Annotated in this window: 51 protein-coding genes (1 of these 51 running past the window's edge); 28 read left to right on the top strand and 23 right to left on the bottom strand. The window is 69.1% G+C overall.

What is annotated here, in order from left to right; translation table 11 throughout:
• Together aroB and GGD82_RS14225 are read right to left on the bottom strand one after the other, a co-directional pair.
• On the bottom strand, positions 1 to 811 hold the 5' portion of the coding sequence (aroB, locus tag GGD82_RS14230) for a 3-dehydroquinate synthase (RefSeq protein ID WP_170284333.1). It extends 311 nt beyond the left edge of the window; the window shows 811 of its 1,122 coding nt (coding positions 1–811); its start codon is at positions 809 to 811; the stop codon falls past the left edge of the window.
• The gene (locus GGD82_RS14225; RefSeq protein ID WP_150062916.1) at positions 808 to 1,398 is read right to left on the bottom strand and encodes a shikimate kinase; all 591 of its coding nucleotides are present in this window, start codon (positions 1,396 to 1,398) and stop codon (positions 808 to 810) included. The genes aroB and GGD82_RS14225 overlap by 4 nt, the downstream gene beginning before the upstream one ends.
• Before the next feature lie 158 nt (positions 1,399 to 1,556).
• Here GGD82_RS14225 and GGD82_RS14220 point away from each other — a divergent pair, with 158 nt between their 5' ends.
• The 3 genes from GGD82_RS14220 to GGD82_RS14210 all read left to right on the top strand — a co-directional run bounded on the left by GGD82_RS14220 (position 1,557) and on the right by GGD82_RS14210 (position 5,663).
• Positions 1,557 to 1,730, top strand: coding sequence for a hypothetical protein (locus tag GGD82_RS14220; RefSeq protein WP_170284329.1), 174 nt, complete (start codon positions 1,557 to 1,559; stop codon positions 1,728 to 1,730).
• Positions 1,717 to 3,741, top strand: a complete 2,025-nt coding sequence (locus GGD82_RS14215; RefSeq protein ID WP_184013289.1) for an NACHT domain-containing protein — start codon at positions 1,717 to 1,719, stop codon at positions 3,739 to 3,741. Before GGD82_RS14220 ends, GGD82_RS14215 begins: the two co-directional genes overlap by 14 nt.
• Positions 3,742 to 4,013: 272 nt before the next feature.
• The gene (locus GGD82_RS14210) at positions 4,014 to 5,663 is read left to right on the top strand and encodes a cytochrome c (RefSeq protein ID WP_150062918.1); all 1,650 of its coding nucleotides are present in this window, start codon (positions 4,014 to 4,016) and stop codon (positions 5,661 to 5,663) included.
• 20 nt (positions 5,664 to 5,683) lie between these two features.
• Here the strand turns inward: GGD82_RS14210 and rfbC are convergent, their stop codons facing one another.
• The gene (rfbC, locus tag GGD82_RS14205; protein WP_150062919.1) at positions 5,684 to 6,244 is read right to left on the bottom strand and encodes a dTDP-4-dehydrorhamnose 3,5-epimerase; all 561 of its coding nucleotides are present in this window, start codon (positions 6,242 to 6,244) and stop codon (positions 5,684 to 5,686) included.
• Positions 6,245 to 6,446: 202 nt separating this feature from the next.
• Between rfbC and rfbB the strand changes: the two genes are divergently transcribed.
• Complete coding sequence (rfbB, locus tag GGD82_RS14200; protein WP_150062920.1) at positions 6,447 to 7,496, top strand: dTDP-glucose 4,6-dehydratase; 1,050 nt, start codon at positions 6,447 to 6,449, stop codon at positions 7,494 to 7,496.
• A complete protein-coding gene (rfbD, locus tag GGD82_RS14195) occupies positions 7,493 to 8,389 on the top strand; it encodes a dTDP-4-dehydrorhamnose reductase (protein ID WP_150062921.1) in 897 nt (298 codons plus the stop codon). Before rfbB ends, rfbD begins: the two co-directional genes overlap by 4 nt.
• Before the next feature lie 46 nt (positions 8,390 to 8,435).
• On the opposite strand, the gene parE is transcribed toward rfbD, so the two are convergent.
• Together parE and GGD82_RS14185 are read right to left on the bottom strand one after the other, a co-directional pair.
• Entirely contained in the window at positions 8,436 to 10,475 is a 2,040-nt protein-coding gene (gene parE, locus GGD82_RS14190; RefSeq protein ID WP_150062922.1) for a DNA topoisomerase IV subunit B, read from the bottom strand.
• Between the two features lie 84 nt (positions 10,476 to 10,559).
• Positions 10,560 to 11,525, bottom strand: coding sequence for a hypothetical protein (locus tag GGD82_RS14185; protein ID WP_150062923.1), 966 nt, complete (start codon positions 11,523 to 11,525; stop codon positions 10,560 to 10,562).
• Between the two features lie 202 nt (positions 11,526 to 11,727).
• On the opposite strand from GGD82_RS14185, the gene GGD82_RS14180 reads away from it, so the two are divergent.
• Genes GGD82_RS14180 through GGD82_RS21450 form a run of 3 tightly spaced genes read left to right on the top strand, consistent with a single transcriptional unit; the run spans position 11,728 to position 14,365 of the window.
• Entirely contained in the window at positions 11,728 to 12,099 is a 372-nt protein-coding gene (locus tag GGD82_RS14180; RefSeq protein WP_150062973.1) for an acyl-CoA thioesterase, read from the top strand.
• 26 nt (positions 12,100 to 12,125) lie between these two features.
• Positions 12,126 to 12,794 (top strand): glutamine amidotransferase-related protein, encoded by a 669-nt coding sequence (locus GGD82_RS14175; protein WP_311731961.1) that lies wholly within the window; start codon positions 12,126 to 12,128, stop codon positions 12,792 to 12,794.
• The gene (locus GGD82_RS21450; RefSeq protein ID WP_170284336.1) at positions 12,791 to 14,365 is read left to right on the top strand and encodes a glycosyltransferase family 39 protein; all 1,575 of its coding nucleotides are present in this window, start codon (positions 12,791 to 12,793) and stop codon (positions 14,363 to 14,365) included. Before GGD82_RS14175 ends, GGD82_RS21450 begins: the two co-directional genes overlap by 4 nt.
• 9 nt (positions 14,366 to 14,374) lie before the next feature.
• On the opposite strand, the gene GGD82_RS14165 is transcribed toward GGD82_RS21450, so the two are convergent.
• The 5 genes from GGD82_RS14165 to GGD82_RS14145 form a co-directional block, all read right to left on the bottom strand.
• The gene (locus tag GGD82_RS14165) at positions 14,375 to 15,307 is read right to left on the bottom strand and encodes an aldo/keto reductase (RefSeq protein ID WP_150062925.1); all 933 of its coding nucleotides are present in this window, start codon (positions 15,305 to 15,307) and stop codon (positions 14,375 to 14,377) included.
• The gene (locus GGD82_RS14160) at positions 15,304 to 16,071 is read right to left on the bottom strand and encodes a 3-deoxy-manno-octulosonate cytidylyltransferase (protein WP_150062926.1); all 768 of its coding nucleotides are present in this window, start codon (positions 16,069 to 16,071) and stop codon (positions 15,304 to 15,306) included. Before GGD82_RS14160 ends, GGD82_RS14165 begins: the two co-directional genes overlap by 4 nt.
• Before the next feature lie 411 nt (positions 16,072 to 16,482).
• Entirely contained in the window at positions 16,483 to 17,859 is a 1,377-nt protein-coding gene (locus tag GGD82_RS14155; protein ID WP_150062927.1) for a glutamate--cysteine ligase, read from the bottom strand.
• 108 nt (positions 17,860 to 17,967) lie between these two features.
• On the bottom strand, positions 17,968 to 18,810 hold the full coding sequence (locus GGD82_RS14150; RefSeq protein ID WP_150062928.1) for a 16S rRNA (uracil(1498)-N(3))-methyltransferase: 843 nt from the start codon (positions 18,808 to 18,810) through the stop codon (positions 17,968 to 17,970).
• Positions 18,811 to 18,848: 38 nt separating this feature from the next.
• Complete coding sequence (locus GGD82_RS14145; RefSeq protein WP_150062929.1) at positions 18,849 to 19,835, bottom strand: 2-hydroxyacid dehydrogenase; 987 nt, start codon at positions 19,833 to 19,835, stop codon at positions 18,849 to 18,851.
• A gap of 333 nt (positions 19,836 to 20,168) precedes the next feature.
• Here GGD82_RS14145 and GGD82_RS14140 point away from each other — a divergent pair, with 333 nt between their 5' ends.
• The 3 genes from GGD82_RS14140 to hslU all read left to right on the top strand — a co-directional run bounded on the left by GGD82_RS14140 (position 20,169) and on the right by hslU (position 23,498).
• A complete protein-coding gene (locus tag GGD82_RS14140; RefSeq protein WP_170284337.1) occupies positions 20,169 to 21,413 on the top strand; it encodes an adenylate/guanylate cyclase domain-containing protein in 1,245 nt (414 codons plus the stop codon).
• A 136-nt stretch (positions 21,414 to 21,549) separates the two neighbouring features.
• Positions 21,550 to 22,119, top strand: coding sequence for an ATP-dependent protease subunit HslV (gene hslV / locus GGD82_RS14135; protein ID WP_150062931.1), 570 nt, complete (start codon positions 21,550 to 21,552; stop codon positions 22,117 to 22,119).
• Between the two features lie 65 nt (positions 22,120 to 22,184).
• Positions 22,185 to 23,498 carry an ATP-dependent protease ATPase subunit HslU gene (gene hslU / locus GGD82_RS14130; protein ID WP_150062932.1) on the top strand — a complete coding sequence of 438 codons (1,314 nt, stop codon included), beginning with the start codon at positions 22,185 to 22,187 and terminating at the stop codon, positions 23,496 to 23,498.
• 110 nt (positions 23,499 to 23,608) lie between these two features.
• On the opposite strand, the gene GGD82_RS14125 is transcribed toward hslU, so the two are convergent.
• From GGD82_RS14125 to GGD82_RS14100, 6 genes are all read right to left on the bottom strand, one after another.
• On the bottom strand, positions 23,609 to 25,672 hold the full coding sequence (locus tag GGD82_RS14125) for a methyl-accepting chemotaxis protein (RefSeq protein ID WP_170284338.1): 2,064 nt from the start codon (positions 25,670 to 25,672) through the stop codon (positions 23,609 to 23,611).
• A gap of 685 nt (positions 25,673 to 26,357) precedes the next feature.
• A complete protein-coding gene (gene speE / locus GGD82_RS14120) occupies positions 26,358 to 27,230 on the bottom strand; it encodes a polyamine aminopropyltransferase (protein ID WP_246163931.1) in 873 nt (290 codons plus the stop codon).
• A complete protein-coding gene (speD, locus tag GGD82_RS14115; protein ID WP_150062934.1) occupies positions 27,227 to 27,628 on the bottom strand; it encodes an adenosylmethionine decarboxylase in 402 nt (133 codons plus the stop codon). Before speD ends, speE begins: the two co-directional genes overlap by 4 nt.
• A 372-nt stretch (positions 27,629 to 28,000) precedes the next feature.
• Positions 28,001 to 29,086 (bottom strand): DUF1036 domain-containing protein, encoded by a 1,086-nt coding sequence (locus GGD82_RS14110; RefSeq protein ID WP_170284340.1) that lies wholly within the window; start codon positions 29,084 to 29,086, stop codon positions 28,001 to 28,003.
• A 108-nt stretch (positions 29,087 to 29,194) separates the two neighbouring features.
• Positions 29,195 to 30,133 carry an AEC family transporter gene (locus GGD82_RS14105; protein ID WP_150062936.1) on the bottom strand — a complete coding sequence of 313 codons (939 nt, stop codon included), beginning with the start codon at positions 30,131 to 30,133 and terminating at the stop codon, positions 29,195 to 29,197.
• Positions 30,134 to 30,231: 98 nt separating this feature from the next.
• A complete protein-coding gene (locus GGD82_RS14100) occupies positions 30,232 to 31,209 on the bottom strand; it encodes an HpcH/HpaI aldolase/citrate lyase family protein (RefSeq protein ID WP_150062937.1) in 978 nt (325 codons plus the stop codon).
• Between the two features lie 277 nt (positions 31,210 to 31,486).
• Between GGD82_RS14100 and GGD82_RS14095 the strand changes: the two genes are divergently transcribed.
• Complete coding sequence (locus tag GGD82_RS14095; protein ID WP_150062938.1) at positions 31,487 to 32,329, top strand: IclR family transcriptional regulator; 843 nt, start codon at positions 31,487 to 31,489, stop codon at positions 32,327 to 32,329.
• 29 nt (positions 32,330 to 32,358) lie between these two features.
• Here the strand turns inward: GGD82_RS14095 and GGD82_RS14090 are convergent, their stop codons facing one another.
• A complete protein-coding gene (locus GGD82_RS14090) occupies positions 32,359 to 33,003 on the bottom strand; it encodes a thermonuclease family protein (protein ID WP_184013288.1) in 645 nt (214 codons plus the stop codon).
• A 436-nt stretch (positions 33,004 to 33,439) separates the two neighbouring features.
• Between GGD82_RS14090 and GGD82_RS14085 the strand changes: the two genes are divergently transcribed.
• Entirely contained in the window at positions 33,440 to 34,468 is a 1,029-nt protein-coding gene (locus GGD82_RS14085; protein ID WP_150062940.1) for a lysylphosphatidylglycerol synthase domain-containing protein, read from the top strand.
• Between the two features lie 56 nt (positions 34,469 to 34,524).
• Positions 34,525 to 35,304: a hypothetical protein gene (locus GGD82_RS14080; protein ID WP_170284342.1), complete on the top strand. Its 780-nt coding sequence runs from the start codon at positions 34,525 to 34,527 to the stop codon at positions 35,302 to 35,304.
• Positions 35,305 to 35,361: 57 nt separating this feature from the next.
• On the opposite strand, the gene GGD82_RS14075 is transcribed toward GGD82_RS14080, so the two are convergent.
• Complete coding sequence (locus GGD82_RS14075) at positions 35,362 to 35,820, bottom strand: tRNA (cytidine(34)-2'-O)-methyltransferase (protein ID WP_150062943.1); 459 nt, start codon at positions 35,818 to 35,820, stop codon at positions 35,362 to 35,364.
• A 323-nt stretch (positions 35,821 to 36,143) separates the two neighbouring features.
• On the opposite strand from GGD82_RS14075, the gene petA reads away from it, so the two are divergent.
• From petA to GGD82_RS14055, 4 genes are all read left to right on the top strand, one after another.
• Positions 36,144 to 36,701, top strand: a complete 558-nt coding sequence (gene petA / locus GGD82_RS14070; RefSeq protein WP_150062944.1) for a ubiquinol-cytochrome c reductase iron-sulfur subunit — start codon at positions 36,144 to 36,146, stop codon at positions 36,699 to 36,701.
• Positions 36,702 to 36,705: 4 nt separating this feature from the next.
• The gene (locus GGD82_RS14065; RefSeq protein WP_150062945.1) at positions 36,706 to 37,947 is read left to right on the top strand and encodes a cytochrome b; all 1,242 of its coding nucleotides are present in this window, start codon (positions 36,706 to 36,708) and stop codon (positions 37,945 to 37,947) included.
• Positions 37,944 to 38,750: a cytochrome c1 gene (locus GGD82_RS14060; RefSeq protein ID WP_150062946.1), complete on the top strand. Its 807-nt coding sequence runs from the start codon at positions 37,944 to 37,946 to the stop codon at positions 38,748 to 38,750. The genes GGD82_RS14065 and GGD82_RS14060 overlap by 4 nt, the downstream gene beginning before the upstream one ends.
• Before the next feature lie 669 nt (positions 38,751 to 39,419).
• Complete coding sequence (locus GGD82_RS14055; RefSeq protein ID WP_150062947.1) at positions 39,420 to 39,761, top strand: hypothetical protein; 342 nt, start codon at positions 39,420 to 39,422, stop codon at positions 39,759 to 39,761.
• A gap of 88 nt (positions 39,762 to 39,849) precedes the next feature.
• Here the strand turns inward: GGD82_RS14055 and GGD82_RS14050 are convergent, their stop codons facing one another.
• Positions 39,850 to 41,007: an ATP phosphoribosyltransferase regulatory subunit gene (locus GGD82_RS14050; RefSeq protein WP_150062948.1), complete on the bottom strand. Its 1,158-nt coding sequence runs from the start codon at positions 41,005 to 41,007 to the stop codon at positions 39,850 to 39,852.
• A 234-nt stretch (positions 41,008 to 41,241) separates the two neighbouring features.
• Here GGD82_RS14050 and meaB point away from each other — a divergent pair, with 234 nt between their 5' ends.
• Complete coding sequence (meaB, locus tag GGD82_RS14045) at positions 41,242 to 42,192, top strand: methylmalonyl Co-A mutase-associated GTPase MeaB (RefSeq protein ID WP_150062949.1); 951 nt, start codon at positions 41,242 to 41,244, stop codon at positions 42,190 to 42,192.
• Positions 42,189 to 43,775 carry a glycosyltransferase family 39 protein gene (locus GGD82_RS14040; RefSeq protein ID WP_150062950.1) on the top strand — a complete coding sequence of 529 codons (1,587 nt, stop codon included), beginning with the start codon at positions 42,189 to 42,191 and terminating at the stop codon, positions 43,773 to 43,775. The genes meaB and GGD82_RS14040 overlap by 4 nt, the downstream gene beginning before the upstream one ends.
• A gap of 16 nt (positions 43,776 to 43,791) precedes the next feature.
• Here the strand turns inward: GGD82_RS14040 and GGD82_RS14035 are convergent, their stop codons facing one another.
• Both GGD82_RS14035 and GGD82_RS14030 read right to left on the bottom strand, forming a co-directional pair.
• Positions 43,792 to 45,054 carry a M16 family metallopeptidase gene (locus GGD82_RS14035; RefSeq protein WP_150062951.1) on the bottom strand — a complete coding sequence of 421 codons (1,263 nt, stop codon included), beginning with the start codon at positions 45,052 to 45,054 and terminating at the stop codon, positions 43,792 to 43,794.
• 107 nt (positions 45,055 to 45,161) lie between these two features.
• Complete coding sequence (locus GGD82_RS14030) at positions 45,162 to 45,578, bottom strand: hypothetical protein (RefSeq protein WP_150062952.1); 417 nt, start codon at positions 45,576 to 45,578, stop codon at positions 45,162 to 45,164.
• A 252-nt stretch (positions 45,579 to 45,830) separates the two neighbouring features.
• On the opposite strand from GGD82_RS14030, the gene nth reads away from it, so the two are divergent.
• From nth to GGD82_RS14000, 6 genes are all read left to right on the top strand, one after another.
• Entirely contained in the window at positions 45,831 to 46,469 is a 639-nt protein-coding gene (gene nth / locus GGD82_RS14025; protein ID WP_246163935.1) for an endonuclease III, read from the top strand.
• A gap of 256 nt (positions 46,470 to 46,725) precedes the next feature.
• Entirely contained in the window at positions 46,726 to 48,378 is a 1,653-nt protein-coding gene (locus tag GGD82_RS14020; RefSeq protein ID WP_150062954.1) for an acyl-CoA synthetase, read from the top strand.
• A gap of 39 nt (positions 48,379 to 48,417) precedes the next feature.
• Entirely contained in the window at positions 48,418 to 49,638 is a 1,221-nt protein-coding gene (locus tag GGD82_RS14015; protein ID WP_150062955.1) for an MFS transporter, read from the top strand.
• 203 nt (positions 49,639 to 49,841) lie between these two features.
• Positions 49,842 to 50,114, top strand: a complete 273-nt coding sequence (fliN, locus tag GGD82_RS14010; protein WP_150062956.1) for a flagellar motor switch protein FliN — start codon at positions 49,842 to 49,844, stop codon at positions 50,112 to 50,114.
• Positions 50,115 to 50,312: 198 nt separating this feature from the next.
• Positions 50,313 to 50,687, top strand: a complete 375-nt coding sequence (locus GGD82_RS14005) for a PilZ domain-containing protein (RefSeq protein ID WP_150062957.1) — start codon at positions 50,313 to 50,315, stop codon at positions 50,685 to 50,687.
• Between the two features lie 618 nt (positions 50,688 to 51,305).
• Positions 51,306 to 51,731, top strand: a complete 426-nt coding sequence (locus tag GGD82_RS14000; RefSeq protein WP_170284343.1) for a bacteriohemerythrin — start codon at positions 51,306 to 51,308, stop codon at positions 51,729 to 51,731.
• 115 nt (positions 51,732 to 51,846) lie between these two features.
• Here GGD82_RS14000 and GGD82_RS13995 read toward each other — a convergent pair whose 3' ends face one another.
• Both GGD82_RS13995 and ssb read right to left on the bottom strand, forming a co-directional pair.
• Positions 51,847 to 52,335 (bottom strand): hypothetical protein, encoded by a 489-nt coding sequence (locus GGD82_RS13995; protein ID WP_150062959.1) that lies wholly within the window; start codon positions 52,333 to 52,335, stop codon positions 51,847 to 51,849.
• A 186-nt stretch (positions 52,336 to 52,521) separates the two neighbouring features.
• The gene (gene ssb / locus GGD82_RS13990; protein WP_150062960.1) at positions 52,522 to 53,037 is read right to left on the bottom strand and encodes a single-stranded DNA-binding protein; all 516 of its coding nucleotides are present in this window, start codon (positions 53,035 to 53,037) and stop codon (positions 52,522 to 52,524) included.
• 316 nt (positions 53,038 to 53,353) lie between these two features.
• Between ssb and GGD82_RS13985 the strand changes: the two genes are divergently transcribed.
• Together GGD82_RS13985 and GGD82_RS13980 are read left to right on the top strand one after the other, a co-directional pair.
• The gene (locus GGD82_RS13985; protein WP_150062961.1) at positions 53,354 to 54,577 is read left to right on the top strand and encodes an ABC transporter substrate-binding protein; all 1,224 of its coding nucleotides are present in this window, start codon (positions 53,354 to 53,356) and stop codon (positions 54,575 to 54,577) included.
• A gap of 287 nt (positions 54,578 to 54,864) precedes the next feature.
• Entirely contained in the window at positions 54,865 to 56,196 is a 1,332-nt protein-coding gene (locus GGD82_RS13980) for an anaerobic C4-dicarboxylate transporter (protein WP_150062962.1), read from the top strand.
• Positions 56,197 to 56,381: the final 185 nt, after the last annotated feature.

Raw genomic sequence — 56,381 nt, 5'->3', positions numbered from 1 at the left:
CGGGACCATAGCCCGTCTCGGCTTCCAGGGCGTGGCCAAAGGTGTGGCCCAGGTTGAGCAGCGCGCGCTGGCCGGCCTCGCGCTCGTCGGCGGCGACCACGGCCGCCTTGGCGCGGCAACTGATCGCGATGGCCTCGGCGCGCAGGGCCGGATCCCCGTCGAGCAGGGCCGCCCCGTGCGCTTCCAGCCAGTCCCAGAACGGGGCGTCACCGATCAGGCCGTATTTGGCGGTCTCGGCGTAGCCGGCCAGAAGCTCCCGGCGGGGCAGGGTGTTCAGCGTTTCGGTATCCGCCAGCACCAGCTGGGGCTGGTGGAAGGCGCCGATCAGGTTCTTGCCGTGGCGGCTGTTGATGGCGGTCTTGCCGCCCACGCTGCTGTCCACCTGCGACAGCAGGGTGGTCGGGATTTGCACCAGGGGCACGCCGCGCAGCGCCACGGCGGCGGCGAAGCCCGCCAGATCGCCCACGACCCCGCCGCCCAGCGCGATCACCGGGGTGCCGCGCTCGATCCCGAAGCCGAGCATGGCCTCCAGCAGAGCCTCCAGATGGGCGAAGCTCTTGCTGGCCTCGCCGGCCGGAACGGCGTGGAGCGTCCACGCCACATCCGCGCGCTCCAGCCCGGTGGTCAGGTCATTCTGGTACAGAGCGGCGACGCGGGTGTCGGTGACCACGAAGGCGCGGCGCGCCTTGGGGAGGGCCTCGCGGATCAGGGTGCCGACGCGGGCGCGCAGGCCCGGCCCGATCAGGATGGGATAGCCGCGCGCCCCGAGGGCGACGTCCACCCGGGTGGTGCCGGCGGTCATCATGGTCATGGGGTGGCCTTTCCCTCCGCGTGTCCGTGCGCGGCGAGCGCGTCCAGAACCTTCTGTGTGGTGTGGTCGGCGCTGTCCGGGCCGGTGTCCACGGTCACGGTGGCCTCGGCATAGACGGGATAGCGTTCGGTCATCAGCGCCTGAAGCTTGGCGCGCGGATCGCCGCTGTTCAGCAACGGCCGGTGGGTGCGACCGGCGGTGCGCGAGACGAGCGTGTCCAGGTCGGCGCGCAGCCAGACCGAGATCGCCTGATCCTGGATCAGCGCGCGGGTCTCGGCATCCATGAAGGCGCCGCCACCGGTGGCCAGCACACAGGGCGTTCCGGTCAGCAGCCGCTCCATCACCTTGCGTTCGCAATCCCGGAACGCGGCCTCCCCGTACAGGCGGAAGATGTCCGCGACGCTCAGGCCGGCGGCCTTGACAATTTCGTCGTCGGCGTCCAGGAACGCGCACCCAAGGCGCCCGGCCAAGCGCCGGCCCACGCAGCTTTTGCCCGCGCCCATCAGCCCGACCAGGACCACGGTGCGCGTCATGGCGATGCGTTGCGTCGGGGCCGGGGGGTCTTTACACTGCCTCGCGGTCGCCATGGTTCAAGTCTGATCATCCGGCTTGAGAAGGTTGCGGGCTCGGGTCGAGCCCAGGGTATCCGTGCTGTTTAGACCGCCAACGGGGGTCTGTCCAGGGTGGGACGGGCCTTAACCGGGTGGATGGGCGCATCGGCACGGCAAGGCAGAGGGAGACAGGCGTGGCACGACGGCGCGGTCGGTTTACGGGAGATGACTCGTCTGGGGTCCTGCTTAAGGCCCTGGCGCTTCTGCTGCTGGGTCTGGTGGTGGCGGGGGGCGCGTTGCTGGCCACCTGGGACATGAAACCTCCGACCCGGGCGGTCGAGGAGGTCATCCCTAATGACCGGTTCTAGCGGGCCATCGGCGGCCGCTTGGCGTGCGCGGTCCGGTTTCGTCCGCGCCCTGGCGCTGATACCGACTCTCGTGAGCGTGATGACCGGCGCGGCCCTGGCGCAACAGGCACCGTTGCAACTGCTGCCGCCGGAGATGCGGGCGCCATCGCCCGCCCCGGCTCCCGCCCCAGGGCCTGGTGCCCCACCCCCGGAGCCGGAGTGGCGGGTTGCTCCCGGGGCGCCCTCCGACCCGATGCTTGACCCGACACGTCCGTCCGACGCGCCGCCCCCTCTGGCCGCGCCGCGCGAAATTGCACCGCCGCCCGGTGGTGTTACGGACAGCGAGCGCACGAGTCCCGGCGACACCGGACCGGCTGCATCCGACGCCGAGGTCTCCGGCGGACCCCTGCCGCACACCATCGGCCTCCTGACCCCGCGCGTCGGCGGGTTTCCGGACACGCTGTGGGAGGGAACGCCGGGCGCGCGGGTGGCCGATCTGCTGGCCGTCCTTCCGGTGGGCACCACCTCGCCCGTGATGGCCGACTTGCGCCGCCGCCTGCTGCTCAGCGTGCAGCGGGCGCCCGTGGGTCTGGATACGCTCGACCTGCTGCGCACGCGGCTCGATCTGCTGGCGGCCGCTGGCGCGTCGGCGGATGACATCATGGCCCTGGCCGCTCCGGTCGGGCGGGACGCCCGGGTGGACCGGCTGCGGCTGCGCGCGCTGCTGGTGGACGCCGACGACCGGCGCGCCTGCGCGCTGGCGCGGTCGGTGCGCGCGCGTTACCCGGACCCGATCTGGGAAAAAGCCACCATCCACTGCGATCTGCTGGACGGGCGCCGCGACGCGGCTCTTCTGGGCCTGAGCCTGCTGCGCGAGATGGGCGCGGACACGGATGCGAGTGGCGGACGGGCCTTCAGCCTGCTGGTCGAGCGGCTGGCCGGCTTGAACAGTCCGGCGCCCGACCGCATGGCCGGCGCCACCCCGGTGGCGTGGCGGCTGCTGCGGCGCCTGCCTGACGTGAAGGCGCCGCCGGACGCCGTGGATCCGTCCGCGCCCTGGACCGCCCGCGCCCTGGCCCTGGCGGAGCAGGGCGGGCCGCCGACGGTGCGCGCCGCCGCCGCCGAGACCGCCGCCGCTGCCGGGGCCGTGTCGCTGGAGACCCTGGGGGCGGTCTGGGCCGGTTTGGCGATCGATTCCCGGGACCTGGAGACGCCGGTGTCCCAGGTCGTGCAGGGCGGCACCGCGCGCGCCCGCGCTCTGGCCTACGCCATTCTGTTCCGTGAGACGAATCCGACCAAACTCGCCGAGGGGCTGCTGTATCCCCTGGAGACCAGCCGCGCCCGCACCCCCGGGCTCTACCCCACCCACGCCCGGCTGTATGCGCCCCTGATCCGCGACATCCCGGTGGAGCCGCGCGTGCCCTCTCTCCTGGGGGAGGCCGCCGGCCGGGCGCTCTACACCGCCGGTGCCCTGGAAGCCGGGCGCGCGTGGCTGCACCGGCTGGAGGCGCAGGGCCGCGCCGGGGATACAGACGCCGAGGACGCGGCGGCCCTGGTCTGGCCGCTGGCGCGGCTGGCTGATCCGGCGGTGGGGGACGCGGTGCCGACGGACCGGCTGGCCTACTGGCGACAGGCGCGGGCCGCCCGTCTGGGAGGCGCGTCGCACAGCCGCGAGACGCTCGATCGCGACCACGTCGTGCTGCTGTCGCTGCTGGAGGCGCTGGGCGCGGATATCGGGGAGGCCCACTGGCTGCCGGTGCGAACCAACCGCGTGTTCGTCGAGGCGCTGACCGTTACCGGCGGGCACACGGCGCCGGACGATCTGGCGGCGCTGGAACAGGCCTCCGCCGCCGGCCGACTGGGCGAGACGGTGGCGCTCGTGCTCAACGCGCTCGGCCCCGATGGCCCGGCCGGGGCGTCGCTGGAGACCCTGCGCGGCGTGATCCGGGGCTTGCGTTCGGTGGGTCTGGACGATGCGGCCCGCCGCGTCGCGGTGGAGGCTTTTGCGGTCGACGGCCCGCCCGAATCCTGACAGGGCGTACGCGCTATGGCGCGCCGCGTGGCGGACCGCATCGAACCGTCGTGTGGTCTCGAAAACACAGGCGCCCTTGAAAACATGGGGGGGTTCTGCGCCGCGGCCCGTTCGCTTACCCTGCACACCAAACCCCAGGTCCCGGGTGCCGCACTCCTGCGCATGCGTGTGATCGGCGGGGCTGTCGTCGTGGCTGTGGCTTCTGTGTGTGCCGGCGGCCAATCGGTGGCGCCGACGGCTTTTCCATTTTCGGTTCCGAGGAGGCGTCTACCATGGCCCTACGTCCATCGCTCTGGGGAGCGTTGAACCCCGCGCGCTCAATCATCCCCCCAGGGACCGCCATGATCGTGCTGTGCGGGATGGCGGCGTTCGGATCGGGGGGCTGGGGTGGGGCGGCCCTGGCCGCCACCGACTCCGGGGCCGAGTCCGATGCGGCCCGCATTGAGCGGGGCCGCATCCTGGCGGCCGAGGGCAACTGCGAATCCTGTCACACGGCGGAGGACGGAGAGCCTTACGCGGGTGGCTTCGTGGTGACCACGCCGTTCGGCAATCTGATCGGTCCCAACATCACCTCCGATCCGGAGACGGGGATCGGCGACTGGACTCTGGAGGCGTTCGATGCCGCCGTGCGGGACGGCATCCGGCCGGATGGTGCGCCGCTGTATCCTGCCATGCCGTATACGTCCTTCACACGGATGACCGACGCCGACCTGGAGGCGTTGTGGGCCTACATGCAGACGGTCCCGCCGGTGCACAACGCGGTGGAGGTCAACCAGCTGCCGTTTCCCTTCGATGTGCGGGCCAGTCTGTGGTTCTGGCGCACGCTGTACTACGATCCGGGCCGCTTCGAGCCCGATCCGGACGTCCCGGACCGCGTGCAGCGCGGTCGGTATCTGGTCGAGGGTGTGGCGCACTGCGGCGCCTGTCACACCCCGCGCGACGCCCTGGGCGGCTCCGACAGTGGCGCATACCTGACCGGCGCCAGCCTGGGCCGCTGGTATGCCCCGGACATCAGCGGCGGGGCGGACTCGGTTCTCCGCAATTGGACCGAGGACAGCCTGACGGACTTCCTGATGCGGGAACACACCGGTCGCAACGTGCCGGCGTTCGGCGAGATGGCGCATGTCACAGAAACGCTGTCAGAGGTGCCCCGCGAGGATGTGAGCGCCATGGCCGCCTATCTGATGTCGCAACTGCCGGAGTCCGAGACCACGCCCGACACCGCCGGTGAGACCGCAGCGGACCCGGCGGATACCGGGCCGGACGACGATTCGGCTGGAGCCCGGCTGTACGCGCGGAATTGCGAGGGCTGTCACGGTGCGGACGGGCTGGGGGCCCGGGGCGTGGCGGCCCGTCTGCCGGACAACGGCGGCGTGGTGGCCGAGGAACCGACCAACGTCTTGACCGCGCTTCTGGCCGGTCTGCCGCCGAAGGACGTGTACGGCGTCATGCCCAGCTTTGCCGAGAGTCTTTCGGATGCCGAGATCGCGGCCGTGGCGAACTATGTCCGCACCGCCTGGGGCAACGATGCGCCGGCGAACGCCACCCGTGGCGATGTGGCCGATTTGCGGGCCGAGGTGGGACCGCCCTCGCCGGAGGTCGAGCGGGCCGCAACCTGCCCGCCCGTCCCCGCCGACTGGGTGGACACCCGGACCCGGGCCGAGATCGGTCGCATCGTCCAGTCTAACCCGGGTCACCTGCCCGATGAGGCCGGCCTGCGTGGCCTGTGGGACGGCTATCTCGAGCGGGTTCCGGGATTGTCGGTCGGCGAGCGGGTCACGGCCCTGCGCGGCGTGTATTGCACGCGGATTGCCGGGCTGAACGATCTGACGACGGGCGCGGTCTTTGCCCACACCGTTACGTTCTCCGCCCGCGTCGGTCGGCTGGCGGTGCCGGAGGACGCGGCACCAGAGAGCCCGTAAGGCCCGTTCCATCCGGGGCCTTACGGGAAAAACGGATCGCAGGCGCTCAGCCGGGGCGCCTTGCCGTCCTTGTCCGACAGCACCGGGGCGTCCAGACCCGCCGGCAGCGGCCAGTCGATCGCCAGATCGGGGTCGTTCCAGAGGATGCCCCGATCGCAGTCCGGCGCGTAGTAGTTCGTGACCTTGTATTCGACCTCGGTATCCGGCTCCAGCGTGAGGAAGCCGTGGGCGAAGCCGATGGGCACCAGGATCTGGTTCCATTCCTCGGCGCTCAAGGTTACGCCCACCCACTGGCGGTACGTGGGCGAACTGGCGCGCAGGTCCACGGCGACGTCGAACACCGCGCCCTTCACCACCCGCACCAGCTTGTCCTGCGCCATGGGCGGGATCTGGAAGTGCAGGCCGCGCAGCGTGCCCGGCGTGGCGGAGAGAGAGTGGTTGTCCTGCACGAAGTCCAGGGCGATGCCGGCCTCCGCCAGGGCCTTCTTGTTGTACGTCTCCGAGAAGAAGCCTCGATGGTCGCCGAACTTGCGCGGGCGCAGGACGCGCACCTCGGGGATGGCCAGGGCTTCGATCTGCATGGCGGTCTCTCGTGTCAAACGGGGGCGAAGGATGCGCCCGGGTGTACGGCGGGCGATCCGCCGCGACAACCCAGAAAACGCGGCTCGTCCGGAGAACGCGTGACAGGGTCGCCTCAAATTCACTATACGGGACCCGCGCGGGCGCGCGCGTGACTCGCGTGTGCCATACTGGCGCGTCGTCTTGAAATAAGGAGCGGATCCCGTGAAGGTTCTTGTCACCGGCGGCTGTGGGTTCATTGGTTCGGCCGTTATCCGCCATGTCCTGGAGACGACCGACGCCCAGGTCGTCAACGTCGACGCGCTGACCTACGCGGCCAATCCGGCCTCCCTGGCGGACTGGGCCGCCGATCCGCGCTACGCCTTCGAGCGGGTGGACATCCGCGACGGCGCCGCGCTGGCGCAGGTGTTCCGCGACCATGACCCCGACGCGGTGATGCATCTGGCCGCTGAGAGCCACGTGGACCGCTCCATCGACGGGCCGGCGGATTTCATCGACACCAATGTGGTCGGCACCTACCAGATGCTGGAGGCGGCCCGCGCGCACTGGAAGGCGCTGCCCGACGATCGGCGCGCGGCGTTCCGGTTCCACCACGTCTCCACCGACGAGGTGTTCGGGACCTTGGGCGCCACCGGCTTCTTCACCGAGGAGACGCCCTACGCCCCGAACAGCCCCTATTCAGCCTCCAAGGCCGGGTCGGACCATCTGGTGCGGGCGTGGCACCACACCTACGGAATGCCTGTCGTGGCGTCCAACTGCTCCAACAACTACGGGCCGCGCCAGTTCCCGGAGAAGCTGATCCCGCTGATGATCCTGAACGGGCTCGACGGCAAACCGCTGCCGGTCTACGGCAAGGGCGAGAATGTGCGCGACTGGCTGCATGTGGAGGACCACGCCCGCGCGCTGTGGACCATCCTGACCACCGGGCGCGTCGGCGAGAGCTACAACGTCGGCGGCGACAGCGAGCGGAAGAACCTCGATGTCGTGCACACCATCTGCGATACGCTGGACACCCTGCGTCCGGCCGAACGCCCACGCCGCGACCTCATCACCTATGTGACGGACCGCCCGGGGCACGATTTCCGCTACGCCATCGATGCCAGCAAGATCAAGCGGGAGCTGGGCTGGGCCCCGGTGCATGACTTCGCCAGCGGCATCCGCCAGACCGTGGCGTGGTATCTGGACAACGAGGATTGGTGGGCGCCCCTGCGCGCTGGCGTCTATGGTGGGCAGCGGCTCGGGGTGAAAGCATGACCGGGGAAGAAACCGCGCGCGTTCTGGTCACCGGGGCGACCGGGCAGGTCGGAACGGAACTGGCCCGCGCGGCGTGGCCGGCGGGGCTGACCCCGGTCATGGCCGGCCGCGAAACCCTGGACCTGTCGGCTCCCGAGGCCGCCGCTACCGTGGTGCGGGACGGCGCCTTTTCGCTGGTCGTGAATCCGGCCGCCTACACCGCCGTGGACGCCGCCGAGACCGACGAGGCCCTGGCCGAGCGTGTCAACGGCGAGGGGCCGCGCGCCCTGGCGATGGCCTGTGCGACCGCCGGGATTCCGCTGATCCAGATTTCGACCGACTACGTGTTCGACGGCACCAAGGCCGGCCCGTACGTCGAGGACGACCCCGTGGCGCCGCTGGGGGCCTATGGTCGCTCCAAGCTGGCGGGCGAGGTCGCCGTGCGGGCGGAATGTCCGCGCCATGTCATTCTGCGCACCGCCTGGGTGTTCAGCGCCCACGGCAAGAACTTCGTCAAGACCATGCTGCGGTTGGCGGCCGAAAAGCCGGAGCTTCGTGTGGTGGCCGACCAGCACGGTTGCCCGACGGCGGCGCACGACATCGCCCGCGTGGTGGTCGAGATCGCCCGCCAGATCGTGCTCGACGGCCGGGACGACGCCTGGGGCACGTATCACATGGCTGGGGCGGGGGCCACGACGTGGCATGGCTTCGCCGAGGCCATCGTGGCGGCGCAAGCGGCGCGGACCGGCAAGCGCCCGCCGGTGCATCCGATTACGACGGCGGAGTTCCCCACGCCCGCGCAGCGGCCGGCGAACTCCGTGCTGGACTGCGGCAAGCTGACCCGGACGTTCGGCCTCACCCCGCGCCCGTGGCCCGACACCCTGGCCGACGTTCTGGCGGAGCTGGCGGGGTAGGGTGTCTGTGCGACCGCTCAGTTGAGCGGCCGGCACACCAGGTCACCTACACATCCAGCCCCTCGACGAACTTCGCGTTTTCCTGGATGAAGGCGAAGCGGGTTTCCGCCTTGCGGCCCATCAGGCGCTCGACCAGGCTGGCGGTTTCGCGGGCCTCCTCCTGGTCCTCTTCCGTCTTGCGGCTGGGCACCACGACGCGCAGCAGCACGCGCCGCTTCGGGTCCATGGTGGTTTCCTTGAGCTGCGAGGGCGGCATCTCGCCCAAGCCTTTGAAGCGGCTGACCTCGATCTTGCCGCGCCCGGTCAGGATCTCGCGGGTGATGCGCTCCCGGTCGGCGTCGTCGCGGGCGTAGATCACGGTGCCGCCCTGGGCCAGCCGGTACAGCGGCGGCATGGCCAGGTACAGGTGCCCGGCCTCGATCAGCTTGGGCATCTCCCGATAGAAGAACGTCATCAGCAACGACGCGATGTGGGCGCCGTCCACGTCGGCGTCCGTCATCACGATGATTTTTTCATAGCGCAGCTTGTCGGCGTCGAAGCGGTCGCGAATGCCGCAGCCCAGGGCCTCAACCAGATCGGTCAACTCTTGGTTCGCGCGCAGCTTGTCGGCGGAGGCGCTGGCGACGTTCAGGATCTTGCCGCGCAGGGGCAGGATGGCCTGGGTCTCGCGGGCGCGCGCCTGTTTGGCGGAGCCGCCGGCCGAATCGCCCTCCACGATGAACAGCTCGGTTCCGGCCGCCACGGAGCGGGAGCAGTCCGCCAGCTTTCCCGGCAGGCGCAGCCGCTTGGTGGCGGATTTGCGCGTCAGGTCCTTGGCCTGCTTGCGGCGCTGACGCTCTTCCGCGCGCTCCAGGGCGCTGGCGAGCAGGGCGTTGGCGCTGTCCGGATCGGCCGACAGCCAGTGGTCCAGGTGGTCGCGCATGGCCTGCTCGACCAGCCGGGTGGCTTCGGCGCTGGCCAGCTTTTCCTTGGTCTGGCCCTGGAACTGCGGATCGCGCAGGAACAGCGACAGCAGCACGCAGGCGCCGCCGGTCACGTCCTCGGCGGTGATCTGGCTGCCTTTCTTGTGGCCCGCCATCTCGGCGTAGCCCCGCAGGCCGCGCAGCAGGGCGTTGCGCAGCCCGGTCTCGTGGGTGCCGCCCTCGGGCGTCGGTACGGTGTTGCAGTAGGAGCCCAGGAACGACTCCCCGTCCTCCGGCCACGCCAGCGCCCATTCGACCTTGCCCCGGTCCTCCGCCAGATCGGCGGCGCCCGCGAACACGCCGGCCCCCAGCAGCGCGCGGCCCTTCAGCGTGGCTTGCAGGAAGTCGCGCAGGCCGTTGGGGAAGTGCAGGTCCTCTTCCGCCGGCGTGCTGTCGCCGTCGGCGATGAGCGAGGCGTCGCAACGCCAGCGGATTTTGACGCCGTGGAACAGGTAGGCTTTCGACCGCACCATGCGGAACAGCGCGGACGGCTTGAACCGGGCGCGGGCGCCGAAAATCGTCAGGTCGGGGCGGAAGGTGATGGTCGTGCCGCGCCGACGGCCGGGCAGGGGACCGCTCTCCAGCGGGCCGGCCGGGATTCCCTTGTGGAAGGTCTGCGTCCACAGGGCACCGTCGCGGGCCACTTCGGCCCGCAGTTCCTCCGACAGGGCGTTGACCACCGAGGCGCCGACGCCGTGCAGGCCGCCCGCGACCTTGTAGGCGCTGCCGCCGAACTTGCCGCCCGCGTGCAGGGTGGTGAGGATCACCTCCAGCGCCGACTTGTCGGGGAAACGGGGGTGGGGATCCACCGGAATGCCACGCCCGTTGTCCTTCACGGTCACCTGATTGTCGGGGTCCAGCCGGACTTCGATGGTGCTGGCGTGGCCGGCGACGGCCTCGTCCATGCTGTTGTCGAGCACTTCCGCGACCAGATGGTGCAGGGCGCGTTCGTCGGTGCCGCCGATGTACATGCCGGGGCGGCGGCGCACGGGTTCCAGCCCCTCCAGCACCTCGATCTGCTCGGCGCCGTAAAAGGATGCGTCGGACGAACCGGGGGCGGCGGCGGACAGACCGCGCGCGCCGGACCCGGACGGTTTGGGATCATTCGTAAACAGGTCGACCATGGCGGCGGAGTATAGGGACGAGGGGGGAGCGGAACAAGGCGATCTGGTGGCGCCACGCGGGGGCACTACCTTATCTCGTGGTGTCTAGGGTGCGGCCTCTGGGCGGTGCGCCGCGAACAGCGCGGTCCAGTCGAAAAACGGCGGCAGCAGCTCCGGCGCCTGGAAGTGCGCGGCGAGCGCGGGGATGGGGCAGAACCCGGGCAGCACGCGCAGCACGCGGTTGGTCGTGTTGCGCTCCGCGCCCTTGTGGGCCTGCCGCTTCGTCGGATGGCCGACGTAGCGCGTGTTCTCGACGTCGTCCCAGTGGTCCCGCACCACATGGCCGTGGGTGAACAGGGTGTGGCTCATGTGGCGGGTGGTGCGCCAGCGGCGATCCGGGCCGAGCACCAGATAGCTGGGATAATGCCGGTTGTAGAGCACGCGCGGTTCCTGCGGGTGCAGCATCATGGGGCCGCCGGTGGCCGCGTGGACCTGCCGGTAGAAGCCGACCAGGGACGCGATGGCCTCCGGCTGGTGCAGGTAGTCGTCCTCGACCACATAAACGAGGCGGTCGAGGGCGGCAGCGCGGCGGAACTGGGCGTGCAGGATCGGCCCGGCGAGCGTCTCCTCCGGCGTGCGCAGGGTCCAGGGCACCGTCAGGCGGCCCAGGATCGCCTCGATCGCGGCGCGGGCGTCGGGGTCGGAGCGGTCGTCGTCCACCTCCACCGTCACGTCGGTCACGGCGCCAGATTCCACGGCGTGCGTGATGCTGGCGACCAGGGACCCCACGCAGGCCAGGATCGCCGACTCCAGCGGGCCGTCGATGACCGGGTGCCGGCGCGTGCGGCGCGGGTCCCGCAGGCAGGTGCGCAGCATGACGGTGAGGGGGAACGCACGGTCCGTGCCATCGCCCGTGCCCGCGAACAGGGCTTGCGCGGCGGCAAGGCTGTCGTCGGCGTCGATGCGGTCCAGGTCCTTGACCGGCCGCAGGTTGACCTGACCGGAGCGCAGGATGCGATGGCCCTGCGGCCGCACGATCAGGCGGTCCAGCAGCCGGAGAAATTCGTTCATGGCGGATCGGGCCTCGGGAACAGGGAACGCGGGCGAGAGTAGGCACGGCGGGTGCGGCGCGTCCAGCGGGTTGACGGGCGACCCGGCTGGACCCGCGCGCGCACCTGCGGCATACAAGGGCGAACCGGTTCCCCCAAGCGCGAGGCTGCACGTGACCGAACAGGAGTACCCCGAGGGCGCGGTGTCGATCCGCGCTCTGGCCATGCCGGCGGACACCAATCCGGCGGGCGATATCTTCGGCGGCTGGCTGATGAGCCAGATGGATCTGGCCGGCGGCACCCATGCCCGCACCCTGGCGCAGGGGCGGGTGGCGACCATCGCCGTGGACGGCTTTTCCTTTCATCGCCCTGTGAATGTGGGCGATCAGGTGACCTGCTACACGCGGCTGATCCGCGTCGGCCGCACCTCGCTGACGCTGACCGTAGCGGCCTGGGCACGCCGGGGTGCCGTGGGCGCCTGCGTGAAGGTGACCGAGGGCACGTTCACCTTCGTCGCGCTGGACGACGACGGGCGGCCGCGTCCGGTGCCGGAGGGGGTTGAGGACCGCGAAACCGCGATGCAGGCCGGCCCGTGACGGAGGGCCGCCCGGTCTTGCTGGTTGTGCACCAGCGCCACTCCAACCCCGGGCGGGTCGGCGCCATGATCCGGTCGCGCGGCCATGCGCTCGATCGGCGCTGTCCCCTGCACGGCGATTCGCTGCCCGAGGACGTGAGCGCCTACGCCGGCGTCGTCGTGTTCGGTGGGCCGATGAGCGCCAACGACGACCACCTGGAGGGTATCCGGGCCGAACTGGGTTTGATCGAGCGCGCCATGACGGCGGAGGTGCCGACCCTCGGCATCTGCCTGGGGGCGCAGATGATGGCCCGCGTGATGGGCGCCCGGGTTGCGCGCCCGCCGTCGGAGCATGTCGAGATCGGCTACTACACGGTGACCGGGACGGAGGAGGGCCACCGGCTCGGGTTGTTCGACGGCCCGATGGGCGTCTACCAGTGGCACAAGGAAGGCTTTGACCTGCCGGCGGGCACGCGGCTTCTGGCGCGCGGCGACATGTTTCCGAATCAGGCGTTTGCGGCCGGTCCCCAAGCGTACGGCATCCAGTTCCATCCCGAGGTCACGCACGAGATGATGGAACGCTGGATGCGGCTGGCGTCGGACATGCTGACATGGCCGGGGGCGACCGATGCGTCCGCCCATCGCGCTGGGCGACTGCGGCACGATGCGGCTTTGGGGCGCTGGCTGGGGCGATTCTTGGATCACTGGATGGTATGATGAACAGGGTATGGCGGGGGATCGCCGCCCTCGGCCGGGCGTTCGGCCGGCCGGGCGCGGCGTTCGGATTCATGGCGCTGATGCTCGGCGTCGCGGTGGCGCTCCAGGTCGGCCTGCAGACCGGTGGCCGCAACGACGATGCGGAGCTGCTGCTGTTCTCGCAGACGTTGGCGCTGGGGTACGACGCGCTCAACCCGCCCTTGGTGATCTGGCTGCATTGGCTCGTGGTGCAGGCGGTGGGGCCGACGCTGCTGTCGGCCCGGCTGGTGGTGGCCGTGCTGCTGTTCGCCGCCTATCCCTTGGCCACGGCGGCGGCGCGTCGCCTGACGCCGGATCGTGGCATGGCGACCTTCGCCGGCCTGGCGCTGGCCGCGCTGGTGGCCTGGAACTGGGCGCCGCACCTGAACCTGTCGCACACCGTGGCGATGACGGCGGCGGGCTTCGCCCTGCTGTGGGTGACCCTGCGCCTGCTGGACCGGCCGACGTGGCTCAACTGGGGGCTCGCCGGTCTGGTCGCGGGCCTGGGGCTGCTGACCAAGTACAACTTCGCCCTGCTGCTGGCGGCGGTCGTCCTCGCCGGCCTGCTGACGCCGACCACGCGGCGCGTGCTGCTGTCCGGACGGGCGGTCCTGGGCGCGGCGGTGACCTTCGTGATCGCGGCGCCGCACTATGCGTGGCTGCTGCTGCACTGGTCCGCGTTCCAGGAGCTGTTCGACGCCAAGATGGGCCGCGACGCGCCGGTCGCGGGGGCGTTGGAGGGCATCAAGGGCGGTCTGGCGCTGCTGGGCGAGCATAGCCTGATGGTGCTGTTGCCGTCCGTGGCACTGGCGTTGCTGCTGTTCGCGCCGGCGGTTTGGCGGGCGCTGGTTCGCCCTGCGCGCGTCGCGCCGGTGCGGCGTGACCGGCTGGTGTTCGCCGCCCTGGTGCCGGTGTTGCTGCTGCTCATCCTGGCCGGTTTGGTGGTGGGCGCGGGGGTGACCGATATCGGCGCGCACCATGTGTATGGGCTGCTTGTGGTCGTCGTGCCGCTGTTCGCCTGGATCGCGCGCGGCGAGCCCGGGCCGCGCTCCCGGGGGCTGTTCGCGCTGGTGGCGGTCGTTCTGACGCTGGTGGTGCCGGTGTTCCTGACCCGCATGATCGTCGAGACCGCCGCCACCTGCGAGGGCAAGTGCAACACCGCGCTGCCCTACGGGGCCTATTCCGCCGACCTGACGGACGCCGGCTTCACGGGCGGGACGGTGGTGATGGTGTCGAGCGTCCACCGCTTCCCCATGATCTTCCTGCGTCCGCACCTGCCGCCGGCCCGTTACGTCAAGCCGCTGGACTCCCAGAAGGCCGCGTTCGCGCCGCCGCCCCGGTCGGAGCCGGGGGATTGTCTGGTGCTGTGGGAGGCGGCGCACGATCCGGATCGCCTCGACCGCTTGCGGGAGGACATTCCCGGCCAGGGCGCGGCCTTGCCGGACTCGGCCATCGTGGGCGTCTCGACCGGAGCGCTGGCGCTGTCCGGGCGTCCCGCCGCCCATCCCTTGGGCTATGCGCTGATCAAGGGGGGTGTGGGGGCGTGCCGGTAGCGGGGCCCGCTACCGGTCCCCATGAACCCGCGCGATCGCGTCCCGCACCGTCTCGGGCAGCGGGCGGCGCGCGGCGGCGGCCAGTTCGGTGACATGCGCGGGCGTGGTGGTGCCGAACACGGCGCAGGCCACGCCGGGCTGTTCCAGCACCCAGGCCAGGGCGAGTTGCGCGGGTGTCCAGTCGGGCGCCGTCAGCGCCGGCCGCAAAGCGCGTGCCCGCAGCAGTGGACCGGGACCGTGGCGTAGCGCGCGGGCGAGGTACCACAGCCCGCTCGGCCGCGTCAGCCAGCGCCCCAGGGGCGGGGCGAAGGCCATGCGGGCGAGGGGGCCGGCCACCATCACGCCCTGTCCGGTGGCGGCCGCGCCGGCGACCAGCGCGCGGTTGTCCGGTTCCATCACGCTCAGGAACGGCATCAGCACATCGAACGGGGCCATCCCGGTGGCATGGCGGGTGATGTCGACGAAGCCGTTGATGCCAAGGAGGGCGACGTCCCCCTGGGTCCGCAGGTCCTCCAGCGCGCGCAGCAGCTCGTCCGTCAGGTCCTCGGGCGCGGGACCATGCAATTGCAACAGCGGCAGGCGTTCCAGCCCCAGTGCCGTCTGGCTGGCCCGCACCTGGGCAACGACGGTGGCGGGGCGGAAGTCCTTCACCAGTCGGCCGCGCGCATCGGGGACCGTGCCGGCCTTGGTGCCGATCAGCAGGCTGTGCGGGTCGGCCCCCACCTCGCGCAGCAGGCGGCCCAGCCGCCGCTCCGCGTGGCCGTGGGCGTACGACGCGCCGGTGTCGAGCACGGTGATCCCGGCCTCCAGCGCCGCCGTCAGCACGGCGCGGGCGCGGGTCTCGGAAAAGCGCGGCTTGGCCCAGTAGCTGGCGCAGCCGAGCCCCAGCGGTGAGATGGTCCAGCCGGTCCGACCCAGCGCGCGCCCGACGTTCGGGCTCATGCCGACACGGCGCCGCCAAGCATGCGACGCGCCCGGTCCAGGTCGGCTTCGGTATCGACGCCGAGCGGAATGGTGTCCACCACCACGGCATCGATGCGCATGCCGTCTTCCAGCGCCCGAAGCTGCTCCAGCCGCTCCCGCGTCTCCAGTGGCGAAGGCGGCAAGGCGACGAACCGCCGCAATGCGTCCCGCCGGTAGGCGTACAGGCCGATGTGATGCAGGAACGGCCCGTCGCCGTGCGGCACCGGCTGCCGGCTGAAGTAGAGCGCCCGCCCGGCGCGGTGGCCCCGTCGCTGCGCCATCACCGCCTTGACCACCGACGGATCCGTGATCTCCGCCGGATCGCTGATGACCGCGACCGGGGTGGCGATGTCCACCGCCGGGTCGCTCATGGGGCCGAGCACATCGCGGATCAGCACCGGGTCGAGCGTTGGCAGATCGGCCTGGACGTTGATGATGAGGTCGTGCCGTCCCTCGGGATCGACGCTCTGCACGGCGGCCCAGACGCGGTCGGAGCCGGAGGGCAGGTCCGGATCGGTCATCACGGCACGCGCGCCCGCGCGGGTGACGGCGCGGGCCACCTCGTCCTCGCAGCAGGCCACCACGACCGGTCCGACATGGGCATCGAGCGCGCGGGCGACCACGTGGGCGATCATGGGCTGGCCGGCGATGTCGGCGAGCGGCTTGCCCGGCAGGCGGGTCGAGGCCATGCGCGCGGGCAGCACGATCAGCGGCGGCGCGGCGGAACGAAGCGGTGGGGACATGCGTTCTCCTAAGGCGACGGTCCCCTGGTCGGATAGAGGACCAACGGCGCACCGACCAGCGGGGTGCGCGGGGCACGCATCCCGTCTTGTGACACAGGCGGGGGGTTCTGGAAAGCCTGTGCCGCGCACCTGGGTATGGTTGCGACGACGTGTGATCGTGGTCCGTGGTCAGACGGTGTGACTGTGCCATGATCGTTCCATGGTTTGGTCACGGCCACACCATGGCGCGGCGAGATGATCGCCGCTGGAACGAAGGCTGCGGACGTCGGCCGTCGTTCCGAAAGGGACCCGGTCGGCGCGTTTTCTTGCGCGACGACGGCGACTTTTCTTCTCTCTCTCCACAATACCCCCCTTGCCCGGGTCTGCCACATGGCGGCCCGGGCCTTTTTTTGGGGGAGCGCGGCGAGGGGATCAGTAGGCGCACTCGATGAAGATCGGATCGACACTGCCGTTCCAGCGGCCATGAAAGGCCTCCAGGTGGTCCTCCGCCGGGCTGCGGCCGGACTCGGCAATCGTGAACAGCACGTCGAGGAAGCAGGTCTCGTCCCGGCCCAGGGTGTTCAGACGGGCACGGCGGGCCAGGCCGCCCCGCGCGATGGTCAGCACCTCCAGGGCCAGGTTCCCCAGGGTGCGGCCCTTGAACGGCGTGCGCAGCCCGTGCGCCGGAACCTGATCGCGCAGCGCGGCGATGTCTTCCGGTGTCCAGTCGCGGATCAACTGGCTCACCGCGTCCAGGGCCTGCCCGTCGTACAGCAGGCCGACCCAGAAGGCCGGCAGGGCGCAGATCCGGCTCCAGGGGCCGCCGTCGGCGCCGCGCATTTCCAGGAAGGTTTTCAGCCGCACCTCGGGGAAGGCCGTGGTGACGTGGTCGGCCCAGTCGCCCAGCGTCGGCCTCTCGCCGGGCCGGCCCGGCAGGCGGCCGTCCATAAAATCCCGGAATGACTGGCCGGCGACGTCGATATAGCGGCCGTCGCGGTAGACGAAGTACATCGGCACGTCGAGCATGTAGTCGACGTAGCGCTCGAAGCCCATCCCCGGCTCGAACACGAACGCCGGAATGCCGCAGCGGTCAGGGTCGGTGTCGGTCCAGATGTGGCTGCGGTAGCTGAGGAAGCCGTTGGGTTTGCCCTCGGTGAACGGGCTGTTGGCCCATAGGGCCGTGGCCAGAGGCTGCAAGGCGATGCCGGCGCGGAACTTGCGCACCATGTCGGCCTCGCTGGAAAAATCGAGGTTCACCTGCACGGTGCAGGTTCGCAGCATCATGTCGAGGCCCAGCGAACCCTTGGTCGGCATGTAGCGCCGCATGATGTCGTAGCGGCCCTTGGGCATCCAGGATACCGTCTCGCGCGGCCACTTCGGATTGAAGCCGAGCCCGATCAAGCCGATTCCCAGCTCCGCGCACACCGCCTTCAGGTTCAGGTGGTGTCCGGTCGTCTCGGCGCAGGTTTCGTGAATGGTGGTCAGGGGCGCGCCGGACAGTTCGAGCTGACCGCCCGGCTCCAGCGTTACGCTGCCGCCGGTGGGGCAGGACAGCGCGATCAGCTTGCCGGCTTCCTCGACCGGCGCCCAGCCGAACGCCTCCAGACGCTCCAGAAGGTCCCGGATGCCCGGCCCCTGCGCGTCCCGCTCATAAGGCAGCGGGCGGAAGTCCCGCGCGGAAAAGGCGAGTTTCTCGTGTTCGGTGCCAATGCGCCACCGCTCCGCCGGCTTGCAACCGGATTCGAACCAGGCAACGAGGTCGGCCTTGCCCTCGATGGGCTGGGCGTTGGCTTGGGCGGGGGCGGACATGCGGGCGAGACTCCGGGAGGGCGCGATCGGACAGCGCGGGGAGGGGGTGCCCCTGACTCTGGGGCGGGTCGGGGACCAATCTGGGCCCAATCTGGGGAGGAGACGGGGTCAGCGCCAGTCGCCGGCGAGGGCCTGCCAGAGCGTAAGCCCCGCGATGGCGGCCGTTTCGGCCCGCAAAACGCGGGGTCCCAGGCGCACGGGCGTAACAAACGGCAGTTGGCACAGGGCGTCAAGTTCCGAGTCCGCGAAGCCCCCTTCCGGCCCGACCAGCAGGGCGGCGGGCGTGCCCGCATCGCGGGCGGCGGCGAAGGCGGAGGCGGCGGTCACGGCATGGCCATGCTCCGCCAGCACGAACAGATGGCGGTCCTCCGGCCAGCCCTCGGGGATGCGCGCCAGGGTGATCGGCTCCGCTACCTCCGGTACACTGAGGCGCCGGCACTGCTCCGCGGCCTCAATGGCGTTGGCGCGCAGGCGGGTGGCGTTGACCCGCGCGGCCGTGGTGAACCGGGTCATCACGGGCTGAAGCCGGGCCACCCCCAGTTCCGTCGCCTTTTCCGCCAGTAGGTCCACCGGCCCGCGCTTCAGCGGGGCGAACAAAAGCCAGGGGCCGTCCACCCCACCGTTTTCGGTCCCCTCGGCGGATTGCGGCCGCAGCCGGATCGCGCAGCGGGCGGTCGCGAAGGCCTTTGCCATCGTCTCAAGGGTGGCCTGCCACTCACCGTCGCGGCCATTGAACAGCACCACCGAATCGCCCGGCCCCCGGCGCATGACGCTGCGGAGATAGTGGGCCTGCGGCGCCTCCAGCGTGACCACGGCGCCGTCGTCCAGCGTGGGGTCGGCGACGAACAGCCGCGGCCCATGCCCGCACGGCGGCGCGGGCGCGAGTGCGTCCAGGGTCGCGGACAGGTCCGCGCCCGGCACGGTGTCGTCGTCGGTGTCGTTGGGGGCCATCGGTGTTCTTTCGGACCGGTCCGGGCCGCGTCTGTCCGTTACAGCAGGTTCGGCAGCACGCGGTCGGGCGGGCGGTGCCCGTCGCTAAAGGTCTTGATGTTGATAATGACCTTCTCGCCCATGTCGATGCGGCCCTCGATGGTGGCCGAGCCCATGTGCGGGATGGCGACCACGTTGTCGAGCGACAGCAGCTTGGGGTTCACGGCCGGGGCGCGCTCGTACACGTCGAGGCCGGCGCCCGCCAGATCACCGGACGACAGCATGCGCACCAGGGCGGCCTCGTCGATCACTTCGCCGCGCGCGGTGTTGACGATGTAGGCGGAGCCGTTGAGCAGCTTCAGCCGCCGCGCCGACAGAAGGTGATACGTGGCCGGCGTGTGCGGGCAGTGCACCGAGATCACGTCCATGCGCGCCAGCATCTGGTCGAGACTGTCCCAGTAGGTGGCTTCCAGCTCTGTCTCGATGTCCGCATGGAGCGGCCGGCGGTTGTGGTAGTGGATCGCCATGCCGAAGCCGCGCGCGCGCCGCGCTACGGCCTGCCCGATACGCCCCATGCCCACGATGCCGAGCCGCTTGCCCCAGATGCGGTGCCCCAGCATGTGCGTGGGCGACCAGCCCGCCCAGTTGCCGGAGTGCAGCAGGCGTTCCCCCTCCACCAGCCGGCGCGGCACGGCCAGGATCAGCGCCATCGTCATGTCGGCGGTGTCTTCGGTCAGCACGTCCGGGGTGTTGGTGACCGTGATGCCGCGCTGGTGGGCCGTGGCCACGTCGATGTGGTCGACCCCGGTGCCGAAGTTGGCGATCAGGCGCAGGTTCGGCCCGGCCTGGGACAGCACGCCGGCATCGATCCGATCGGTGACCGTTGGCACCAGGATATCGGCGCGCCCCATGGCGGTGGCCAGATCCTCGCGGCTGAACGGCCGGTCTTCGAGGTTCAGTTCGACGCGAAACAGCTCCGCCATGCGGGTTTCGATGGGATCCGGAAGCTTGCGCGTCACCACGACGAGGGGCTTGGTCGTCGGCATACGGCCTGATCCTCTCGAGTTATGGGAAACGGTCGGTCGGGACCGCGCCTCTGGCCGGTTGACCAGCGGTTCGGCCCTGTTTAGCCCGTCATCGCCCCGCCTGTCCAGGAACCCGCGTGTCGTGTGTCGGACGATGATCGCGAGGCTGGTGCACGCCATCGTGATGAAGGCCCCTGGGCAATGGCCGGTGGGCGTCCTACCTTAGAGCCGGGTCGGATCGGCGTCGGGGGCGCCAGACGGGGGCGTCCCCCGAACAATCCACCCCCCGAACATACCCCGAGGACACAAAAGAACGGCATAGGACCGGGGGCCGGACGCCGCGGAGAATTTACGATGTTGGAAGGTGACATGCTGGCTCCGGCGGCGGTTCCGGCGCCGGTGTGGGATGAATCATGGCGGCGCAACGCGGTGGTCCGCTGGCTGCTGGAAGATGGCTGGCGGGTCGACTCTGCCGAGGGGCTGCTGAACGGCCTTGGGCCGTTGTTGTTGGAAATGGGGGTGCCGGTCGACCGGATCAACCTCGCCGTGCGGGTGCTGCATCCCCAGGTGTTCAGCGTAGCCTTCATCTGGCAACCCGGGTCGCCCGTAGACCGGCGGGAGGGGGCCTATTCGCTGTTGGAGCGCGAGACCTATCTGCGCAGCCCGTTCCACGACCTGAACACGAATCCGGGCAGCGTGATTCGCGCCCGCCTGGCCGGCTCGGCGGCCCGGAGCGACTACCCGATCCTTACCGATCTGGCGGAACAGGGCTTCACGGATTACGTCGCCCTGGCGTTGCCCTGCGGCGATGGTCGGAACAGCGCCATCACGCTGTCCACGCGGGCGCCGGACGGGTTCACGCCGAACCAACTCGCGATCATTGAGGATGCGACCCCCGCCTTGGCGCGACTCGTCGAGATCATGGCGCTGCGCCACACCGCGCTGACGCTCATGCAGACCTACCTGGGCCGCCAGACCGGGGCGCGCGTGCTGGATGGGCTGGTGCGGCGCGGCGATGGGGAGACGATCCAGGCCGTGCTGTGGTTCTGCGACCTGCGCGGCTCCACGCCCCTGGCCGAGAACATGGAGGCGGCGTGCTTCCTGGAGACGCTGAACGGCTATTTCGACGCCATGGCCGGCGCCGTGCTCGACCATGGCGGGGAAGTGCTGCGTTACATCGGTGACGCGGCGCTCGCGATCTTTCCCTTCGAAACCGCGGATACCGCCGCCGCCGATCCCCGCCCGCCCCAGGCGGCCCTGGCGGCGGCCCGCGACGCCGGACAGCGCATGATCGCCCTCAACGCCGAGCGGGCGGCCATCGACAAGCCGGCACTCGGCTACGGGATCGGCCTGCATGTCGGGCGGGTCACCTACGGCAACATCGGGGCGCAAACCCGCCTGGAGTTCACTGTGATCGGCGCCGCCGCCAATCTGGCCGCGCGGGTGGAGGGGCTGTGCCGGACCCTCGACGAGACCATTGTCGTCAGCGACACCTTCCGCAGTCGCCACCCCGGCCCGTGGCGGGACCTCGGCACGCACATGGTGCGGGGTGTGGACACGCCGGTGCAGGTGTACGCGCCGGAGGACGCGCCCGCCTGACCGCGCGGCGGCGGGCGCGGGGGGTGATCGCGTGCCGGCGGTTGGGGGGATGTTTATCCTTGCCCGCCCCTGTCGTGTGCCCCATGTCTTGCCGGCACTCAATACCCCTAGTTTTCGATCCGGAGGACCCCCGTCCATGAGCTCGGCGCCCGCGCACGATCCCATTCAGTGGCATGGCACCACGATTTTGTCGGTCCGCAAGAACGGCCGGGTGGTGGTGGCCGGCGATGGTCAGGTGTCGTTCGGGCAGACCGTCATGAAGTCCAACGCACGGAAGGTCCGCACCCTCTCCGAAGGGGCGGTGCTGACCGGGTTCGCGGGCGCGACCGCCGATGCCTTCGCCCTGTTCGAGCGCCTGGAAGGCCAGCTTGAGAAGCACCCGGGCCAGCTCATGCGCGCCTGCGTCGAGATGGCGAAGGACTGGCGCACCGACCGCTACCTGCGGCGTCTGGAGGCCATGATGGTGGTGGTGGACCGGTCCGTGTCGCTGGTTCTGACCGGCAACGGCGATGTGTTGGAGCCGGAGGACGGTCTGATCGGCATTGGCTCCGGCGGCGCGTTCGCGCTGTCCGCCGCCCGGGCGCTGGCGGACCGCGACGACATGGACGCCGAGGCGATCGCCCGCAAGGCCATGGCGATCGCCGCCGACATCTGCGTCTACACCAACCATTCACTCGTGGTGGAGACTCTGGACGGCGCCGCCTGACCCCGGCCGGCCGCCGCGACGCACCACCCCCGACCGACCCGCTCGCCAGGAAGAACCTCGCTGCCATGTCTGCCTTCAGTCCCCGCGAAATCGTCTCCGAACTGGACCGCTATATTGTCGGCCAGTCCGATGCCAAGCGCGCCGTGGCCATCGCGCTGCGCAACCGCTGGCGCCGCCAGCAGCTCCCGGATGGCCTCCGCGAGGAGGTGCTGCCCAAGAACATTCTGATGATCGGTCCCACCGGTGTCGGTAAGACCGAGATCGCCCGGCGGTTGGCCCGGTTGGCCCAGGCGCCGTTCCTGAAGGTCGAGGCGACCAAGTTCACCGAGGTCGGCTATGTCGGCCGCGACGTTGAGAGCATCGTCCGCGATCTGGTCGAGATCGCCATTACCGAAACCCGGGAGCGGATGCGCCGCCGCGTCCATGCCAAGGCGGAGACGGCGGCCGAGGAGCGTGTGCTTGACGCGCTGGTCGGCGAGACCGCCAAGGACGCCACGCGCCAGAACTTCCGCAAGATGCTGCGCGAGGGCCGGTTGGCTGACAAGGAGGTCGATATCGACGTCCGCGACAGCGGCGGCCTGAACATGCCGACGCTGGATATCCCTGGGATGCCGGGTCAGCAGATGGGCATGCTCAATCTCGGCGATATCTTTGGCAAGGCCATGGGCGGGCGCACCAAGCGCAAGCGCATGACGGTCGAGGAAAGCTACGAGGTCCTGGTGCGCGAGGAGGCGGATAAACTGCTCGACGAGGATCAGGTCGTCAAGGAGGCCATCGCGGCCGTCGAGGACAACGGCATCGTCTTCCTGGACGAGGTGGACAAGATCACCGCGCGCACCGACGCGCGCGGCGGTGGCGATGTGTCGCGCGAGGGCGTGCAGCGCGACCTGCTGCCGCTGATCGAGGGCACCACCGTCGCCACCAAGCACGGGGCGGTACGCACCGACCATATTCTGTTCATCGCCTCGGGCGCGTTCCACCTCGCCAAGCCGGCCGACCTGCTGCCCGAACTTCAGGGCCGCCTGCCGATCCGCGTGGAGCTGAAGGCGCTCGACAAGGACGACTTCGTGCGCATCCTGACCGAGCCCGAGGCCAGCCTCATCAAGCAGTACAAGGCGCTGATGGGGACCGAGGACGTCACCCTGGCGTTCGAGGACGACGCCATCCTGGCCATCGCCGATCTGGCCGCCGAGATCAACGCCACGGTCGAGAACATCGGCGCCCGGCGCCTGCACACGGTGCTGGAGCGGCTGCTGGAGGAGATCTCGTTCACGGCCTCGGACCGGGGCGGCGAGACCATCGTGGTCGATGCGGCCATGGTGCGCGAGCGGGTGAGCCCGCTGGCCAAGTCCGCCGACCTGTCGAAGTTCATCCTGTAAAAACAGACCGGCCCTTGAGCGGATGTCTCCGTTCAAGGGCCGTGCACGGGTACGGCGGGTATACTCCGTTACGAAGCGCCTCCCCCGACGGTCCGGGGGAGGCGTTTTCGTTACGATTGGGCGCTGAGGTCCGCCATGAACGCCTTGACGCGGTCCGACAGCGTTTCCGTCTGGCGCGAGACCTCCTCGGCGGTCGACAGGACCGAGCCCGCCGTGTCGCCCACCTGTGCCAGCGCGTTCGCCACATCGGCAATGCCCGACGACACGGCGAGAATGCCGGTCACCGCCTGCTGGGTGTTGCGGTTGATTTCCGCCGTCGCCGCGTCCTGCTCCTCGACCGCAGCGGCGACCGAGGACGAGATCTCCTTGATCCGCTCGATGCGCGCGTTGATATCCGCGATGGAGGTGACGGCGGTTCCGGAGTGGTCCTGCACACTGGTGATCTGCGCCGCGATCTCATCGGTCGCCTTGCCGGTTTGGTTGGCCAGCGATTTGACCTCGTTAGCCACGACCGCGAAGCCTTTGCCGGCATCCCCGGCGCGTGCCGCTTCGATGGTGGCGTTCAGCGCCAGCAGATTGGTCTGTTCGGCGATGGTGGTGATCAGGTTGACGACGTTGCCGATGGCATCGACCTTGTCGGCAAGCCCCTGGATGGCCTGATTGCTGCTGGACGAGGCCTGCACGGCTTCCTCGGCGGCGCCGGACTGGTGCGCCATCTGGCGGCTGATCTCGCTGACCGAATGGCCGAGCTGCTCCGCCGCCGCCGCGACGGTCTGAGCGTTGGCCGAGGCGTCATCGGCGCCCGTGGCCACATCGCGGGCCTGCCCACGTGTCTGCTCGGCGATCTGGGTCATGGATTCTGCCGACGCGCGCATGGCGTGCGCGGAGTCCATCACGGTGGCGATCAGGGCGCCCACGCTGGCTTCGAACTGTGCGGCGAGCGAGCGGATGGCGGCGCGCTTGTCGGCGTCGGCCTGCGCCTTGACCTGGGCCTGTTCCGCCTCCATCGCCTCCATCTGGATCACGTTCTTGCGGAACACCTCGACCGAGCGGGCGAGGGCGCCGATCTCATCGCCCCGGTCGATACCGCTGACGATCTGGCCGTGGTCCCCCTGGGCGATCTGGGTCGTGACGTCGGTCAGGCGGGTGATCGGCCGGGCGATGGAGCGGCCGATGACCAGCAGAACCATGATCGTGGCGGCGACGAAGCCCAACCCGATCAGGATCATGTTCCATTGCAGCCTGTTGGAGGCGGCGAAGATCTCGGCGATGGGGGCGGCGGCGAACGCCACCCAGGTCGCGTCGGCGGCCTCGAACCGGACCGGCAGGGTGGCGAACATGAAGGGGCGCCCGCCGATGTCCGTCGTGCTCACGGTCGCGGTTCCGCGCAGGGCCGCGCGGTGGGCGGCTTGGATGGCGGGATCGGCGACATTCGCATGCAGGCGGCGGCTGTCGGCATGGGAGACCCAATGGCCGGTGCCGCTCAACAGGCCGCCGAATCCGGTTTTGAACACCGTGACGGCGGCAATTTGCGCTTGCAGGTCGGTCAGCGCGAGATCAACCGTGGCGACGCCGATGGCGCGGCCGTCGTCCATGATCGGGGCCGACGCGGTCGTCATCAGGACCGCCTGGCCCGCGATCTCATAGGAATAGGAGTCGGTGAGCACGGGGCGGCGCAGCCGGATCGGCAGATCATACCACTCATCCGCGCCGCTGCCCTCGCCCATCAGGAGCGGTTCCCACGCCACCGTGTTCCCCTCCCAGTAGAAGTACGGCGCCAGGCGGCCGGCCTCGGTGCTGTACCCCTGACCGGCGGCGGCCGCGTCCGCCCCCAGAACGTCGGGTTCGATGCCCAGCCCGCCGCCGACGAACTGCGGATGGGCGCCGATGGTCTTGTGCACGACTTCGGCGTAGCTCGTCCGATCGCTGACGCCTGCCGCGCGCAGGCCGGTCAGGGCGGAGGCCATCGTGCTGGACGTCGCGAGGGCATCCCCGATGACGGTCTGAACCATGGTTGCAATTCGGGTGCCCCGTTCCTCGAGGATCTGGCGTCCCACGGATTCCGAATACGAGCGTTGGTGCGCGGTGATGATCGAAAGGAAGACGGCAAAGCCGACGATGGTCACGGCCGTGACCTGCAACGCGATGCGCCAGGACAGTGAGAGATTCTTCATCGAACGTCCTTCTGGTTCGTGTCCGCGCGGGCGGTACCGCGACGTCCGTTGGCCCTCCGATGCGCCCCGTTCCGGGTGTCTTCGGAGGACGGGCGCGAGGGCCCATGGACGGCACGCCATCGTGTCCCGCTCCGTGGCCTGTCTGGCCGCGTCGGGCAGGCTGCCGGGAGGCATGCGTCCGGCAGATGTGAATGAGAAAGGGGGGCGCCAGGACGTGCCGCCTTCAACCCATGATCGCCCGACCTGTGCCCCCCGATCAGGGTATGACACGAGCACGATACGCCCATGCCGAGCACGACCGCATACCAGACGTGGTGATAGGTCCGGGTCCGAAAAATCGCAGATCAGATATCGCCAAGTATCATGGCTGTATGCCCTCCAGTATGGAGGGGGACCTGGCCTGTGTAGGGAGCGTCAGCGTCTCGTAAGTGTGGAGTAGGTGGTCCGACTATGATTTATGGTATATTTGATGAAAATCATGTTCTCTTGATAGGATCCCGGTGCCGGTGGTGTCACAACGGGGAATCGGTATTGCGGTGACCGGACGGTGCGAGGCCACTGGATGGACGGTGGGGCACCCCGCAGATTCGGGAGCGCCCCAACCCCAAACGCCTCTCTCCACCGTCATTCCCCACTCGGCCCCCTCTCCGAGGGTCGTGATTCCGGTCGGGGCGGGCGTCCCGGCTCAGCGCATCAAATCTTGGATGTACTTCGGCAGGGCGAAGCACGCGCGCTGGATGTCCGGGGTCCAGTAGCGCGTGGCGAGGTCCAGGCCGGCGACCCGGCTTTCGATCGTGGCGGCGTCGAGACCCCGGTTGGCGGGATCCTTGCTGGCCCAACCCAGGGTCATGAAGCCGCCGACATAGCTGGGCACCGGCACGACATAGAACGAGACGTCGGCGAAGCCGGCCCCACGCAGGCGGTTCCACGAGGTCGTCAATTCGTCCCCCTGGGTGAACGGCACGCCGTTCTGGGTGACCAGGATGCCGCGCTCCGACAGGCGGGCGTGGCAGTCGGCATAGAAGTCTTGGGTGAACAGGACCTCGCCGGGGCCGTGTGGATCGGTGCTGTCCACGATGATGACATCGAACGTCTCGCCCGACGTCTTCATGAAGTCGACACCGTCGGCGATGACGATCCGAGCGCGCGGGTCCTCCAGCGCGGTCTTGCCGATGGCGGGCATCCACTGCTTGGAGAACTCCACCACCCCGGCGTCGATCTCGACCAGCGTCGGCGCGACTCCCGGATGCTTCAGCGCCTCGCGCAAGCAGCCGCCGTCGCCGCCGCCGACGATGCACACCCGCTGGGCCGACCCGTGTCCGACGATGGGCACATGCACCATCATTTCCTGGTACATGAACTCGTCGCCTTCGGTGATCTGAATGACGCCATCCAGCGCCAGCACCCGCCCGAACACCGGGCTTTCAAAGATCACGAGGTCCTGGTGCTCCGTCTGCTCGCGATGCACGACGCGATCAACGGCGAACACCTGGCGCCAGCCGGGGTACAGGGTTTCCTCGAACCGGTCCTGGGCGGTGGGCACGGAGGGCGTGGTCACGGGATCAGTCCTCGCTTGTTCTCGGTCAGGGTGATGGCGTCCGGGCGGAACGCGGCGCGCAGTACGGGGATGGCCTTGTAGGGGTCGGCATCGCCGCACATGAAGATGTCGAGGGCGGCGTAGTCGCGTTCCGGCCATGTGTGAATGGTCAGATGGCTCTCGGCGAGCACCAGCACGCCGGAAATGCCGCCGTTCGGGGTGAAGTGGTGCAGATGGGTGTGGAGGAGCGTGGCCCCGGCGGCGCGGACGGCGTCGGTCAACGCGCGCTCGGTCAGGTCGATGTCGTCGAGCCCATGGGCCCCCCAGATGTCGACCAGCAGGTGGATTCCGGCGAACCGCACGCCATCGCGCTCGATGAAGTGGTCGAGCGGTTGGGGCGGCGGGGTCGTCGTCGCCATCGTGGGCCTCCTTGGAAGAACAGTCCGGGGAAGACCCGTCCGGGGATAACCCGTCCGGGATGAACGGGCCGGACGGATCGTCTCCGCACCCATAGAGAAGCGCCGCTCCCCGTCCCTCGGGACGGGTCGAAGCGGCGCCGTGCACAGCGTTTCTGCGGCAGGCGCGGCCGCGACGCAAGTGAAAAGCTGGGGAGGGGCGGGCCGGGATCAAGGCGGGGCGACGGCCCGATTCCGCCTCGGGACCCCGCCTGTCCGGGCGATCCCCTCACGGGAACGGTCGTCCACGGACAGGACGCCACGTCTCTGTGGTTCGGTGGTGGGGGCCTGGCCGCGGGCGGTCGCCGGATGATCCAGCGACCGACCCGTGCGCGGTCATTGCGGCGCGCGTGCTCCGAGGCCGGCGGGCGCCGCGGTGGATGCGGCGGCGGGGACACCGACCGTCGCGGTGCCGTCCGGATGCTCGGGCATCAGGCCCTCCGCGCTGCGCTCGTCCACGGCCGGCGGGGCGAGCCCGGGCGCCATCTGGTTCTGCGGGGTCGGCGCGCCCGGCATCAGGGAGCGGCCGCCCTCGGGTGCGATGGTCCCGTTCGGTTGTGCGCCCGGCACGTTGGACGGGTCCAGCACCAGGGTGAAGGATGGCGCGTCGCCGCCGGTGTCGACCTCGCGGAAGCCGACTTCGTTGTAGCCGCGGGACTCGCAGTCCGTATCGCCGACGATGGTGAACGCATCATCAACTGCGCAGAACATGTAGCCGTCGCCTTCGAAGTTCTCGTCCGGATCCTCGGCCCGATAGTAATAGTAACGATTGTCCAGTGCCCAGCTGATCACATTGGCGCACTGGCCTGGGTCGACGTTCCACCAGCCCTCGGACGTCCACTGGTCGTCCTTGGTGTAGCCGACGGCCAGCCAGCGCGACACATTGGTCTCGTTGCAAATTCGCAGGCCGGTGTCCCCGCCGCTGCGGTCATCGGATGTCGGGGCGGGCGTTCCAATCGGGGCCGCGCCGGGCACCGTGGTCGGGCTCAGCACCAGCGTGAAGGTGGTCGTGTTCTGGCCCGTGTCGACCTCGCGAAAATCGAGCGTTTTGTACCCGCGCTCGTCGCAGTCCTGGTCCCCGACGATCGTGAAAGCGTCGTCCACCCCACAGAACATGTAGCCGTCGCCCTCGAAGTTCTCCTCGGGATCCTCGGCCCGGTAATAGTAGTATTGCTGGGTGAGGTCGCCGTCCTGCACAAGGGCGCAGTTGCCGGGGTCGACCTGCCACCACCCTTCGGATGTCCACATATCGTCCTTGCTGTACCCGACCGCGACCCAGCGGCTCACGTTGGTCTGGTTGCAGACCTCCAGGCCGGCATAGGCGGGGGTGGCTGTGGCAAGAACGACGGCGACGGGCGCCAGCACGCCAGCGAGGAACCGGGGACCCGGGCAGGGCCGGGGGGTGGCGGGCAGTCGGACCATGGCACTCTCCATCTCACGGGGCCGGTCGGCCCAATCAGAGCGGGCCGAACGGATATCGACGCGGGGTGACCCCGCATGTGTTCCGGCAGTCTAGCAGCCGAAATCTGTCTAGGCGATGGCGCGTACCCAACCAATTAGCAGGGTTATGGTGAGAACGGACGCCAGCGTCTGGGCCGTGATGATCCCGGCGACCAAGGGGGCGTCTCCGCCCATGCGCCGGGCCAGCACGTAAGACGAGGCCGAGCAGGGCAGGGCTCCGTAAAGGACGGTCACGGTGGTCGTCACGGCCTCGAGCCCGGCCAGTTGGCAGCCGCCCCACACGAGCAAAGGGAGCACGATGAGCTTGAGGCCCGTGGAGACCGCAACCGGGCCGCCGGCCCGTTTCAGGTGCGCGAACGACAGGCCGGCTCCGACCGCCAGCAAGGCGATCGGCAGGGCGGCGCGGCCGAGAATGTCGAGCATCGGACCGAGGACCGGCGGTAGGCCGATGCCGGTGATGTTCAGCACGATGCCGAGCGCGCAGGCCAGGATCAGGGGATTGGTCACGACACCCCGGATCACACCCGTGATCGACGCGGATTGGCCGGTGCCGTACACCGTGAGGCAGGCCACCGACAGCACGTTGACCAGCGGCACGACCAGGGCCACGCCGATGGCGGTCAGTGTCACGCCGAGGTCGCCGTACAGGGCCGCCGCCACGGCGAGCCCAACATAGGTGTTGGGGCGGATGGCACCCTGAAACACACTGGTGAACGCAGCGTCGTCCGCGCCCAGGCGTCCGGCCAACAGCGGACGGCGCAGTGCCAGTGTGAGTCCGGCCACCACCAGCACCGTGGTGCCCAGAATGACCATCATCGGCGCCCAGGGCACCGTCGTCATGTCCGCGCGCGCCAGATTGGCGGTCAGCAGGGCGGGGAAGGTGACGGTGTAGGTCAGGTGCTCGGCCGGCCCCCAGAAGGCGTCCGGCACCCATCGGCTCTTGCGCAGGCCGAAGCCGAGCAGGATGACGAGGAAGACCGGCAGGACGGCCGCGAGGGTCTGGCTCATGGCGCACTCGTGTCGGGTTCCGGCGCGGCCCCGAGACGCCGCGCCCGCCGGAGATCGCGGGCGGCTGGATACCCGTCATCCGCCGCCCGTATCCAGGGTCAGCCGCCGGTGATCTGCGCGGCCTTGTTGACCAGAACCTCGGCCTGCTTGATGGAGGCGAGGTCGATCAGCTTGCCGTCCAGCGTCACCGCGCCGCGTCCCTCGGCCTTGGCCTGCTCCATGGCGTCGAGGATGGCGCGGGCCTTCGCCACCTCGTTTTCAGACGGAGAGAAAATGGTGTTGGCGAGATCGATCTGCGAGGGGTGGATGGCCCATTTGCCTTCGCAGCCCAGCACCATCGCGCGGCGCGCCTGGGCGGAATAGCCCTCGCCGTCCTTGATGTCTCCGAAGGGGCCGTCGACGGGGCGCAGGCCGTGCGCGCGGGCCGCGACCACCATGCGCGCGATGGCGTAGTGCCACATGTCGCCCCAGTGGTAGGCGCGGGAGCCGTCCTCCAGCGTGTCGGTCAACACGCCATAGTTCGGGTTCGGCCCGCCGATGCCCACGGTCGCCGCCTTGGTCGAGGCCGCGTAGTCGGCCACGCCGAAGTGCAGGCTCTCGTTGCGTTTGGACGCGGCCGCGATGGCGTCGATGTTCGCCATGCCGAGGGCGGACTCAATGATCATCTCCAGGCCGATGCGCTTCTTGGCGCCGGTGGCGGCCTCGATCTGTGAGACGAGGCAATCGACCATATAGACGTCGGCGGCGGTGCCGACCTTGGGGATCATGATGAGGTCGAGCTTGTCCGGCGCGCCCTCCAGAACCTCGACCACGTCGCGGTACATGAACGGCGTGTCCAGGCCGTTGATGCGCACGGACACGGTCTTGCGGCTCCAGTCCAGATCGTTCAGCGCCTCGATGATGTTCTTGCGGGCCTTGGGCTTTTCATCCGGGGCAACGGCGTCCTCCAGGTCCAGGAACACGATGTCGGCGTTGCTCTGCGCGGCCTTTTCCAGGAAGCGGGCGCTGGAGCCGGGCACCGCCAGTTCGGACCGGTTCAGCCGCGCGGGGGCCTGTTCGAAGACGGTAAAGCTCATGGGTGTCACCTCCGAGTTATTGGGCGGGTTTTGGGTCTGGTTGGGACGCGGCCGGGGCACGTCCGAGACTGGAATCCAATGAAAGCAGTTTCCATAATATGGAAATGGCGGGTTCGGTCCGGCACCGAAACCGCCTATGCTGGCCCGCTTACCGCGAGGCAAGGGGGTTACCGCTTATGTTGCATTGCCGCAGAAGCCCTGGGTACCACGATTCCGACGCCGTCGAAAGTATCCTGGCGGACGGGGTGTCGGCGCAGCCTTTCGGGGTGATCTCGCCATGAGCCCGCCGCCGCGCCGCAAGGCGGCCGGGTCCGCGACCGGGAAGGTCGAGCCCGGCGGCGTGCAGTCGGTCCGCCGCGCCATTGCGGTTCTGAAGGCGCTGACCACCACCGACGAGGGGCTGACCCTGACCGAGGTCTGCCAGACGGTGGGTCTGGCGCCCTCTACGGCGCACCGGTTGCTGACGACGCTTCAGGATGAGCGGTTTGCGCGTGTGGATCCGGCAACGGGGCTCTGGTCGGTGGGGGTGGAGGCGTTCAGCGTCGGCAACGGTTTCCTGAGGGCGCGCGATCTGGTCTCCATGGCGCGCTCCGAGATGCGCCAGCTCATGTACGACAGCGGCGAGACCGTGAATCTGGCCGTCGAGGACGAGGGGCAGGCCACCTACCTTGCCCAGGTCGAATGCCGGGAGATGATGCGGGCCTTCGCCAAGCCGGGCGCGCGGGTGCCCTTGCATTGCTCGGGCGTGGGCAAGGCCCTGCTGGCGGCCATGGAGCCGGTAGCCGTGCAGCGGATGCTGGAGGAGCGGCCCCCGGTGCGGGCGACGCAGCGCACGCTGGCCAGTGCCTCTCAGCTCATGACCGATCTGGAGGCGACGCGGGCGCGCGGCTACGCCATCGACGACCAGGAACAGGCCATCGGGCTGCGGTGCGTGGCGGCCGTCATCCGGGACGAGCACGGCGGCCCAATGGCGGCGGTCTCGCTGTCGGGGCCGATGGCCCGGATTACGGATGCGCGGGTGCCGATGCTGGGCGACCTCGTGATGCGCTCCGCGCGGGCGATTACCGGCCGGATGGGGGGGCGTGTCGGGGACCCGGCACCAGGCGGGACGCCGACCTGAGCCGGGGCGTGCCGCGCCGGGCTCCGGGATCAGTCCGTGCCGAGCAGCCACGCGAGCGGCGGCCGGTGCCAGCCGTCGGCCTCGGCCGCTTCATCGCTGCAATACAACGCCGAGACGGCGCTGTCGGGCACATCCGCGTACCCGGGGTCGAGCGGCACCAGATAGATCGGATGGCCCGTCTCATCGGTCAGCGCCTTGATGGGGCACGCCGGGTCCGGACCGCTGGTGTCGTCGCCGTTGCGCTCCCCGTTGCGCCAACCCCGGGGGTGCACGAAATCCGTGCTCCACACGCCCAGGCGGCCGGCGCGTGCACTCTCCTCCGCTTCGCGGTAGCGCGCCGGGGCGTCGGATAGGGTCACGGCGAGTCCCTGGGACAACAGCACCAGCGCCAGATCCTTTTTGTCATCCAGGGCGCAGACGGCGAGCGGGCTTTGTGTGGTGTCCGGCCCCGTGCTGTCTTGGACCGTGCACTGGGGGGCGCTCAGGGCCAGCCCGAGCAGTCGGTGCAGGGCGAAGGCGGCGTCCTTGCCGCACGCGGTCCAGCGGCCGGCGCGGCGGCACCGTTGGCCCAGCTCCGGGGCGTCGATTCCATAGAGGTGGTACACCCCGTCCGCCGTCTGGATCGTGTCGCCGTCGACGACGAGCGCCTGACTCGCCGGTCCATCGGCGGCCATTACCGGGCTCGGCGCGTGCATGGCGAAGGCGGCCACGGCGAGGGGGACCAGAACCGCACACAGGGTGGCCAGACAGCGGAGGAAACCCCGGGGTGGCCGGCGTCTGCGTCCGCCTTGTGTGTTTGACGGCTGCGACCGCACCTCGCCCTCCACCTTCATCGTCGCTCGTGGTCCGTTCCGAACACGCCATCCCGAGCGGGAGTCTGTCCCCCCGAGCGGTTTCGCGTCGGTCCATACACTGATCCGACAGTGTGGCTAGATTAGGCCGGCCCGCGGTGGGCGTCCACTCTACCCGTCCGATTTTTCGCGCGGCGCTCGCGGTGTGCGGATCGGTCTCGCCGGGCTTTCGCGGTCGGGCGTCCTGCGCTACACGGAGAGTCGACCCTGCCTTTGCGCGCTGCGACCGTGACCGCGCCCTCGGGAGCCTGTTCGGCCCATGCCTACCGATGCCCGCGTTTCTGCCCGCCCGGCCTCCTCCCGCCGCGCCGTGTTGTGGCGCATCGGCCTGGCGGCGCTCGTTCTGGCGGGGCTGGCGGGCTGGCTGCTGGCCGAGGGGGCGACCGGGGCTTTCGTCACGGCGTTGGTGGAGGCGGACCCGGGGCCGGTGCTGCTGGCGGTGGCGATCTATCCGTTTATCACGGTGGCGCGGGCGGTCCGGTTCCAGGTTGGTCTGCGGCTGATGGCCGATGGTGGCGCTGCGGTGCCGGCCGCGCCGCTGTGGCCGCTGGTGCGCGTGGCGGCCTTTCACTCCGTGCTGGCGTCGCTGGCGCCCATGCGCCTGGGGGAGCTGTCGCTGGTGCCGCTGCTCCACCGTATGGTGGGCACGCCGTTGGCGGTTGGGTCCGCGCTGCTCGTGGTGCTGCGGCTGATCGATCTGGTCGTGGTGCTGTCGAGCGGTCTGGTCGCGCTGGCGCTGCTGCCGGCCGCGCGCGCCGCCGTGCCGGGCGCCGCGCCGATCGCCGCGGGCGCCGTGGCGGCCCTGATGGCCGGACTGGCCGTGGCACCCTGGATCGCCCGCCGGTTGCGGGTCCTGACGCCATTCGGGGGCGGGCGGCTGGGCCGGTTGTGGCAGACCCTGATGGGCGCGCTGGCGGCGCAGACCCCGACGCGCGTGCTGGTGCAGATCGGGTGGACCGCGCTGGTCTGGGGGCTCATCTATGCCATGGCGTGGCTGTGCGCCAACGCGACGGCGCCCGCCATCGGTCTGGCGGGCGGGGTGGCTGGAGGCGCCGCCACGGCGCTGGCGTCCGTGCTGCCGGTGAGCACCTTCGCCAACGCCGGCACGTTCGAGGCGGCGTGGATGCTGGCCCTGATCCCGGCCGGGCTGTCGCAGGCCGAGGCGCTGGCGACCGGCATCCTGTTCCACGTTGGCGGGCTGGCCGGGTCGGTGGCGATGGGGGGCGTGGCGCTGTTGGGCGGGTGGCCCCGGCTGTCCCGCCCCGAAGAGGGCACAATCCCGCGCTAAAAAGAGCGCGGCTTTGTGTCGTCGGCCCATCCCTTTGGGAGAGGAGATCGCGGATCATGCATGCGCTCAGCCCCGTTCGAGCCCCGTCTCGTGCCGTGGCCACCCTGGCCGGTTTGGCCCTGGCCGTCCTGGTCACGATGGCCGTCCCCTCCGCTGTGCGGGCCGAGGCCGCGGTGGACGGCGACTCGCCCGATGCGCCCGGCACGGCCTATTGCGGCGCGGTGGCGCGGCACTGCGGCGAAACCTGCGTGGAGACGACGGAGCCGGGCAGCGCCGACGCGGCCTCCTGTCAGGCGCGCTGCGCCGTGGAGCGGAGCGCGTGCGAGGCGCGCGACAGCCTGTCGCAGGTCAAGCCCTGGCTGGACGATCAGGCCGATAAGATGGACAGCTTCGTGGAGGGGTTTCAGGGCAACGGCGGCGACCGCTATGTCGAGGAGCCCAACCTGCACCACGACGACGAGGAGAACGATCCCGCCGCGCCTCAGGCGACGCCGGTCCCCCCATCAGACCCCGGGAGCGACAGCGCTGCCGTCGCGACCTGCGAAACCGAGCATGACGCCTGTGTGGACCGGTGCGAACGGCGCCACCCGGGCGATGACTACGCGCAGGCCGGCTGCACGAGCGTCTGTGCCCTCGACCGGGCGACCTGCGAGGCGAACGCCGGTGTCGAGTCTGCCAAGCCGTTCATCAAGCGGGAGGCCGATCGGCTGCGCGACTTCTTCGACGGCCTCCTGGAGGAGGACGCTCCGGCGCCGCCGCCCTCCCGTCCCGCGCCACCGCCCGCCTCCCCGCCAGCCTTGGGCACCGAAAACCCGGACGGCACGATGGATCTTTAGACAGTGCGTCGCGGGAGGTGGCGCGTCGCGGGTCGGTTCCGGTGATCATCACGGCGGTTATCCGGGCCAGCCGTCCGTCTGCCGCAAAGCCTCGCCCGCGACCATCGCGGCCGCCATCGCGACATTGAACGACCGCGCCCCGGGGGCGAGCGGGATGCGCACGCTGACGTCCGCCTCGGCGTGGATCGCCGCTGGCAGGCCGGCGCTTTCCCGGCCCAGCAGCAGAATATCGGTCGGGCGATACCGGACGTCGACGTGCCGCGCCGGGGCCTGCGTGCTGAGAACGACGAGGCGGGCCCCGGCGATTCCCTCGGCGGCTCGGAACGTCGCCCAACCCGAGTGTCGGCGCAGGTTGGCGCCGTCGAGATAGTCCATGGCGACCCGCCGCAGCCGCTTGTCATCCCAGACGAATCCGCATGGCTCGATGACGTCGAGGGGCAGTTCCAGACACGCCGCGAGCCGGATTGTTGCCGCTGTGTTCTGGGGCATATCGGGTTGATAAAGGGCGATGCGCATGCAAAAAAGCCTGGATGGCGAAAGGGTTATGCGAAAAGGCCGAGGATTTTTTATCCTTTTCATGGCTATGGATTTCGATTATACACCCCCAAAACCGCCGCTGCCCATGGGCCGCGTCCACCCGTTCGTCGGGTGCTGATGTGGGGCTGTCAAGGCGGGTATTGTCCGCTTCTGGGTCGAAATGCCTGGCTCAAGGATCCCGGCGAGCCGGCGCGGGCGGAACATCATGACCGTGTTTGTCTGACGCACGCCGATCCGAGGGGGAGGGAGCGTGGGTCATCTCCTTTTGCGCTCCGCAAACGCAATGAAGAGGTTGCTTCAACATGTCTCAAGCGGTTGATTCGGCGGGGACCGCCGACGGCGAGAGCCGTCGCGATTTCCTGCTGTACGCCACGGGCGCCGTGGGTGCGGTGGGGACCGCGCTGGCGGTCTGGCCTTTCATCGACTCCATGAATCCGGCCAAGGACGTGCTTGCGCTCGCCACCGTCGAGGTGGACCTGTCGCCGGTCGCGGTCGGTCAGGCCATCACCGTCGTCTGGCGCGGCAAGCCCGTGTTCGTGCGCCATCGTACGCCGGAAGACATCGAACAGGCCAAGGCCGTCGATGTCAGCACCCTGCGTGACCCCGAAACCGATGAAGAGCGGACGATCAAGCCGGAGTGGCTGGTCATGGTCGGCATCTGCACGCATCTGGGCTGCGTGCCCAAGGGGCAGAAGCCGAGCGATCCGAAGGGTGAGTGGAACGGCTGGTTCTGTGTCTGCCACGGCTCGCAGTACGACACGGCCGGCCGTATCCGCAAGGGGCCGGCGCCGTTGAACCTGCCCGTCCCGGAATACGCCTTCCTGGATGACACGACCATCCGGATTGGTGAGGAGGGCTAGGTTCATGAGCAGCACACCGGATCCCGTCTGGAGCAACCGCACCATCAAGTGGGTGGACCGCCGCCTGCCGATCTTTTCCCTGCTGTACCGGGAAGGCATCGTCTACCCCACCCCTCGCAACCTGAACTACTGGTGGAACTTCGGGTTCATTGCCGGCCTCGCGCTGGTGATCCTGATTCTCTCCGGTATCTTCCTGGCGATGTTCTACACGCCGCATGAAGACATGGCCTTCGCCTCGATCGAGCGCTTGATGCGCGAGGTGAACTACGGCTGGCTGATCCGCTTTATTCATATGAATACGGTCAGCCTGTTCTTCGCCGCCGTCTACATCCACATCTTCCGCGGCATGTACTACGGCTCCTATAAGGCGCCGCGCGAACTGCTGTGGGCCATCGGCGTCATCATCTACCTCGTGATGGTCGGCACCGCCTTCCTGGGCTACGTGCTGCCGTGGGGTCAGATGTCGTTCTGGGCCGCGACCGTGATCACCAGCTTGGTGACCGCCATTCCGGTGGTCGGCGACGACATCGCCGTGTGGCTATGGGGCGGTTTCTCGGTGGACAACGACACGCTGAAGCGCTTCTTCTCGCTGCACTACCTGCTGCCGTTCGTGATCTTCGCGCTGGTGTTCATGCACCTGTGGGCGCTGCACACCACGAAGTCGGGTAACCCGCTGGGCGTGGATGTGAAGAAGCCGGCCGATACCCTGCCGTTCCACCCGTACTACACGCTGAAGGACGCCTTTGGTCTCGGCATCGCCCTGATCATCCTGTGCTTCTTCGTGTTCTTCTATCCGAACTACTTCAACCACGCGATCAACTATGTGCAGGCGGACCCGATGGTCACGCCGGAGCACATCGTGCCGGAATGGTACTTCCTGCCGTTCTACGCCATCCTGCGTGCGGTGCCGGACAAGCTCGGCGGTGTGCTGCTGATGTTTGCGGCGATCGCCATCTGGCTGTTCCTGCCGCTCCTGGACACCTCGAAGACGCGGAGCGGTCGCTTCCGCCCGATCTTCAAGTGGTTCTTCTGGCTGCTGTTCATCGACTTCGTGCTGCTGGGCTACCTGGGCGCGATGCCGGCCGAGGGCGTGTACATCACCCTGGGTCAGTGGGCCACCGCGTACTATTTCGTTCACTTCCTGGTCTTCCTGCCCCTGCTGGGCTGGATCGAGAAACCGTTGCCCGTGCCCGAGAGCATCAGCGCGGCCGTGACCGACGGTCATGAGAAGGAGGCCGCAGCATGAGCACCCTGACCCGACTCGCCACTGCGGCCATGATGGCCGCCGGCCTCTCGCTCGGGGCGGGCGCCACCGGTGCTCTCGCCTCCAGCGGGGATGGACCGCACCTGAAACAGCCGAACTGGAGCTTCAACGGCCTGTTCGGTGGCTATGACGAAGCCCAGCTTCGCCGTGGCTGGGAAGTCTATTCCGGCGTTTGCAAGTCCTGCCATCCGCTGGACTACATGCACTACCGGAACCTGGAGCAGATCGGCTACACGGCGGACGAGGTGAAGGAAATCGCCGCCTCGTTCGATGTGCCCGATGGTCCGGACGAGTGGGGCGAGATGTACACCCGCCCGGCCACTCCGATGGACCCGATCGCCCACCCCTACGAGAACGACGCCATTGCGAAGCTGGCCAACGGGGGCGTCGTGCCGCCGAACCTGTCGGTGATGGCGCGGGCTCGTGACGGCGGCGCGGACTACATCTACAGCCTGCTGCTTGGCTACGCGGATGAGGTGCCGGAATACGTTCTTGAAGCGGATCCGAACTTCTCCCTGCCGCCGGGCAAGAGCTTCAACCACTACTTCCCGGGTCATGCGATCTCCATGCCCCAGCAGCTGTTCGAGGGCATCCTGGAGTACTCGGACGGCTCCACGCCGTCGGCCGAGCAGATGGCGCTCGATGTCACGAGCTTCCTGCAGTGGGCCGCCGAGCCCGAGCTGGAAGACCGCAAGGCGCTGGGGCGTTACACGCTGTTGTTCCTGATCGTGCTGACCGGGCTGCTGTACGCCTACAAGCGTGAGATCTGGAAAGACGCGCACTGATCCTGGGGCAACCTCTTTCGATCGTCAGATCGGCCTGGGCCGCTCACTTCGGTGAGCGGCCCTTCTTTTTTGCGGCGCGCGTCGCGCCGTCCTGCGCGACGCGGGGGAGCGGTCAGGGCGGCCGACGCCTGAACAGACGTCACGCATCGTTCGGCCGGTGTGATCACATCGGCGTCTTAAATCTGCGGCGGCTGTATGGACAGCCGAGCCCGTTCAAGTGCCGGCCCGTATCAAGAGCCTGGGGGCGCTGGCATGCCTGTCGTCTGGTGATCGGACTGAAATGACTTCGTTGGTAAACGAATGAAGAAAGGTGTATGGGTCAATAATGTCTTCACATGCCTTATAACTCTACGTGCTATGACATGTATATTTTTACCGGCCGCATAATTATGTCGGCCTCTACGTTTTTCTATTTGACACCGTAACGAGTTCGCGGCAAGGATAGCAACCAGCGCAGGACGCAAAAGGGGGTTGTAAAGCCGAGTTGCATGGGCGGCCATGTCGCCGTCACCGGCCGGCCTCCGACCTGTCCCCGTTGCGCTGCCAACAGGCGCGGCGGACCGTTCCGCATGCGTTTGTCCACGGGAAACCTTCGCGCCGCTCGCGAGGCGATCCGGTGGCTGCTCCGGCCGTACTCAATCCATGTTTGACGGAACAAAGGAGTCTGTGATGCGTACGCTGACGATGATGGCCGCAACCGCTGGCCTCGCGACCCTTCTGGCCGGCCCGGCCCTGGCCGACACCGTGGCGGTCACCACGGTGACCGACCTGATGGAGCCCTCCCAGACCATCACATCCTCGGGTCATGTCGCCTTTGTCGGGACCGAGGAGATCCGCTTCAAGGTGGCGGGTAAGACCTGCACATGGGTCGGCTCCGCCGCCGGCTCCGTGCCGAAAGGCTGCAACTACAAGATCACCGTCAACGTGACGACCGGGGAGCTTTCCGACCCCAGCAGCCTGGATAACCCGGTCTGTACGAAGACCGCCGACATGCTGGCCGCGTGCAAGTAGCAACGCGGCGACGCGGCGTCGCGTCCCGCCCCGCGTGGTGGCGGGGCGCGACGTTCGTCACCATCAACGACGGTTCAAAGAGACGGGGTCAGGTCAGGGCTTCGGGCCCGTCGGCGCCCAGCACAAACCCACAGTCGAGCCGGCGGGCCTCGGCCGTGAGGTCGATATCCGCTTCCAGCGCCTGCAGCACGGTCCAGCCGTCACGGCGCAACCGGGCGGCCGCCCCCCGGTCATGGCCCACCGGCGCCAACACGCGGCGCGGCAAGGGCGCCTCCGGCATGGCATCGAGGACGGCATCCATCATCAGCGTGAAGCCGGTGGCGGGCTGGCCGCGGCCCTCGGGCCCGGCGATATAGCGTCCGCCGCGCGCCAGTTCGCCGCGTGCGCCGCGTGCGAAGATCGAGAACCCAAAGCCCGTGTAGTACTCGAAGCCCCGGCTTTCCAGGGCGTCCACGGTCAGGGTGAGGCCGGGATGCGCGGCTTCGATGTGGTCCACAAGCTGGTGCAGCGCCGCGACCCGCTCCGCCGCCGCCGGCGGCAGGCCTAGGGCCGCGATCTCCGCCAACGCTTCTCGGGCGGGGCCGGTCGCCTGGATTAGCGCGACCAGGGCGGCACCCAAGTCCGGCAGCGACCGGGCGGCGTCCTGCACGGATGCCACGTCTTTGTGATCGACCGGCACGCGCAACGCCTCGCGCAGGGCCTCGGGCGCAGCGTGCGCCTCGCACAATACGCCGAGCAGGGTCGGCAGGTTCAGGTCGATGGTGGCGTTGACGACCCCTTCGGCCTCCAGCGCCTCGGCCGCCAGCACGACGATTTCGGCCTCGGCCGCCGGGGTGTCGGCGCCGATCAGTTCCGCGCCCACCTGAGTGAACTGCCGCTCCGGCCGAAGCTGCGTGCCGCGCACCCGCAGCACCTGGCCGGCGTAGCACAGACGCAACGGCCGGGGATCATGGCGCAGCCGCGTCGTGGCGATGCGGCCGATCTGGACGGTGAAGTCGGGCCGTACGCCCATCATGCGCTGGGATACCGGGTCCATGACGCGGAAGGTGTCGCGCGCCAGGGCGGCCCCGGCCCCGGCCAGCAGGCCGTCCTCGAACTCGATCAGCGGTGGCTTGACCCGCCGGTAGCCGTGGCCGCGGACAAAGGCCATCAGGCCATCCACCACGTCGGCCTCGCGCTCGGCGCGCGGGGGCAGGCCGTCGTTCAGGCCGTTGGGGAGCAGGGCAGGGTGCGGCGCGTGAATCATGATGGGATCGGCCCGGTTGGAGGCGGGGCGGCAGGGTGACCCCCGCTGTTTAGTCGGTTGGCCGAGGCACCGCAAATCAAAACCGGGCCAACGGCGTGCCCGGTCGGGCCCGCGGTGCGGCGATCCCGAGCCGGCGGTCACGTTGACGCACGGGCGTGGGGCGCCTACACACGCAGGCGTGTCCGCCCCGAAGCCCCCCGGCCTTACGGCCCGAACCCGGAGAGACGCCGCGCCATGCCCGATACGCCCTCCGCCGCTCTCGACGCCCTGACCCTGGAGATCATCACATCCGGGGGCAAGGCCGCGCTGGCCCGCGCGCTGGCGACGCTGGAAAGCCACCCGGACGACGGCCACACCGCCGATCTGCTCAGCACCGCTTATGCCGCGCCGCGCGCCCACGTGCTCGGTATCACTGGGCCGCCCGGGGTCGGCAAGTCCACGCTGGTCAGCGCGCTGATCGATCTGTGGCGGGCGCGGGGCCAGACCGTGGGGGTGATCGCGGTGGATCCGTCGTCGCGACGCTCGGGAGGGGCGCTGCTGGGGGACCGCACCCGGCTGAAGAACAACCCGGAGGACCAGGGCGTGTTCGTGCGGTCCATGGCCGCGCGCGACCACCTGGGGGGGCTGGCGGGGCTGACCACCGCCGCCATGGTGCTGATGCGGGCGCTGTATGACGTTGTGTTGATCGAATCGGTCGGGGTCGGGCAGTCGGAAACCGAGATCGTCGGCGTCGCCGACACCGTGCTGTTCTGCGTTCAGCCGGGCTCGGGCGACAGCCTCCAGTTCATGAAGGCCGGCATCGCCGAGATTCCCCATATCATCGCCGTGACCAAGGGTGACATGGCCGTGGCGGCCGAGCGCGCGCGGGCGGATGTCGTCGGCGCGCTCAGCCTAGCGGAGCATGGGCCGGACTGGCCGGTGCCGGTGCTGAAGCTGTCCGCCAGCCGCCGCCAGGGCATTGATGAGCTGGTGGCGGCGATCGACGCCCATGCCGCCCACCTGGACAGCGGCGACCGCCGCGCCCAAGCGCGCCATGCGCAGGCCGAGTCCTGGCTGGTCGAATTCGTCCGCGAGCGGTTCGGGCGCGAGGGCCTGCGCCGCGCTGGGGACCTGCGTCTGGCGCCGGGCGAAAGCCCGTTCGCGCGCCTGGGGAGCGTGGCGGCGGATCTGAGCGCGGCCGGATGACAGCTCTGCACGGTTCTGCCGCCGGTCCCGTGGGCGGTCCCTTCGAGACCGGAGCCGGCCGCTGGGGGCTCGCCGTCGCGCTGCTGCTGGCCCACGGGGCGCTGACGCTCGGCCTGTCCACCGGACTGGCGCGCGACGAACTGGAAAGCATGCTGTTCGCCCAGGGCTGGGCCTGGGGCTACGACTTCGAACAGCCGCCGCTGTACAACTGGCTTCAGATGGCGGTGACGGAGGCCGTCGGGCCGAGCCTCGCGGGCTCCATCCTGCTGCGCTGGGGGATCATCGCCGCCGGCCTGCTGGCGCTGTACGACGCGATCCGGCGCATGGCGGGCGGCGACGCCGCACTGGCCGCCGGGGCCGTCGCTGGCATGGCGGGGACCGCGCTGTTCGGGTTCGAGGGCGCGCGGCACTTCACCCACACCACACTGGCGTTGACGGCGACCGCCGGCCTGCTCTGGGCCGCCGTAAGGGTGGTGGAGCGGCCTTCCGCCCCGCGCTATGTCCTGTTGGGCCTCGCCCTGACGGCCGCGCTGCTGTCGAAGTACACCCTGGCACTGTTTGCGGTGGCCTTGGGGCTTGGCGTGCTGGCCGATCCGGTGACGCGGGCGCGGCTGTTCGACCGCCGCATCCTGTGGGCCGCCGTGGTGCCGCTGCTGGCGCTGCCGGGCCATCTGCTCTGGCGTCTGGGGCAAAGCGGCAGTCTCGCCGACCGGGTGGCGACCATCACCGACGGCGGCACGGGTGATGCTCTGGCGGCTCTGGCGGGACTGGCCCGAAATGTGGTGGCCGATCCGCTGGCAGGCATGGCGCCGCCGCTGGTGCTGATCCTCGTGCTGCTGCCCTGGTGGCGCAAGGGCGCGCGCGCGGCCGCGCCGCCTGCCGAGACGCCGGGCGGCCGCTGGGACCGGGTGCTGCTGGTCTTCGTGGTCGCCGCCATGGCGCTCACCCTGGCCGTCGTGCTGGCCAGCGGGGGGGACCGGCTGCGCTATCACTACCTGATGCCGGCCGCGCTGGTGATGCCGGCGATTCCTCTGCTGTGGTGGGGCCGACGGGGCGCCGCCCTGGCCGCAGGTCGCCGTCGGGCATTGGGTTGGGGGCTGGCCGGCCTGGCGACGCTGTTCGTTCTGGGCTCCGGCGTGAACCGCCTGTGGATCGAGCCCGCCACCTGCGGCCGGTGTCTGCCCCTGCTGCCGTCGGAGGCGGCGGCTGCGGCTGTACGGGACGCCGGATTCACGCAGGGCACCATCGTTGCCGGCCCGCTGGACTGGGGCGCCAACCTGCGCCCGGCGTTTCCCGAGGTCCGGCTGATTGCGCGGCATTACCCGGACTGGCGGCCGTCGACGCCGCCCGGTACGGGCGCTTGCCTGATCCTGCTGTCCCCGCGTGAGTTGGAGGACGCGCGTGCGGGCACGTTGGAGCCGGGGCCGCTGACCGACGCGGTGTCGGCCATGGTCGGGGCCGCGATGCCGGCGGATTGGCTGGAGGGACTCGTGGTCCGCGACCTGCCGCTGACCGGCGCGCCCGACCGCACGATCCCGTTCGGGTTCGTGCTGGTGCGGGACGGTGTGGGCGACTGCCGTTAAGGGAAGGCGTCTGGGGCTAAATCCAGCCCTTCAGGCGCTCCAAAGAGACCATGCCGTCGATGGATCCCAGTGCGGCCAGGGTGGGGGCGGTGCTGAACACCCGGTTGGCGACGCGCACGATGGCCGCCTCGTCGATGGTGTTCAGCTCCGCCAGAACCTCCTCGTTGGAGATCGGCCGGCCATAGACCAGGATCTGCCGGGCGAGCTGTTCGCAGCGGCCGGTGGTGCTTTCCTGGCCCATCAGGATTCCGGCGCGAAGCTGGGCGCGGGCGCGGGCCACCTCGTCGGCCGCGACGCGCGTTCGCACCTTGCCGATCTCCTCGCACAGCACCGGGGTGAGGGCGGCGACGTCCTCCGGCCCCGTTCCGGCGTAGAGCGTGAACAGCCCGCCGTCGATGTAGGAGCTGGCGAAGGCGTTGACGGTGTAGGCGAGGCCGCGCTTTTCCCGAACCTCCTGGAACAGGCGCGACGACATACCGCCGCCCAGCAGGGTCGCCAGCATCACGGTGGCGTAATAGTCCGGGTCGTCGTAGGCCACACCCTCGAATCCCAGTACGACCTGGGTTTGCTCCACGTCCCGCGACTCGCGGTACTCGCCGCCGGTGTAGTGGGCGTGCAGATCGCCCTTGGCCGGGCGTGGGTTCAGGGCGGTGAACTGGCGCCCGACCAGATCGACCAGCGCGTCGTGATCGACCCGGCCGGCGGCGGCGACCACCAGCCGGTCCGGGCTGTAATGGGTGTGCTGGAAGCCGCCGATGGTGTCCGAATTCAGCCCCTCGACCGTCTCCACCGTGCCCAGAACCGGCCGTCCCAGCGGCTGGTCACCGTAAGCCGTCGCCTGGAAGTGGTCGAACACGATGTCGTCGGGCGTGTCGATGGACTGGGCGATTTCCTGCACCACCACGCCCTGTTCGCGCGCCAGCTCCTCCGGGTCGAACACCGAGTGCTGAAGGATATCGGCCAGGATATCGACGGCCAGGGGCAGGTCATCCTTTAGCATCTTGGCGTAGAACGCGGTGTGCTCGCGTGAGGTGTAGGCGTTCATGTTGCCGCCCACGTCCTCCATCTCGACCGCGATATCGAGGGCGGAGCGCCGCCGCGTGCCCTTGAAGGCCATGTGCTCCAGCATGTGGCAGACGCCGTTGAGGGGCGCGGGCTCGTGGCGCGCGCCCACGTCGGCCCACACCCCGACCGACACCGTCTCCACCGTGTCCATGGGATCGGTGAGCACCCGAAGGCCGCTGGGCAGACGGGTTTCCCGAATCGCCGTGGTTGGCATGACCTCTCCTTTCCGCCCATCCTGTCTGCGTGGGGGCTGTTCCGATACCAGCCGCGCGCGTCCCTTGCCACGGTCCCGCAGAGCCGTCAACGGCGCGGACGGAGGGGCTACGCCCAATCGGGGGCATCTTCCTCGACCGGGAAGCCGTTGAGCATCTCGCGCGCCCAGTCGCATTCCTCGATGGCGGAGAACTCCCGTAGGGCGACCTGGAGCTCCAGCGTGTCGACGAAACCGCTGCTGAGCAGAACGCCGAATACCTCGGCCGGGGAGACCCCGGTGGGCTCCATCCACTCGTCGCAGGAATGATTGCCGAGATGGCCGCCCCACTTCTTGCGCCAACTGATGAAGCGCGCCCACTGCGTCGACTCTTTGTCGGCGTCGGCTGGGACCAGGACCACCTCGACGTCCTTGACCAGGAAGTTTTCCGACCGGTTCCAGCAGATTTCCACGTGCCGGGCCGGATAACGGCCCGATGTTCCCAGATAGGCGGGGTCAAAAACAGGATTGTCGGTCTGGTGTCTCATGAGGATCTCCGGGGAAGGGGCCGCGTTCGGGATCGGACCGGGCGCCGACGGGGACCATGCGCCTCCGGGTGACCCTGAACGGCAAAAGGATGGGTTGCGGACGGGGTCCCGTCAACGGCTCCCGCGCCCGGCTTCCCGGGACGCGGCGGTCGGTGTAGGCTGCCGGCCATGACCACCGACACGCCCGCGACGCCGAAACCCGCCCGCACGACCACGCCGAAGGCCGCCGACCCCGGCGCCGTGGCGCCCCTGCTGCCGTCCGCGCGCGTGGAGGCGTTGTACGCCCGTCTCGCCGCCGCCCTGCCGGAGCCGAAAGGGGAACTGGAGTACGTCAACCCGTACACCCTGCTGGTGGCGGTGGTGCTGTCGGCGCAGGCAACGGATAAGGGCGTGAACAAGGCGACGCGGGGCCTGTTCGCGGTGGCCGATACGCCGGAGAAGATGCTGGCGTTGGGCGAGGACGGCCTGAAAGAGCACATCAAGACCATCGGCCTGTTCAACAGCAAGGCGAAGAACGTCATCGCCCTGTCTCGGGATCTGCTGGACGTGCATGGCGGCGTGGTCCCGCAGGACCGTGACGCGCTGGAAGCCTTGGCCGGTGTCGGCCGTAAGACCGCCAACGTGGTGCTCAACATTGCGTTCGGACTGCCGACCATCGCGGTGGATACCCACATTTTCCGGGTCGCGAACCGGACCGGGCTGGCCCCGGGCAAGACGGTGCGCGCGGTCGAGGACGGGCTGGAGGCGCGCACGCCCGAGGCGTACCGCCGCCATGCCCACCACTGGCTGATTCTGCATGGCCGCTATGTCTGCAAGGCACGCAAGCCGGACTGCCCGGCCTGTTCCATCGCGGATCTGTGCGGCTGGCCGGAGAAGACGGCGGGCGTCTGACGTCACTTCCAGGCGATCCGGACTCAACCCCCAAAAAAGCTGGGGGCGATTTGCGTCGGTTTCAGACGCTAGAGCACCGTCCCGGATCCAGATGTCACGCTCGTCGCTCTCGGCGCCGGGCGCGGTTCAGGCGTGTGGCGGAGGCGTCTCGCGGGCCGTTCGCGGCGTGGTGAATCGGGTGCACCTCTTTCGTGCCATCTATGTTTGCCCTATCAGGGAGAGACCGCCCGTGCGGCACAGGGAGACACAAAAAACCATGGTCCAGACGCCGAACAAGTACGAGACCCACCTCGACAAGACCCCCGCCAACTACGTGCCCTTGAGCCCGTTGCAGTTTCTGGAGCGGGCCGCGCTCGCCTATCCGGACAAGACGGCGCTTATCCACGGCGCCCGCCGCTACACCTGGGCGGAGACCGACGCGCGAGCGCGCCGGCTGGCCTCCGCTCTCGCGCAGCGCGGCATCGGCAAGGGCGCTACCGTCGCGGTCATGGGGTCGAACACACCGGAGCTGTACGAGGCCCATTTCGGTGTGCCGATGATCGGGGCGGTGCTGAACGCCCTGAACGTGCGCCTCAGCGCCGACGAGATCGCGTTCATCCTCGATCATGGGGAGGCCGAAATCCTCCTGACCGATCGCGAGTTCTCGACCACCGTGAAGGGGGCGCTGGCCAAGCTGGGCCGGTCCATCCCCGTGATCGACATCGACGATCCGGAGGCCGGGGGCGTCGGCGAACGCCTGGGCGACATCACCTACGAGGAGCTTCTGGCCGAGGGCGATCCGGCGTTCGCCTGGAGCGGGCCGGACGACGAGTGGGACGCCATCGCGCTGAACTACACCTCGGGCACCACCGGCAACCCGAAGGGCGTGGTCTACCACCACCGGGGCGCCTATCTGAACGGCCTCGGCAACATCGTCACCTGGACCATGCCGCACGAGTCGGTCTATCTGTGGACTCTGCCGATGTTCCACTGCAACGGCTGGTGCTTCCCATGGACCATGGCGGCCCTGGCCGGCACCAGCGTGTGCTGCCGCAAGGTCAGCGCCAAGGCGATCTATGACGGCATCGCCGAGCACGGCGTGACCCACTTCTGCGGCGCGCCCATCGTGCTGGGCTTCGTCATCAACGCTCGTGAGGCGGACAAGCGCCCCTTCGACCACACGGTGAAGGTGATGACGGCCGCCGCGCCGCCACCAGCGAGCGTGCTGGCGCGCATGCAGGCGGAGGGCTTCCATGTCACGCACACCTACGGCCTGACGGAGGTCTACGGCCCGGCCACGGTGTGCGCCTGGCACGCCGAGTGGGACGCCCTGGACATGGAGGAGCAGGCCCGCCTGAAGTCGCGCCAGGGGGTGCGCTATGTGGTTCAGGACGGCCTGATGGTGGCGCACCCGGAGACCCTGGAGCCGGTGCCCCGTGATGGGGAGACCATCGGCGAGGTGTTTTTCCGGGGCAACATCACCATGCGGGGCTATCTGAAGAACCCCGACGCCACCGACGCGGCCCTGGCCGGCGGCTGGTTCCACAGTGGCGACCTGGGAGTAGTCCATCCCGACGGCTACATCCAGCTAAAGGACCGGTCCAAGGACATCATCATCTCGGGCGGCGAGAACATTTCGTCGATTGAGGTGGAGAGCGTGCTGTACAGGCACCCCGACGTGGTGTCCTGCGGGGTCGTCGCCCGCCCGGACGAAAAATGGGGCGAGACGCCGGTCGCGGTGGTGGAGCTGCGCGACGGTGCCAAGGTGACGGAGGCTGAGTTGATCGCCTTCTGCCGAGAGAACCTCACGCACTACAAGTGCCCGCGCTCCATCGTGTTCGACGAACTGCCCAAGACCTCGACCGGCAAGATTCAGAAGTTCCGGTTGCGCGAGCATGTGCGCCGGCTGATCGAACAGGGTGACGCATGACCGACTGTGACGTGAGCGGGGGCCCGACGGGTTTGCCGCATGCGTGATCCTGCCCGTTTGGCCGTGCGCGCCACCGTGCTGTGCTCGGCCGCGCTGACCGTCATGGCGGGGGCGACCATCTCGCCCTCGCTGCCGGCGCTGTACGATCACTTCGCGGACACCGAGGGTGTCGAGGTGCTCGCCCGGATGGTGCTGACCCTGCCGGCGCTGTTCATCGCCCTGGGGTCGCCGCTGGCCGGGTTTGCGGTGGACCGCCTGGGCCGTAAGCCGGTGATCGTGTGCGGTGCGCTGCTCTACGTTCTGGGGGGCACCACGGGCCTGTACGTCGACAGCCTGAGCGCGCTTCTGATCGGCCGCGCGGTGCTGGGCCTGGCGGTGGCCTGCGTCATGACCGGCACCGTGACGCTGATCGGGGACTACTATCGGGGGGCCGACCGTGGTCGGATGATGGGCAACATGGCGGCCTCCATGTCCTGGGGTGGGGTGGTGTTCGTGCTGCTCGGCGGCGCGCTGGCGGAGCTGCACTGGCGCGGTCCGTTCGGGGTCTACATGATCGCCCTCGGCTTGTTGCCGGCGCTGTTGCTGGTGCTGTGGGAGCCGGACGAGCCGACCCCGGAGCGCGCGGGCCGCGCGGGGGGCGCCTCGGAGGCCCCGACACCGGACGGTCCGGTTCATGTGCGCTGGTCGCTGGTGGGGCTGGTCTATTTTGCGGCCTTCATGCTGAACGTGACGTTCTACATCGTGCCGACGCAGGCGCCCTTTCTGCTGCGGGAGATGGGCATCGTCGCCCCCTTCGCCGCCGGGTTCGCCATCGCGGCGATGAATGTGGCGGGCGGCGTGACCTCGCTCCAGTTCGGGCGGCTGCGCGCGGTCTTCTCGCCGCCGGCCCTGTTCGGGCTGTCCTTCGGCATGATCGCGATCGGCTTCGTCGGGGTCTGGGCCGCCGAGGAGCAGGTGGGGTTCATGATCGCCCTGCTGTTCGCCGGCTTCGGCGTCGGCGCGACCTTCCCGAACATCACCAACTGGATGATGACCTTGGCTCCGCCCCATCTGCGCGGCCGGCTGGTGGGCGGCACGACGATGAGCATCTTCTTGGGCCAGTTCGTGTCGCCGATGTTCAGCCAGCCGCTCGTTGGCTGGTTGGGCCAGCCGGCCACCTTCGGCGTCACGGCCGGCGTGGTCGCCCTGGTCAGCGCGCTGTTCTGGGGGCTGGCGATGGTGTACGCGCGGGGCGCCGCCGCCCGGGCCCGGTCTCTGTAGGTCCGCGCGTCGGGGCGGCAGAACGGCGCCCGCGCCGGGTCCTCGTCGTCGCGTGCGTCGGAATGAAGGCCGGGCGCGGGGCTCGCGCGCTGCTAAGGGCTCGTTAACCGGTCCGGTCGCATTCTGGGCCCGAACCGGATGCCGCGCCCGACCCCGGCGTGATGTGCTGTCCGTGCTCTGTTGCTCCAACCGGAACCCGTGCCATGGCCAACGCGCCCACCCGAGAAAGCAAGCAGGCGGTCTACAGCGTTCCCGTGGAGATCGCGGTTGTGCTCGGCAAGGCGAACCTGCGGGTCAACCAGCTTCTCAAGCTGGGCCGGGGCGCCGTGGTCGAACTGGAGCAGAAGACCAGCGAACCGGTCGAGATCTACGCCAACGACATCCTGGTGGCCCGGGGCGAGGTGGTCATCACCGAGGGCGACAAGATCGGCGTGACGCTGACCGAATTGGTCAAGAGCTACAATCCCCTTCGCTAGTTCGGTTGCGCCGGGACCCGGCTTCGCGTGCTGTGGGGCTCCGGTCACATGGGTGAGCGCGCATCGGTCGGCCTTGCCTGGATAGCGAGATGACCGGTTGTCTTTTTGCGACCTCAAGGGCGTTGCCCGGTCGGTTCGAACAGCGCAAGCTATGTCCAGGACTCGGCGTGGCCGATCGGACAGGGGAAGGGTTCGGACATGCAGGACGATGGTGGACCGGGGGCTTCGCGGAGCCGGATGGATCGGCGCGGTTTGCCACGCTGGCAGCTCGAGGAAACAGCCACCCTGATTTTTAGCACCCAATACGACGTCCGGTGTCCCCTGCGGGATATTTCCGGGTCTGGATTTGCGGCGGACACCGCTCTGCGCACGAGGGTCGGCGACGATGCGATCGTGTATGTCCGATCACTGGGCCGGTTCCGTGCCGAGGTCGTTCGGGTGGCCAGCGATCATGTCGGGTTGCGATTCCTGATCGAGGACGAGCGTCAGATCGTGCTGTTGGAGCGGTTGGAACAGCGCGTGTTCGATCAGGCGGCGCGAGACGGCGGCGTCCGCGATCCGGTTCGCCATTGACGGGCCCGCGGCTCGGACTCGGACGAGTCGCGTTTGGTCCGTGGTGCGTCGCGGGATGTTCCGTGTGTGGATAAGGGGCGGCGCCGAGTGTGCCCAAAGTTCTAGGATGGCACAAAAAAAGGGGGCCGCGCTGTCGCGCGGCCCAAGTTTAGGGAGGAAACGTCCAAGATACACAACACGGCTTCGCGGGGCGAAGGGACCCCGTGCTGCAATGCGGAATATGACGCATTGTCCGCCCGGTGTAAAGCGAAAAATTCAAAAAATAACAGTGCCTTCGGATTATGCTGCACTGCAAAAAATATAGGCACCGACGGTTTTCACCCTCGGCCTTTTCATGACGTTCACGCTGTGGTTTCGTCTTCCGACGGACTATGACGCGCACTGGGGTCGGGGGACCCGGCGCGGGATGGGGCGACAGGACCACGCGCCGTTTCCATCATGCTCCGTCTTCGTGTATACGCCCGTAACACTATGGTCGGACGCATTGCGCTTTCGCAACGCCGGACCCTTCGACAGCCTGCGCTGCGCGCCGGACCGTTGCCGGGGTGCGACAGGTTTTGTTTCTTGTGCGCGCGAATCCAGGGCGCCTCCCGTTATGATGATGGGTCGGAGAAGGCCATGACCGTGATTGAATGGACGGAGGAGATGAGTGTGGGGGTCGAGGCCCTCGATCATGATCATCAGCGCTTGTTTTCTCTTCTGAACCAACTCCATGAGGTGATAGTGGGCGGGGAGTCGCGCGAGTCCTTGAGGGCGATCGTCCATGAACTGGTGCGGTACACCGAATATCATTTCGAATGCGAGGAGCGCCTGATGCGCTTGACGCGCTATCCGGAGCTGGATGCGCACGTCCGCACCCACCGGGACATCCGTCGGCGCATCGTCAGCTTTGAGCAGAAGTTCCAGGCCTCTCCGGACGAGGAGAACGCGCGGCACCTGTTCGAGTTCCTGTCGGAGTGGCTGACGGGCCATATCCTGGGCGACGATATGAAGTACCGGCCTTACATGAGCCGCGAATCGGCCTCCTGCTCCGCAGACCGTTGAGCGCGGCGATCCGTTGCCGCGACACCGGGCGTTTCCGGTGATGCGTTGACCGCATCGATCACGGTGAGGCCGTCGGCCACGACGGACCGACTGGCCACCGCGAAGGGACCCCCGCTCAGGGCGCGGCGGTGACGCGACGCCCCGCCTCGGTCAGGCGGAACCGGCGGGTGCCGTCGTCGTCCGTGGTATCAAACACGGTGCCCCGAAACACCTGACCCTGCAAAACCGCCAGCAGCGCGCCCGGCGAGAGCCCGGCCGCCGCGACCAGGGCGGCCGGATCCTGATGGCCGGCGTCGATGGCGCGCAGCACGGCCGTGACGGAGTCCGGATTGGTCGCCCGTTGCGGGGTGGCGAAGGGAGACGGCGTGGTCAGTCCCCGCGTGGTCGGCCCCCGCGTGGTCGGCACGGCCCCCGTCGGCACCGCTCCGAGCGCGGGAGCGGGGTCTGCCCCGGTGGGGCCGATGGATTGTAGGAACGCACTGACGGAGCCCGGGGCGCCCTTCTTGCGGCGTCCGGGAGACACAGCGTCGCCCATCTGGCTCCGGTGCGCGTTCAGATCCCGCGTCGTATCCAGATATGTCCCGAAACCATCGTCGTTCCGCATGCCGACTGCCCCGACCCCACCGGACGGTAACTCCGCGTCGTTCCGCCTCTGTCTTGACCAAGGTAAGGTCCGGTCGCCCTGTGTTCAACAGGCCGGACGTCTAGGGGGAGGGATCATTCGACCGGGGAAAACAGGACGGGACGGACCGGTGCAAGGTCCGCCCCGTCTCGTACCCGTCGCAGGGCGTCAGAACGGGATATCGTCGTCCGGATCGCCCGGGCCGGGGCCCGCCGGTGCGGAATCCCAGCCGCCGCCCCGGCCGGCACCACCGCCGCCCCCGCCACCACCGCCGTATCCGCCGCCGCTGTCGGACGGTCCGGCGTCGTAGCCGCCACCCCCACCGCCGCCGCCACGGGGGCTGTCGAGCATGGTCATTTCCGCGCCCGGTCCCTGGAGCACGACCTCGGTGGTGTAGCGATCCTGACCGCTCTGGTCCTGCCACTTCCGGGTCTGGAGCGAGCCGCACAGATAGACCTTGCTGCCCTTGCGCAGATAGCGCTCGGCGATGTCTGCCAACGGGCCGAAGACGGCCACGCTGTGCCATTCGGTGCGTTCGCGCCGCTCGCCGGTCTGGCGGTCCTTCCAGGTGTCCGTGGTGGCGAGGCGCAGGTTCGCGACCTTGCCCCCGTTCTGGAAGGTACGGCATTCCGGGTCGCGGCCCAGGTTGCCGATCAGAATGACCTTATTGACACTGCCTGCCATGCGCGACACTCCGGAATCAGACAAAAAAGATGTGTATTGGCGTTTCTCGAACCTTTGGGCGCGCCCGCGCCGCGTTCGATCCGCACTCTATCCGCCCGCCCCGCGCGGGGAAACCCCCGGGAGGCGGGGGACCGTCTCATCCGGTCCGTTTCTCCCCACGGTGCGAAAGGAAGATCCACGGATGCGGGATTGCCAGGTGATACGGGCCTTTCCTATGCTTCGGGGGCTTACCATATGGGGCCGGGCGCGCGCCTCACCGTTATGCCGCCGCGCCGCCACAAACCATCACTCGATCATAGAACGGGGATTACGAACGATGACGACGCGCAGCTTGAGGACCCGCCTAGCCGTTACGGGCTTGGCCACGGCCACCGCCATCGCCACCGGTTTGGGTGGTGCCGCGCAGGCGCAGGAGATCAAGATCGGGGCCATCGTGCCGATGACCGGTGACCTTCAGGCCTATGGCGAGACGTCCCTGAACGGCATCCGCTTGGCGCAGAAGGAGATTAATGCGGACGGCGGTGCTGTCGAGATCGTGGTGGGTGACACGCAGACCGCGCCCCAGTCCGGCGTGGACGCGGCCCAGAAGCTCGTCTCCATCGAGAAAGTGAGCGGCATGGTCGGCGCCCTGTCGTCCGGCGTCACGATCCCCATCGCCCAGTCGGTGTCGGCCGTCGTCGGCGTGCCTCAGATTTCCGGCGCCTCGACTTCGCCGGTCATCACGACGCTGGAGGACAACGACTTCCTGTTCCGCACCGTGCCGTCGGATGCGGGGCAGGGTGTCGCGCTGGCGCAGGTGACCAAAGAGCGCGGTATCGACACCGTCGCCATCATGTACGTCAACAACGACTACGGCAAAGGGCTGGCCGACTCGTTCCAGAGCGCGTTTGAAAGCGTGGGTGGCACGGTGACCCAGTCGGTTGGTTTCGAGAAGAATCAGGCGGCTTATCGCGGCGAGTTGCAGAACGCCGTCGATGGCGGGGCCGAGCATCTCGTCCTGATCGCCTATCCGGAAAGCGGCCAGACCATCCTGCGGCAGGCCCTGGAAGGCGGCACCTTCAGCAAGTTCATCTTCACCGACGGGCTGAAGGCGCCGGAGCTGGTCTCCGCCCTGGGTGCCCAGTACCTGAACGGCACCTTCGGCACCACCGCCAAGTCCCTGGAGAGCGAGGGCGGCAAGCACTTCGCCGAGGCCTGGGCGGCGGAATACGGCGCCGAGTCCGACAAGCCCTACCACGACACCGCCTATGACGCCGTGTATCTGCTGTCGCTGGCCGCGGTGAAGGCCGGCTCGACCGATCCGGCGGCTGTGCGCGACGCCCTGCGCGACGTCGCCAATCCCCCCGGCGAGGTCGTCCACCCGGGCGAGTACGCCAAGGCCGTCGAGCTGCTGAAAGCCGGCACGGATATCGACTACGAAGGTGCGGCCGGGTCCCAGAACTTCGATTCCAACGGCGATGTGGCCGGCACCTTCGAGCTGTGGGTGATCGAGGACGGCAAGTTCGTCAGCGAAAAGGTGTTCGAGCCGAAGGCCATGTAATGCCGCGGGTTGGGTCGGACGATCCACGCGGACGGAATGACGGCGCGTCGGGGGCCCCCGACGCGCCGTTTTTCGTGTGTGCGCGCCGGTTCGGCACGTGTCCTTGACCGCCGTGGGATGCCTGCGGACACTGGCTGCCGCATGTGGGGTTGGTCCGCGCGGGTCAGGTGGCGCGCCGTGCCGTCGTCCTGGGGGCGCTCCGGATGTGCGTACCCCTTGCGGTGGGGCCGGTCCGGTGGCTTGCGGGTGCGCCCGCCGCGTTACACCCACGAAGGAGCTTGCACGCCATGATCTGGGTTCAATTGGCGATCACGCTGCTGGCGCTGTACATCGGTGCACGGATCGGCGGCCTTGGAATGGGCATCACCGGCGGCCTGGGTGTCGTCATCCTGTGTTTCGGGTTCGGGCTGGTGCCGGGCGATCCGCCGATTTCGGTGATGCTCATCATCCTGGCCGCCGTCACGGCGGCGTCGGCGCTGGAGGCGGCGCGCGGCATGGAGTGGCTGGTCCAGCTTTCGGAACGTCTGCTGCGGCAGTTTCCCAAGGCGGTCACCTTCCTCGGGCCGCTTGTGACCTACACTATGACGCTGTGTGTGGGCACCGGGCACACCGTCTATGTGGTGCAGCCGATCATTGCCGACGTGGCCCGCAAGACCGGGATCCGGCCGGAGCGCCCGCTGGCGGTGGCGTCGGTGGGCTCGCAGCTCGGCATCACGGCGAGCCCGCTGTCCGCCGCCATCGCCTGGCTGGTGACCGAGTTCGAGTCGCGCGGCGTGCCCTACACCCTGGGCGACGTGCTCATGGTGACCATCCTGGCCACCCTGGTCGGCCTGTTGACGGCGGCAATGGTGCAGACCTTCGTCGGCAAGGAGCTGGACCAGGACCCGGAATACCAGCGCCGGCTGGCGGACCCGGCCTTGCGCGCCGAGATGGAGGGTGGGGACGCCTCGCTGCTGGGCCGCGAACTGCCAGCCTCGGCCAAGCGCGCCGTGGTCATCTTTCTGCTCGGGCTGGTCTGCATCGTGATCCTGGGCATGTTCCCGGAGTTGCGCCCGGTGGCTGATCCGGAGACCGGGCGGCCGGTCGGCATGGGCGATATCATTCAGATGGCGTTGCTGACCACGGCGGCGGCGATTGTGCTGGTGTCGCGCGTCAACGCCAAGACCATGGTGGCCGGGCCGGTGTTTCGCGCCGGCATGTCCGCCGTGGTGGCGATCTTCGGCATCGCATGGTTGGCCGATACGTTCGTGACCAACAACCTGGACACCATCCGCCCGGCGGTCGAGGGCATGGTGCGGGAAAACCAGTGGATGTTCGCCTTCGCGTTCTTCCTGGTCTCGATCATCGTGAACAGTCAGGCGGCGACGGCCCGGATGCTGGGACCGCTTGCGTTCCAGCTTGGTGTGGCGCCGGCGACGCTCATCGGCATCTACCCGTCGGTCTACGCCTACTACTTCATCCCCAACTATCCGAGCGATCTGGCGACGGTGAACTTCGACCGCACCGGCACCACCCGGATCGGCCGGTTCCTGCTGAACCACAGCTTCATGCTGCCGGGTCTCATCTGCACATGGGTGTCGGTGACGGTCGGGCTGGTGCTGGCGAGCGTGCTGCTGTGAGGTTGGAGCCCGCGTGGGCCTCCCCAGGGTCGTCCCGGGGCAACGTCGACGGCCCATCTCCTCCCCCCCCCCGGCGGGGGGAGGCCGGGAGGGGGTCCAATCCGGATACATAGGTAACAGAACAGACCGGAGACATGGGTAACAGGTCGTCAAGATGGTCGCGGAGGTGCGGCCATGGTTTGGAA

Source organism: Roseospira marina (assembly GCF_014197855.1).
GTDB classification, from domain to species: Bacteria; Pseudomonadota; Alphaproteobacteria; order Rhodospirillales; family Rhodospirillaceae; genus Rhodospira; species Rhodospira marina.
This window is presented reverse-complemented; position numbering and strand designations above follow the sequence as displayed.

Coding starts and splice junctions, on each gene's coding strand:
- GGD82_RS14225 (WP_150062916.1), bottom strand. CDS start 1,398: ATGGCGACCGCGAGGCAGTGTAAAGACCCCCCGGCCCCGACGCAACGC.
- GGD82_RS14215 (WP_184013289.1), top strand. CDS start 1,717: ATGACCGGTTCTAGCGGGCCATCGGCGGCCGCTTGGCGTGCGCGGTCC.
- GGD82_RS14210 (WP_150062918.1), top strand. CDS start 4,014: ATGGCCCTACGTCCATCGCTCTGGGGAGCGTTGAACCCCGCGCGCTCA.
- rfbC (WP_150062919.1), bottom strand. CDS start 6,244: ATGCAGATCGAAGCCCTGGCCATCCCCGAGGTGCGCGTCCTGCGCCCG.
- rfbD (WP_150062921.1), top strand. CDS start 7,493: ATGACCGGGGAAGAAACCGCGCGCGTTCTGGTCACCGGGGCGACCGGG.
- parE (WP_150062922.1), bottom strand. CDS start 10,475: ATGGTCGACCTGTTTACGAATGATCCCAAACCGTCCGGGTCCGGCGCG.
- GGD82_RS14185 (WP_150062923.1), bottom strand. CDS start 11,525: ATGAACGAATTTCTCCGGCTGCTGGACCGCCTGATCGTGCGGCCGCAG.
- GGD82_RS14180 (WP_150062973.1), top strand. CDS start 11,728: ATGCCGGCGGACACCAATCCGGCGGGCGATATCTTCGGCGGCTGGCTG.
- GGD82_RS21450 (WP_170284336.1), top strand. CDS start 12,791: ATGATGAACAGGGTATGGCGGGGGATCGCCGCCCTCGGCCGGGCGTTC.
- GGD82_RS14165 (WP_150062925.1), bottom strand. CDS start 15,307: ATGAGCCCGAACGTCGGGCGCGCGCTGGGTCGGACCGGCTGGACCATC.
- GGD82_RS14160 (WP_150062926.1), bottom strand. CDS start 16,071: ATGTCCCCACCGCTTCGTTCCGCCGCGCCGCCGCTGATCGTGCTGCCC.
- GGD82_RS14155 (WP_150062927.1), bottom strand. CDS start 17,859: ATGTCCGCCCCCGCCCAAGCCAACGCCCAGCCCATCGAGGGCAAGGCC.
- GGD82_RS14150 (WP_150062928.1), bottom strand. CDS start 18,810: ATGGCCCCCAACGACACCGACGACGACACCGTGCCGGGCGCGGACCTG.
- GGD82_RS14145 (WP_150062929.1), bottom strand. CDS start 19,835: ATGCCGACGACCAAGCCCCTCGTCGTGGTGACGCGCAAGCTTCCGGAT.
- GGD82_RS14140 (WP_170284337.1), top strand. CDS start 20,169: ATGTTGGAAGGTGACATGCTGGCTCCGGCGGCGGTTCCGGCGCCGGTG.
- hslV (WP_150062931.1), top strand. CDS start 21,550: ATGAGCTCGGCGCCCGCGCACGATCCCATTCAGTGGCATGGCACCACG.
- hslU (WP_150062932.1), top strand. CDS start 22,185: ATGTCTGCCTTCAGTCCCCGCGAAATCGTCTCCGAACTGGACCGCTAT.
- GGD82_RS14125 (WP_170284338.1), bottom strand. CDS start 25,672: ATGAAGAATCTCTCACTGTCCTGGCGCATCGCGTTGCAGGTCACGGCC.
- speD (WP_150062934.1), bottom strand. CDS start 27,628: ATGGCGACGACGACCCCGCCGCCCCAACCGCTCGACCACTTCATCGAG.
- GGD82_RS14110 (WP_170284340.1), bottom strand. CDS start 29,086: ATGGTCCGACTGCCCGCCACCCCCCGGCCCTGCCCGGGTCCCCGGTTC.
- GGD82_RS14105 (WP_150062936.1), bottom strand. CDS start 30,133: ATGAGCCAGACCCTCGCGGCCGTCCTGCCGGTCTTCCTCGTCATCCTG.
- GGD82_RS14100 (WP_150062937.1), bottom strand. CDS start 31,209: ATGAGCTTTACCGTCTTCGAACAGGCCCCCGCGCGGCTGAACCGGTCC.
- GGD82_RS14095 (WP_150062938.1), top strand. CDS start 31,487: ATGAGCCCGCCGCCGCGCCGCAAGGCGGCCGGGTCCGCGACCGGGAAG.
- GGD82_RS14090 (WP_184013288.1), bottom strand. CDS start 33,003: ATGGCCGCCGATGGACCGGCGAGTCAGGCGCTCGTCGTCGACGGCGAC.
- GGD82_RS14085 (WP_150062940.1), top strand. CDS start 33,440: ATGCCTACCGATGCCCGCGTTTCTGCCCGCCCGGCCTCCTCCCGCCGC.
- GGD82_RS14080 (WP_170284342.1), top strand. CDS start 34,525: ATGCATGCGCTCAGCCCCGTTCGAGCCCCGTCTCGTGCCGTGGCCACC.
- GGD82_RS14075 (WP_150062943.1), bottom strand. CDS start 35,820: ATGCGCATCGCCCTTTATCAACCCGATATGCCCCAGAACACAGCGGCA.
- petA (WP_150062944.1), top strand. CDS start 36,144: ATGTCTCAAGCGGTTGATTCGGCGGGGACCGCCGACGGCGAGAGCCGT.
- GGD82_RS14065 (WP_150062945.1), top strand. CDS start 36,706: ATGAGCAGCACACCGGATCCCGTCTGGAGCAACCGCACCATCAAGTGG.
- GGD82_RS14060 (WP_150062946.1), top strand. CDS start 37,944: ATGAGCACCCTGACCCGACTCGCCACTGCGGCCATGATGGCCGCCGGC.
- GGD82_RS14055 (WP_150062947.1), top strand. CDS start 39,420: ATGCGTACGCTGACGATGATGGCCGCAACCGCTGGCCTCGCGACCCTT.
- GGD82_RS14050 (WP_150062948.1), bottom strand. CDS start 41,007: ATGATTCACGCGCCGCACCCTGCCCTGCTCCCCAACGGCCTGAACGAC.
- meaB (WP_150062949.1), top strand. CDS start 41,242: ATGCCCGATACGCCCTCCGCCGCTCTCGACGCCCTGACCCTGGAGATC.
- GGD82_RS14040 (WP_150062950.1), top strand. CDS start 42,189: ATGACAGCTCTGCACGGTTCTGCCGCCGGTCCCGTGGGCGGTCCCTTC.
- GGD82_RS14035 (WP_150062951.1), bottom strand. CDS start 45,054: ATGCCAACCACGGCGATTCGGGAAACCCGTCTGCCCAGCGGCCTTCGG.
- GGD82_RS14030 (WP_150062952.1), bottom strand. CDS start 45,578: ATGAGACACCAGACCGACAATCCTGTTTTTGACCCCGCCTATCTGGGA.
- GGD82_RS14020 (WP_150062954.1), top strand. CDS start 46,726: ATGGTCCAGACGCCGAACAAGTACGAGACCCACCTCGACAAGACCCCC.
- GGD82_RS14015 (WP_150062955.1), top strand. CDS start 48,418: ATGCGTGATCCTGCCCGTTTGGCCGTGCGCGCCACCGTGCTGTGCTCG.
- fliN (WP_150062956.1), top strand. CDS start 49,842: ATGGCCAACGCGCCCACCCGAGAAAGCAAGCAGGCGGTCTACAGCGTT.
- GGD82_RS14005 (WP_150062957.1), top strand. CDS start 50,313: ATGCAGGACGATGGTGGACCGGGGGCTTCGCGGAGCCGGATGGATCGG.
- GGD82_RS14000 (WP_170284343.1), top strand. CDS start 51,306: ATGACCGTGATTGAATGGACGGAGGAGATGAGTGTGGGGGTCGAGGCC.
- GGD82_RS13995 (WP_150062959.1), bottom strand. CDS start 52,335: ATGCGGAACGACGATGGTTTCGGGACATATCTGGATACGACGCGGGAT.
- ssb (WP_150062960.1), bottom strand. CDS start 53,037: ATGGCAGGCAGTGTCAATAAGGTCATTCTGATCGGCAACCTGGGCCGC.
- GGD82_RS13985 (WP_150062961.1), top strand. CDS start 53,354: ATGACGACGCGCAGCTTGAGGACCCGCCTAGCCGTTACGGGCTTGGCC.
- GGD82_RS13980 (WP_150062962.1), top strand. CDS start 54,865: ATGATCTGGGTTCAATTGGCGATCACGCTGCTGGCGCTGTACATCGGT.